45 protein-coding genes, 1 tRNA gene and 2 pseudogenes (1 of these 48 cut by a window edge) are annotated in these 57671 nt (G+C 72.2%); 25 read left to right on the top strand and 23 right to left on the bottom strand.

All coding sequences use genetic code 11. The features are described 5' to 3' along the window. The 10 genes and pseudogenes from ACFV46_RS21345 to lgt form a co-directional block, all read left to right on the top strand. Positions 1-1371, top strand: the 3' portion of a protein-coding gene (locus ACFV46_RS21345; protein ID WP_385499238.1) for an anthranilate synthase component I. 105 nt of this gene lie to the left of the window's left edge; only the last 1371 of its 1476 coding nucleotides appear in the window; its start codon lies off the left edge, out of view; the stop codon is at positions 1369-1371. A 70-nt stretch (positions 1372-1441) separates the two neighbouring features. Next, positions 1442-2083: a TIGR02234 family membrane protein gene (locus tag ACFV46_RS21340; protein ID WP_361930149.1), complete on the top strand. Its 642-nt coding sequence runs from the start codon at positions 1442-1444 to the stop codon at positions 2081-2083. Positions 2084-2193: 110 nt separating this feature from the next. Beyond that, positions 2194-2445 (top strand): HGxxPAAW family protein, encoded by a 252-nt coding sequence (locus ACFV46_RS21335; protein WP_361930147.1) that lies wholly within the window; start codon positions 2194-2196, stop codon positions 2443-2445. Between the two features lie 79 nt (positions 2446-2524). After that, positions 2525-2971, top strand: coding sequence for a DUF2752 domain-containing protein (locus ACFV46_RS21330; protein ID WP_361930144.1), 447 nt, complete (start codon positions 2525-2527; stop codon positions 2969-2971). Positions 2972-3106: 135 nt separating this feature from the next. Further along, positions 3107-3916: an indole-3-glycerol phosphate synthase TrpC gene (gene trpC, locus ACFV46_RS21325; protein ID WP_361930143.1), complete on the top strand. Its 810-nt coding sequence runs from the start codon at positions 3107-3109 to the stop codon at positions 3914-3916. 20 nt (positions 3917-3936) lie between these two features. Next, positions 3937-4104 carry a tryptophan biosynthesis modulator TrpM gene (gene trpM, locus ACFV46_RS21320; RefSeq protein ID WP_361930141.1) on the top strand — a complete coding sequence of 56 codons (168 nt, stop codon included), beginning with the start codon at positions 3937-3939 and terminating at the stop codon, positions 4102-4104. 135 nt (positions 4105-4239) lie between these two features. Next, positions 4240-5529 (top strand): tryptophan synthase subunit beta, encoded by a 1290-nt coding sequence (gene trpB, locus ACFV46_RS21315; RefSeq protein ID WP_376729563.1) that lies wholly within the window; start codon positions 4240-4242, stop codon positions 5527-5529. Then, a complete protein-coding gene (gene trpA / locus ACFV46_RS21310) occupies positions 5526-6344 on the top strand; it encodes a tryptophan synthase subunit alpha (protein WP_361930137.1) in 819 nt (272 codons plus the stop codon). The genes trpB and trpA overlap by 4 nt, the downstream gene beginning before the upstream one ends. 120 nt (positions 6345-6464) lie before the next feature. After that, complete coding sequence (locus ACFV46_RS21305; RefSeq protein WP_361930135.1) at positions 6465-7238, top strand: thioredoxin domain-containing protein; 774 nt, start codon at positions 6465-6467, stop codon at positions 7236-7238. A gap of 86 nt (positions 7239-7324) precedes the next feature. Then, a pseudogene (lgt, locus tag ACFV46_RS21300) lies at positions 7325-8165 on the top strand (prolipoprotein diacylglyceryl transferase); the annotation flags it as partial. A 239-nt stretch (positions 8166-8404) separates the two neighbouring features. Here the strand turns inward: lgt and ACFV46_RS21295 are convergent. The 7 genes from ACFV46_RS21295 to ACFV46_RS21265 are packed head-to-tail and all read right to left on the bottom strand — an operon-like array spanning position 8405 to position 16524. Next, entirely contained in the window at positions 8405-9256 is an 852-nt protein-coding gene (locus tag ACFV46_RS21295) for an HpcH/HpaI aldolase/citrate lyase family protein (RefSeq protein WP_376728026.1), read from the bottom strand. Continuing rightward, positions 9253-10452: a CaiB/BaiF CoA transferase family protein gene (locus tag ACFV46_RS21290; protein WP_385499233.1), complete on the bottom strand. Its 1200-nt coding sequence runs from the start codon at positions 10450-10452 to the stop codon at positions 9253-9255. Before ACFV46_RS21290 ends, ACFV46_RS21295 begins: the two co-directional genes overlap by 4 nt. Continuing rightward, positions 10449-11342 (bottom strand): ribokinase, encoded by an 894-nt coding sequence (gene rbsK, locus ACFV46_RS21285; RefSeq protein WP_385499230.1) that lies wholly within the window; start codon positions 11340-11342, stop codon positions 10449-10451. Before rbsK ends, ACFV46_RS21290 begins: the two co-directional genes overlap by 4 nt. Then, positions 11339-12745, bottom strand: coding sequence for an ADP-ribosylglycohydrolase family protein (locus ACFV46_RS21280; protein ID WP_385499228.1), 1407 nt, complete (start codon positions 12743-12745; stop codon positions 11339-11341). Before ACFV46_RS21280 ends, rbsK begins: the two co-directional genes overlap by 4 nt. Further along, positions 12733-13908: an ADP-ribosylglycohydrolase family protein gene (locus ACFV46_RS21275; RefSeq protein ID WP_376728024.1), complete on the bottom strand. Its 1176-nt coding sequence runs from the start codon at positions 13906-13908 to the stop codon at positions 12733-12735. Before ACFV46_RS21275 ends, ACFV46_RS21280 begins: the two co-directional genes overlap by 13 nt. A 7-nt stretch (positions 13909-13915) precedes the next feature. Then, positions 13916-15478, bottom strand: a complete 1563-nt coding sequence (locus ACFV46_RS21270; protein WP_385499225.1) for an ADP-ribosylglycohydrolase family protein — start codon at positions 15476-15478, stop codon at positions 13916-13918. Then, positions 15475-16524 carry an ADP-ribosylglycohydrolase family protein gene (locus ACFV46_RS21265; protein ID WP_385499224.1) on the bottom strand — a complete coding sequence of 350 codons (1050 nt, stop codon included), beginning with the start codon at positions 16522-16524 and terminating at the stop codon, positions 15475-15477. The genes ACFV46_RS21270 and ACFV46_RS21265 overlap by 4 nt, the downstream gene beginning before the upstream one ends. Before the next feature lie 275 nt (positions 16525-16799). Here ACFV46_RS21265 and ACFV46_RS21260 point away from each other — a divergent pair, with 275 nt between their 5' ends. The 3 genes from ACFV46_RS21260 to ACFV46_RS21250 all read left to right on the top strand — a co-directional run bounded on the left by ACFV46_RS21260 (position 16800) and on the right by ACFV46_RS21250 (position 23977). Next, a complete protein-coding gene (locus tag ACFV46_RS21260; RefSeq protein ID WP_361930113.1) occupies positions 16800-17531 on the top strand; it encodes a VIT1/CCC1 transporter family protein in 732 nt (243 codons plus the stop codon). Positions 17532-17928: 397 nt separating this feature from the next. Beyond that, complete coding sequence (gene gltB, locus ACFV46_RS21255; protein WP_376728031.1) at positions 17929-22521, top strand: glutamate synthase large subunit; 4593 nt, start codon at positions 17929-17931, stop codon at positions 22519-22521. Continuing rightward, a complete protein-coding gene (locus ACFV46_RS21250; RefSeq protein WP_385499221.1) occupies positions 22514-23977 on the top strand; it encodes a glutamate synthase subunit beta in 1464 nt (487 codons plus the stop codon). Before gltB ends, ACFV46_RS21250 begins: the two co-directional genes overlap by 8 nt. 163 nt (positions 23978-24140) lie before the next feature. On the opposite strand, the gene ACFV46_RS21245 is transcribed toward ACFV46_RS21250, so the two are convergent. Together ACFV46_RS21245 and ACFV46_RS21240 are read right to left on the bottom strand one after the other, a co-directional pair. Further along, a complete protein-coding gene (locus tag ACFV46_RS21245; RefSeq protein WP_376728020.1) occupies positions 24141-25046 on the bottom strand; it encodes a chitosanase in 906 nt (301 codons plus the stop codon). Then, complete coding sequence (locus ACFV46_RS21240; protein WP_361930104.1) at positions 25043-25981, bottom strand: rhomboid family intramembrane serine protease; 939 nt, start codon at positions 25979-25981, stop codon at positions 25043-25045. Before ACFV46_RS21240 ends, ACFV46_RS21245 begins: the two co-directional genes overlap by 4 nt. 170 nt (positions 25982-26151) lie before the next feature. Between ACFV46_RS21240 and ACFV46_RS21235 the strand changes: the two genes are divergently transcribed. Further along, positions 26152-26877 (top strand): vWA domain-containing protein, encoded by a 726-nt coding sequence (locus tag ACFV46_RS21235; protein ID WP_385499219.1) that lies wholly within the window; start codon positions 26152-26154, stop codon positions 26875-26877. A 165-nt stretch (positions 26878-27042) separates the two neighbouring features. Here ACFV46_RS21235 and ACFV46_RS21230 read toward each other — a convergent pair whose 3' ends face one another. Continuing rightward, positions 27043-27939: a hypothetical protein gene (locus ACFV46_RS21230; protein WP_361930099.1), complete on the bottom strand. Its 897-nt coding sequence runs from the start codon at positions 27937-27939 to the stop codon at positions 27043-27045. A 159-nt stretch (positions 27940-28098) separates the two neighbouring features. Here ACFV46_RS21230 and ACFV46_RS21225 point away from each other — a divergent pair, with 159 nt between their 5' ends. Further along, positions 28099-28902, top strand: coding sequence for a S1 family peptidase (locus tag ACFV46_RS21225; RefSeq protein WP_385499217.1), 804 nt, complete (start codon positions 28099-28101; stop codon positions 28900-28902). 9 nt (positions 28903-28911) lie between these two features. On the opposite strand, the gene ACFV46_RS21220 is transcribed toward ACFV46_RS21225, so the two are convergent. Beyond that, positions 28912-30672, bottom strand: coding sequence for a beta-galactosidase family protein (locus ACFV46_RS21220; RefSeq protein WP_385499215.1), 1761 nt, complete (start codon positions 30670-30672; stop codon positions 28912-28914). A gap of 90 nt (positions 30673-30762) precedes the next feature. Between ACFV46_RS21220 and ACFV46_RS21215 the strand changes: the two genes are divergently transcribed. From ACFV46_RS21215 to ACFV46_RS21195, 5 genes and pseudogenes are all read left to right on the top strand, one after another. Continuing rightward, a complete protein-coding gene (locus ACFV46_RS21215) occupies positions 30763-31662 on the top strand; it encodes a helix-turn-helix domain-containing protein (protein WP_376728018.1) in 900 nt (299 codons plus the stop codon). Positions 31663-31673: 11 nt separating this feature from the next. Next, entirely contained in the window at positions 31674-32039 is a 366-nt protein-coding gene (locus ACFV46_RS21210) for a chorismate mutase (RefSeq protein ID WP_361930088.1), read from the top strand. A 133-nt stretch (positions 32040-32172) separates the two neighbouring features. Next, on the top strand, positions 32173-34668 hold the full coding sequence (gene pepN, locus ACFV46_RS21205) for an aminopeptidase N (RefSeq protein WP_385499214.1): 2496 nt from the start codon (positions 32173-32175) through the stop codon (positions 34666-34668). Positions 34669-34859: 191 nt separating this feature from the next. Continuing rightward, positions 34860-36232: pseudogene (locus ACFV46_RS21200) on the top strand (pyridoxal phosphate-dependent decarboxylase family protein). After that, complete coding sequence (locus ACFV46_RS21195; RefSeq protein WP_376728015.1) at positions 36229-37668, top strand: lysine N(6)-hydroxylase/L-ornithine N(5)-oxygenase family protein; 1440 nt, start codon at positions 36229-36231, stop codon at positions 37666-37668. Before ACFV46_RS21200 ends, ACFV46_RS21195 begins: the two are co-directional and overlap by 4 nt. A gap of 11 nt (positions 37669-37679) precedes the next feature. Here ACFV46_RS21195 and ACFV46_RS21190 read toward each other — a convergent pair whose 3' ends face one another. After that, positions 37680-39488, bottom strand: coding sequence for a bifunctional metallophosphatase/5'-nucleotidase (locus ACFV46_RS21190; protein WP_385499212.1), 1809 nt, complete (start codon positions 39486-39488; stop codon positions 37680-37682). Positions 39489-39628: 140 nt separating this feature from the next. Here ACFV46_RS21190 and ACFV46_RS21185 point away from each other — a divergent pair, with 140 nt between their 5' ends. Together ACFV46_RS21185 and pyk are read left to right on the top strand one after the other, a co-directional pair. Beyond that, a complete protein-coding gene (locus ACFV46_RS21185) occupies positions 39629-40330 on the top strand; it encodes an SIMPL domain-containing protein (RefSeq protein WP_361930076.1) in 702 nt (233 codons plus the stop codon). Positions 40331-40493: 163 nt separating this feature from the next. Next, a complete protein-coding gene (pyk, locus tag ACFV46_RS21180; RefSeq protein WP_385499209.1) occupies positions 40494-41930 on the top strand; it encodes a pyruvate kinase in 1437 nt (478 codons plus the stop codon). Positions 41931-41934: 4 nt separating this feature from the next. Here the strand turns inward: pyk and ACFV46_RS21175 are convergent, their stop codons facing one another. Both ACFV46_RS21175 and ACFV46_RS21170 read right to left on the bottom strand, forming a co-directional pair. Next, the gene (locus tag ACFV46_RS21175) at positions 41935-42723 is read right to left on the bottom strand and encodes a helix-turn-helix domain-containing protein (RefSeq protein WP_385499208.1); all 789 of its coding nucleotides are present in this window, start codon (positions 42721-42723) and stop codon (positions 41935-41937) included. Positions 42724-42810: 87 nt separating this feature from the next. Next, positions 42811-42893, bottom strand: a tRNA-Leu gene (locus ACFV46_RS21170). A gap of 100 nt (positions 42894-42993) precedes the next feature. On the opposite strand from ACFV46_RS21170, the gene ACFV46_RS21165 reads away from it, so the two are divergent. Then, positions 42994-43650, top strand: coding sequence for an ANTAR domain-containing response regulator (locus tag ACFV46_RS21165; RefSeq protein ID WP_055621537.1), 657 nt, complete (start codon positions 42994-42996; stop codon positions 43648-43650). A 74-nt stretch (positions 43651-43724) separates the two neighbouring features. On the opposite strand, the gene ACFV46_RS21160 is transcribed toward ACFV46_RS21165, so the two are convergent. From ACFV46_RS21160 to ACFV46_RS21125, 8 genes are all read right to left on the bottom strand, one after another. Next, entirely contained in the window at positions 43725-44441 is a 717-nt protein-coding gene (locus ACFV46_RS21160; RefSeq protein WP_151783523.1) for an ABC transporter ATP-binding protein, read from the bottom strand. Beyond that, a complete protein-coding gene (locus tag ACFV46_RS21155; protein WP_361930067.1) occupies positions 44438-45325 on the bottom strand; it encodes an ABC transporter ATP-binding protein in 888 nt (295 codons plus the stop codon). The genes ACFV46_RS21160 and ACFV46_RS21155 overlap by 4 nt, the downstream gene beginning before the upstream one ends. Positions 45326-45330: 5 nt before the next feature. Beyond that, positions 45331-47145, bottom strand: coding sequence for a branched-chain amino acid ABC transporter permease (locus ACFV46_RS21150; RefSeq protein WP_385499273.1), 1815 nt, complete (start codon positions 47143-47145; stop codon positions 45331-45333). Positions 47146-47168: 23 nt separating this feature from the next. Beyond that, entirely contained in the window at positions 47169-48098 is a 930-nt protein-coding gene (locus ACFV46_RS21145) for a branched-chain amino acid ABC transporter permease (RefSeq protein WP_385499205.1), read from the bottom strand. 116 nt (positions 48099-48214) lie between these two features. Continuing rightward, the gene (locus ACFV46_RS21140) at positions 48215-49444 is read right to left on the bottom strand and encodes a branched-chain amino acid ABC transporter substrate-binding protein (RefSeq protein WP_385499203.1); all 1230 of its coding nucleotides are present in this window, start codon (positions 49442-49444) and stop codon (positions 48215-48217) included. A 481-nt stretch (positions 49445-49925) separates the two neighbouring features. Then, positions 49926-50321, bottom strand: a complete 396-nt coding sequence (locus ACFV46_RS21135) for a hypothetical protein (protein ID WP_361930065.1) — start codon at positions 50319-50321, stop codon at positions 49926-49928. Between the two features lie 67 nt (positions 50322-50388). Beyond that, entirely contained in the window at positions 50389-50877 is a 489-nt protein-coding gene (locus ACFV46_RS21130) for a hotdog fold thioesterase (RefSeq protein WP_385499201.1), read from the bottom strand. A gap of 59 nt (positions 50878-50936) precedes the next feature. After that, positions 50937-53216: an FdhF/YdeP family oxidoreductase gene (locus tag ACFV46_RS21125; protein ID WP_385499199.1), complete on the bottom strand. Its 2280-nt coding sequence runs from the start codon at positions 53214-53216 to the stop codon at positions 50937-50939. 163 nt (positions 53217-53379) lie between these two features. Between ACFV46_RS21125 and polA the strand changes: the two genes are divergently transcribed. Beyond that, positions 53380-56106, top strand: coding sequence for a DNA polymerase I (polA, locus tag ACFV46_RS21120; protein ID WP_385499197.1), 2727 nt, complete (start codon positions 53380-53382; stop codon positions 56104-56106). Positions 56107-56460: 354 nt separating this feature from the next. Further along, positions 56461-56817 carry a hypothetical protein gene (locus ACFV46_RS21115; RefSeq protein ID WP_361930055.1) on the top strand — a complete coding sequence of 119 codons (357 nt, stop codon included), beginning with the start codon at positions 56461-56463 and terminating at the stop codon, positions 56815-56817. On the opposite strand, the gene ACFV46_RS21110 is transcribed toward ACFV46_RS21115, so the two are convergent. Then, positions 56732-57607: a DUF4184 family protein gene (locus tag ACFV46_RS21110; RefSeq protein ID WP_385499195.1), complete on the bottom strand. Its 876-nt coding sequence runs from the start codon at positions 57605-57607 to the stop codon at positions 56732-56734. The genes ACFV46_RS21115 and ACFV46_RS21110 overlap by 86 nt on opposite strands. Positions 57608-57671: the final 64 nt, after the last annotated feature.

Here is a 57671-nt window from a genome sequence, read left to right as displayed (position 1 = left end):
CTGGCCGCCGAACGGCCCGGCACCTTCCTGCTGGAGTCCGCGGAGAACGGCCGCTCCTGGTCCCGGTACTCCTTCGTCGGCGTGCGCTCCGCCGCCACGCTCACCGAGCGCGACGGCTCGACCCACTGGCTGGGCACCCCGCCGGTCGGCGTCCCCGTGGACGGCGACCCGCTCGCCGCGCTGCGCGCCACCGTCGAGGCCCTGCACACCCCGCACCAGGAGGGCCTGCCGCCCTTCACCGGCGGCATGGTCGGCTACCTCGGCTACGACATCGTCCGCCGCCTGGAGAAGATCGGCCCCGGTGAACGCGACGACCTGAAGCTGCCCGAGCTGACCATGCTCCTCACCAGCGACCTCGCCGTCATGGACCACTGGGAGGGCTCGGTCCTGCTGATCGCCAACGCGATCAACCACAACGACCTCGACACCGGCGTCGACGAGGCGTACGCCGACGCCGTAGCCCGGCTGGACGCCATGCAGGCCGACCTCGTCCGCCCGGTCGCCCAGCCGCCCGCCGTCCTGCCGCCCTCGGAGCTGCCCGAGTACAGCGCGCTGTGGGGCGGCGAGGACTTCCAGGCCGCCGTCGAGGACATCAAGGAGCGCATCCGGGCCGGCGAGGCGTTCCAGGTGGTCCCCTCCCAGCGCTTCGAGACACCGTGCGCGGCGAGCGCCCTGGACGTCTACCGGGTGCTTCGGGCGACCAACCCGTCGCCGTACATGTACCTGTTCCGCTTCGACGGGTTCGACGTCGTCGGCTCCTCGCCGGAAGCCCTCGTGAAGGTCGAGGACGGCCGGGCCATGGTCCACCCGATCGCCGGGACCCGGTGGCGCGGGGCGACCCCGCAGGAGGACCAGGCCCTCGCCGACGAGCTGCTCGCCGACCCCAAGGAGCGCGCCGAGCACCTCATGCTGGTCGACCTGGGACGCAACGACCTCGGACGGGTCTGCGAGCCCGGTTCCGTCGAGGTCGTCGACTTCATGTCCGTCGAGCGCTACTCCCACGTCATGCACATCGTCTCCACGGTCACCGGCCGGGTCGCCGAGGGCCGTACCGCCTTCGACGTGCTGACGGCCTGCTTCCCGGCCGGCACCCTCTCCGGCGCGCCCAAGCCCCGCGCGATGCAGATCATCGACGAACTCGAACCGTCCCGGCGCGGCCTGTACGGCGGCTGCGTCGGCTACCTCGACTTCGCCGGCGACTCCGACACCGCCATCGCCATCCGTACGGCCCTGCTGCGCGACGGCACCGCCTACGTCCAGGCCGGGGCGGGCATCGTCGCCGACTCCGACCCGGTCGCCGAGGACACCGAGTGCCGCAACAAGGCGGCCGCCGTCCTGCGCGCCGTCCACACCGCGAACCGGCTGGCCTAGGGCCTCCGGCGGCCACGTGGCGTCAGTCACCCGAACCCCGGGTCACCGTTCGGGCGGGGTTCGGGTGATAGTGGAGTACGTGACTGCTGTTCCTCATCCCCGTTCCGAAGCCCCGGGCCCCGCCCGCGCGGGCCGTCTGAGTCTGGCCCTCGCCCTGCTGAGCGGGGCGCTCGGCGCGGCCGTGGCCCTGCTCGCCACCCGGCAGCGCTGGTCGGAGGGCACCGCCGCGGTGGCCGGCGGCTCCTTCCCCCTCACCGCCAAGGGCAGCGACGTCACCGGGGTCCCCGCGGCCCTGGCGATAGTCGGGCTCGCCGCGCTCGTCGCCGTCTTCGCCGTGCGCCGCGCCGGCCGCGTCCTGGTCGCAGCCCTGCTCGCGCTCTCCGGCGCCGGCACGGTCGCCGCCGCCCTGCTGGGCGCCTCCGACAGCTCCGCCCTCGACGAGCAGGCCGCGCGGGCCTCCGGCGACACCGCCGCCACCGTCGCGTCGCTCACCCACACCGCCTGGCCGTACGCCGCCGCGGCCGGCGGTGCCCTGATCCTGCTCGCCGGGCTCCTGGCCCTGCGCTACGGCCGGATCTGGCCCGGCATGTCCGGCCGCTACGAACGCAACGGCGCCCCGCGCCCGCGCCGCGCGGCCCGCCCCGCCGACCCCGACCGTCCCGAGGAGATCTGGAAGGCGCTCGACCGGGGCGAGGACCCCACGGGAGCCTGACGTCCGCGGCCGCGACCCCCGATGACCGCACGCGCGCGCGTGCGGGACAATGACCGGGAGCGACCGGCTCACCCCACGTACGACACGTACACGGCAACGAGGAGCAAGCAATGGCGGGCAGCAGCCACGGTCACACTTTGGCCGCCTGGACCGGTGTCACGATCGCCTTCATCGGGTTCTGCGTGGCGGGCGCCTTCATGGTGATGGCCCAGCCCGCGGGCTTCTGGGCCGGTATGGGCGTCGTGATCCTCGGCGGCATCGTCGGCTGGATCATGAGCGCCATGGGATTCGGGCAGCCCAAGGACGCCCACGAGCCGCACCTCACCACCGAGGAGCGCCAGGCGGCCGGCGCCAAGGGCTGACCACCGCGTGACGCACCGAGGGGCGACCCGGCACCGATGGAGTGCCCGGGGGCGCCCCTCACGCCGTGTCCGGGGCACAATGCTCGACGTGGACACCGACAGCCGCAGGACGCCGGCGACCGGCGCGGCCGCCCTCGCCCGCCGCGTGGCCGTCCCGGCGGGCGTGCTCGCGGCCGTCGCCGGGGCCTTCGCCTACGTCGGCGCGGTCGACCCGAACGAACCGGGCCACTACCCCGCCTGCCCCCTCCTGGAGTACACCGGGATCTTCTGCCCGGGCTGCGGCGGGCTGCGCGGCGCGCACGCCGTCGTGCACGGCGACCTCGCGGCGGCACTCCAGGACAACGCGCTCGCGGTGGCCGGTTACGCGCTCTTCGCCGTGCTGTGGACCGTCTGGGTGATCCGGTCCGTACGGGGCCGTCCGCTGCGGATCGATCTCGCGCCGGCGCACCTGTGGGCGGTGGGCGCCCTGACCCTGGTCTTCACCGTTGTCCGGAACTCGCCGTTCGGTGGCCGGCTGCACCCTTGATCAACCGATGGAGGTCCAGGTACTGGGACCGGCGTCAACCGGATGCGAGGGCTCGGCCCACCTCCGGATACCATCGCAGTGACCATCGGTTTTGAACCGCTTTCTCAGCCAACCGTCTGGAAGGGGGCCGCTCGCGTGAGTGTGCTCGACGAGATCATCGACGGAGTCCGTGCCGACCTCGCGGAGCGGCAGGCGCGCGTCAGCCTCGACGAGCTCAAGGAGCGCGCGGCGAAGGCCCCCGCGGCGAAGGACGGTGTCGCGGCGCTCCGCGGCGACGGCGTCAAGGTCATCTGCGAGGTCAAGCGCTCCAGCCCGTCCAAGGGCGCGCTGGCCGCGATCGCCGACCCGGCCGGGCTCGCCGCCGACTACGAGGCGGGCGGCGCGGCCGTCATCTCCGTCCTCACCGAGCAGCGCCGCTTCGGTGGCTCGCTGGCCGACCTGGAGGCCGTCCGCGCCCGCGTGGACATCCCGGTGCTGCGCAAGGACTTCATCGTCACGTCGTACCAGCTGTGGGAGGCCCGCGCGTACGGCGCCGACCTCGCGCTGCTGATCGTCGCGGCCCTCGAGCAGTCCGCCCTGGAGTCCCTGATCGAGCGCGCCGAGTCCATCGGGCTCACCCCGCTCGTCGAGGTCCACGACGAGGACGAGGTCGACCGCGCGGTCGACGCCGGTGCCAGGATCATCGGTGTCAACGCCCGCAACCTGAAGACCCTGGAGGTCGACCGGGGCACCTTCGAGCGCGTCGCGCCCGAGATCCCGGACAGCCTCGTGAAGGTCGCCGAGTCCGGCGTCCGCGGCCCGCACGACCTCATCGCGTACGCCAACTCCGGCGCCGACGCCGTCCTGGTCGGCGAGTCCCTCGTCACCGGCAAGGACCCGAAGACGGCGGTCTCCGACCTGGTGGCGGCCGGCGAGCACCCGGCACTGCGGCACGGCCGCGGCTGAGCACCGATAGAATCGCCCCGATGACGCCCACGACCACCACCACGGACCGGTACGCCCGCCTCGCGCGCGGCTGCCGCCCCCGTGGCTGCCGCGCGCCCGCCCGCCGGGTGCACGGCCGTCGCGTGCGCTACGTCATCGGAGACGAGCCCGGGCAGGTCAACGGACGGCGATGGCAGCGCCCCTTCTAGGGGCGCGGGGCTCTTGTCGACGTGCGGCTGCCGCCGCGCGGCGCGACCGGCCGAACACGGCCTGAGGCCGACCACCAGGCTCCGCCCCCACGGCGAATCGTGTTTTTCCATCAACACTCACCGTGAGGTACACGCATGCCCAGCGACTTCTTCATCCCCGACCCCGAGGGCCTCGTGCCCGACGTGCAGGGCTACTTCGGCGCGTTCGGCGGCAAGTTCATCCCGGAGGCCCTCGTCGCCGCCGTGGACGAGGTGGCCGTCGAGTACGACAAGGCCAAGCACGACCCCGAGTTCGCCCGTGAGCTCGACGACCTGCTGGTGAACTACACCGGCCGGCCCAGCGCGCTCACCGAGGTCCCGCGGTTCGCCGCGGAGGCGGGCGGCGCCCGTGTCTTCCTCAAGCGCGAGGACCTCAACCACACCGGCTCGCACAAGATCAACAACGTGCTCGGCCAGGCCCTGCTCACCAAGCGGATGGGCAAGACCCGGGTCATCGCCGAGACCGGCGCGGGCCAGCACGGCGTCGCGACCGCCACGGCCTGCGCCCTGTTCGGCCTCGACTGCACCATCTACATGGGCGAGATCGACACCCGGCGGCAGGCCCTCAACGTGGCCCGGATGCGCATGCTCGGCGCCGAGGTCATCGCCGTGAAGTCCGGCAGCCGCACGCTGAAGGACGCCATCAACGAGGCGTTCCGCGACTGGGTCGCCAACGTCGACCGCACCCACTACCTGTTCGGCACGGTCGCCGGACCGCACCCCTTCCCCGCCATGGTCCGCGACTTCCACCGGGTCATCGGCGTCGAGGCCCGCCGCCAGATCCTGGAGCGCGCCGGACGCCTGCCCGACGCGGCCATCGCCTGCGTCGGCGGCGGCTCCAACGCCATCGGCCTCTTCCACGCCTTCATCCCGGACGCCTCCGTCCGCCTGATCGGCTGCGAGCCGGCCGGGCACGGCGTGGAGACCGGCGAGCACGCGGCCACCCTCACCGCCGGCGAGCCCGGCATCCTGCACGGCTCCCGCTCCTACGTCCTCCAGGACGACGAGGGCCAGATCACCGAGCCGTACTCCATCTCGGCCGGACTGGACTACCCGGGCATCGGCCCCGAGCACTCCTACCTCAAGGACAGCGGACGCGGCGAGTACCGCGCGGTCACCGACGACGCCGCCATGCAGGCCCTGCGCCTGCTGTCGCGCACCGAGGGCATCATCCCGGCCATCGAGAGCGCCCACGCGCTCGCCGGAGCCCTGGAGGTCGGCAGGGAACTCGGCAAGGACGGGCTGATCGTCGTCAACCTGTCCGGCCGGGGCGACAAGGACATGGACACCGCCGCCCGCTACTTCGGGCTGTACGAGGAGGGCGCCGACGCCGAGGTCCCGGCCGACGCCGCCGACACCGCCGAGATCGAGGAGGACGCCCGATGAGCGGGAACATCCAGCTGCTGTCGGACACCCTCGCGGCCGCGAAGGCGGAAGGCCGGTCCGCGCTGATCGCCTATCTGCCGGCCGGCTTCCCCACCGTGGACGGCGGCATCGCGGCGGTCAAGGCGGCCCTCGAGGGCGGCGCCGACGTCGTCGAGGTCGGCCTGCCGCACAGTGACCCCGTGCTCGACGGCCCGGTCATCCAGACCGCCGACGACATCGCCCTGCGCGGCGGCGTGAGGATCGCCGACGTGATGCGCACGGTCCGCGAGGCCCACGCGGCCACCGGGAAGCCGATCCTCGTCATGACGTACTGGAACCCCATCGACCGCTACGGCGTCGAGCGGTTCACCGCCGAGCTGGCCGAGGCGGGCGGCGCCGGCTGCATCCTGCCCGACCTGCCCGTCCAGGAGTCGGGGCTGTGGAGGGAGCACGCCGACAAGCACGGTCTGGCGACCGTGTTCGTCGTCGCGCCGAGCAGCAGGGACGAGCGGCTCGCCGAGATCACCGCGGCCGGCAGCGGCTTCGTGTACGCCGCCTCCCTGATGGGGGTCACCGGCACCCGCGCGTCCGTCGGCGCGCAGGCGCACGAGCTGGTCGGCCGCACCCGGGCCACCGGCACCGACCTGCCCGTCTGCGTCGGCCTGGGCGTCTCCGACGCCGAGCAGGCCGCCGAGGTCGCCGGGTTCGCGGACGGTGTGATCGTCGGCTCGGCCTTCGTCAAGCGGATGCTGGACGCGCCGGACGACGCGGCCGGTGTCGAGGCCGTCCGCGCCCTCGCCGGCGAGCTGGCGGAGGGCGTGCGCCGGAAGGCGTAGCCGGTCACCGCGCCGGGCGCGGGACATCGTCGGAAGAAGGGCCTTCCGTACGAGTCCCTCGAACGGGTGGACCTGGGACCGGGGAGGCGCGATGCGCCTCCCCGGTTCGTTTCTGCGGTTGTGAGCGAAAAGAATCGTGACGCGAAGCGGACCGCCCGGGAGCGGCTGGCGGTCGAGCGGGAGAAGCAGAAGGCGGCGGACCGGCGGCGCCGCACGCTGATCGTGGGCGCGAGCGTCGTCTGCGTACTGGGCCTCGCCGCCGTGATCGGGGTCGTCGCGGCCAACGCCGGCAAGGACAGCGGCAGCGACGCCGGGCCGGTCGTCGGCCCCTCCGGCGCCCAGGGCAAGGACGGGCTCGCCATCCCGGTCGGCAAGGCGAGCGCCCCCTCGACGCTCACGGTCTGGGAGGACTTCCGCTGCCCGGCCTGCAAGTCCTTCGAGGACGCCTACCGCTCGACGATCCACGGGCTGACCGACTCCGGCAAGCTCAAGGTGGAGTACCACCTGGCGACGATCATCGACGGCAACATGGGCGGCACCGGCTCCCGCAACGCGGCGAACGCCGCTGCCTGCGCCCAGGACGCCGGAAAGTTCGTCGAGTACCACGACGTGCTGTACCGCAACCAGCCGCCGGAGGCCGACGACGCCTTCGGGAAGAACAGCAAGCTGCTGGAGCTCGCCGCCAAGGTGGACGGCCTGGACACACCCGCCTTCCGCACCTGCGTCGAGGACGGCACGCACAACAGCTGGGTGGACAAGTCCAACGACGCCTTCAAGGCGGGCGGCTTCAGCGGCACACCCACGGTCCTGCTGAACGGCAAGAACATCTACCAGGACCAGACGATGACGCCGGCCAAGCTCAAGCAGATGGTGGAGGCGAACGCCAAGGGCTGAGCGCCCGTACGGGCACGGCCTGTTATGGACCCGTAGCCGGGCAGCCCGACATCGGTGCGGCCCGGCAGGGTAGCGTCGACCTTGCCATGGAACTTGCCTACATTCCCAGCCCGTCGCGCGGGGTGATCCACCTCGGTCCCATTCCGCTGCGCGGCTACGCCTTCTGCATCATCCTCGGTGTCTTCGTAGCCGTCTGGCTCGGCAACAAGCGCTGGATCGCCCGGGGCGGGCGCGCCGGCACGGTCGCGGACATCGCGGTCTGGGCCGTCCCGTTCGGCCTGGTCGGCGGCCGCCTCTACCACGTGATCACGGACTACGAGCTGTACTTCAGCGAGGGCCGTGACTGGGTGGACGCCTTCAAGATCTGGGAGGGCGGTCTCGGCATCTGGGGCGCGATCGCGCTCGGCGCGCTCGGCGCGTGGATCGGCTGCCGCCGCCGTGGCATCCCGCTCCCCGCGTACGCCGACGCCGTCGCCCCCGGCATCGCCCTCGCGCAGGCCCTGGGCCGCTGGGGCAACTGGTTCAACCAGGAGCTGTACGGCCGCCGCACCGACGTCCCGTGGGCGCTGGAGATCACCTCCTCCACGGACGGGCGGGTGCCGGGCACCTACCACCCGACGTTCCTGTACGAGTCGCTGTGGTGCATCGGCGTCGCCCTGCTGGTGATCTGGGCCGACCGCCGCTTCAAGATGGGGCACGGCCGGGCGTTCGCCCTGTATGTCGCCGCGTACTGCGTCGGCCGGTTCTGGGTCGAGTACATGCGGGTCGACGACGCCCACCACATCCTCGGCCTGCGGCTGAACAACTGGACCGCGCTGCTGGTCTTCCTGCTCGCCGTGCTCTACATCGTGGTCTCGGCGAAGAAGCGGCCCGGGCGTGAGGCCGTCGTCGAGCCCGGTGCGGCCGACGGCGACTCGGGCGGCGCGTCCGAGGAGAAGAAGGCGGAGACCGAGGACGGGAAGACGTCCGAGGCCGAGTCCAAGACCGAGGCCGAGTCCAAGACCGAGGCAGGGTCCAAGACCGAGGCAGGGTCCAAGACCGAGTATGAGGACGCGGTCGAGGACACGAAGGAGTCGCGCGACGAGGCGGAGTCGGCCCGCAAGGGCTGACCCCCGAACCGTCACAGCGTGCAGGGCGCCCGGTCGACCGGGCGCCCTGCACGTGTCTCAGGCGCGGCGGGCCAGGGACAGCGTCCGCCGCGCGGCCGCCACCACCGCCGCGTCCACGAACCGCCCGTCCGGCAGGGCCAGGGCCCCCTGGTCGGTCGCCGCCGCCTTCACGATCGTCTCCGCCTGCTCCAGCTCCCGCTCCGTGGGCAGATAGGCCCGTTCGATCACGGGCAGCTGCCGGGGGTGGATGGCCGCGCGGCCCAGGAAGCCGAGCGCGCGGCCGTGCGCGCAGGTCGCCGCCAGTCCCTCCAGATCGCGGATGTCCGGGTGGATGGACTGGGTGGGCGGGGGCAGCCCTGCCGCCCGCGCGGCGACGACGACGCGGGAACGGCACCAGTCGAGCCCGGCGTCGCCCCGTACGCCCAGGTCGGCCCGGAGATCCGCCTCGCCGAGCGAGATACCGCGCAGGGCCGGATGCGCGGACGCGATCGCGTGCGCCCGCTCGATGCCGAGGGCCGACTCCAGCAGCGCGTGCAGCCGGGTCGTGCCGGGCGCCGCGGCCGGGGTGGTCTCGGCGAGGTGGATGATCTGGTCGGCCGACGTCACCTTCGGCAGCCGCAGGGCGGCCAGACCGGGCAGGGCGGCCAGCGCCGCGAGGTCCCGCGCCCCCGCCGGGGTGTCCAGGGCGTTCACCCGGACGTGGACCGGCACCGGGTGCTCCGGCGCGGAGAGCAGTTCGGCCGTGGCCGCCCGGGCGTGGTCCTTGCGGTCCGGGGCCACCGCGTCCTCCAGGTCGACGATGACGACGTCGGCGCCGGACGCGAGCGCCCCGGCCACCACCCGCGGTCGGTCCCCGGGGGCGTACAGCCAGGTCAGCGGGTACGGGGTGGTCTCCGCCGGGCCGGTCACAGGGCGCCCTCCTCCCGCAGGGCCGCGAGGTCGGCGGGGGACAGGCCGAGGCCGGTGAGCACCTCGTCGGTGTCCGCGCCGTGCGGGCGGCCCGCCCAGCGGATCGCGCCGGGCGTGGCGGAGAGCCGGAAGAGGACGTTCTGCATGCGCAGCGCGCCGAGTTCGGGATCGTCGACGGTGGTCACGGTGTCGAGCGCGGCGTACTGCGGGTCCGTCATCACGTCCCGGACGTCCTGGACCGGGGCGACCGCCGCCTCCGCCTTCTCGAAGGCGGCCAGCACGTCGGCGCGGGTGTGCCGGGCGATCCAGTCGCCGACCGCCCGGTCCAGCACGTCGGCGTGCCGGGCCCGGTCCGCGCCCGTGGCGAACCACGGCTCGTCGATCAGGTCGGGGCGCCCCACGAGCCGCATCACCCGCTCGGCGATCGACTGGGCCGACGTGGAGACGGCGACCCAGGTGCCGTCGGCCGTGCGGTAGGTGTTGCGCGGGGCGTTGTTGGCGGAGCGGTTGCCGGTGCGTTCCTGGACGTAGCCGAGCTGGTCGTACCAGGTCGGCTGGGGTCCGAGGGCCAGCAGCATGGGCTCGATGAGGGCCATGTCCACGACCTGGCCCTCGCCGGTGCGCTCGCGGGCCGCGAGGGCCGTCATCACGGCGTACGCGGTGGCGAGGCCGGCGATCGAGTCGGCCAGGCCGAACGGCGGGAGCGTCGGGGGCGCGTCGGGCTCCCCGGTGAGCGCGGCGAAACCGCTCATCGCCTCGGCCAGGGTGCCGAAGCCGGGGCGGTGCGAGTACGGGCCGAACTGCCCGAAGCCGGTGACCCGGGTCAGCACCAGACGGGGGTTGGCGGCCGAGAGCTCCGGCCAGCCGAGGTCCCACTTCTCCAGGGTGCCCGGGCGGAAGTTCTCGATGACGACGTCCGCGGTGGCGGCGAGCCGCAGCAGGGTGGCGCGGCCGCCGGGCCGGGACAGGTTCAGGGTGATCGTGCGCTTGTTGCGGCCGAGGACCTTCCACCACAGTCCCACCCCGTCCTTGGCGGGGCCGTGGCCGCGCGAGGGGTCGGGCTTCTCCGGGTGCTCGACCTTGATCACCTCCGCGCCGAAGTCGCCGAGCATGGTGGCGGCGAGCGGGCCGGCGAAGAGGGTGGCCAGGTCGAGCACGCGCAGGCCGGCCAGGGGCGCCGGGGCCACCGCGGTCATGACGCGTACCGTTCGTCGATCTCGGGGCGGTACGGCATCGACACCGTGGCGCCCTCCCGCTGCACGGACAGGGCGGCCGCGCAGGACGCCCAGGTCAGCGCGTCGGGCATCAACCGTCCCTCGCCGAGCGCCACCGCGAGCGCGCCGACGAAGGTGTCGCCGGCGCCGGTGGAGTCCACGGCGGTGACCTTCGGGGCCGGGACGGTCAGCGGCTCGGCGCCCCGGGCGGCGTACAGGCTGCCGGACGCGCCCAGGGTGACGACCACCTCGGGGACCAGGCCGAGCAGGACGCCGGCCGCCTCGCGGGGGTCGGTGCGGCCGGTGAGGGCGGCGGCCTCGTGCTGGTTGGGGACGATCAGGTCGATCGCGCCGAGGAGTTCGTCCGGGAGCGGCTGCGCGGGGGACGGGGTGAGGATCGTGCGGACGCCGTGGCGGCGGGCGGCGCGGGCGCCCGCGAGCACGGCGGCCAGCGGGATCTCCAGTTGGAGCAGCAGGGTGTCGGCGTCGGCGATGACGCCCTCGTCGCCGGGGCTCAGATGGTCGAGGGTGCCGTTGGCGCCGGGGATGACGACGATCGCGTTGCCGCCCTCGTCGTCGACGACGATGTGCGCGGTGCCCGAGGGGCCCTCGACCGTGCGCAGGTCGTCGGTGTCGACGCCGGACTGTTCGAGGGCGGAGCGCAGCCGGGTGCCGTACGTGTCGTTGCCGACGGCGCCGATCATCAGCACGTCGCCGCCCGCGCGGGCCGCGGCGGTCGCCTGGTTGGCGCCCTTGCCGCCGGGGATCGTGCGGAACTCCCGGCCGGTGACGGTCTCGCCGCGCTGCGGGGCCTTCTCTACGTAGGTGACGAGGTCCATGTTCGTGCTGCCGAGCACGACGATGTCGGTCATGGGCGGGTGGCCTCCAAGGGGCTGAGGTCCGGGGCGGGGTCGTGGGCGAGGTCGTGCGTGAGCCGGGCGAGGGTGTCGAAGCCGATGCCGTCGAGGCCGCCGACGGAGGTGGCGAGACGGTTCTTCAGCGGGGCGGTCCAGTGGTCGGGCAGGGCGGCGGGGGAGCCGGCGAGGAGACCGGCGACGCTGCCCGCCGTCGCCCCGTTGGAGTCGGTGTCCCAGCCGCCGGACACGGCACGGCAGACGGAGCCGGTGAAATCGCCGTCCGCGTGGGTGAGGGCGGCGGCGATCAGGGCCGTGTTGGGGACGGCGTGGACCCAGTGGTGGTCCGGCCCGTACCGGGCGTGGAGCAGGTCGACGACCGTGTCGAAGTCCTCGTGGGTCCGGGCCAGCGCCGTCGCGTGCCCGACGGCCCGGGCCAGCCGGGACTCCGGCGGGATCACGGCGAGCCCGGCGCGCAGACAGGTGTGGACGTCCCCGGGCCCGGACGCGCCGGCCGCGCGGGCGATGACCGCCGCCGCGAACATCGCCGCGTGGACGCCGGTGGCGGTGTGCGTGAGGGTGGCGTCCCGGTGGGCCTGTTCGGCCGCGGCGCCCGGGTCGCCGGGGTGGGTCCAGCCGTGGACGTCGGCCCGGATGAGGGCGCCGATCCACTCGCGGAACGGGTTGCGGTGGCGGGCCGTGTGCGGCGGCTCGACACCGAGGAGGAGGTTGCGCAGCGCGACGCGCTCGGCTGTGAACGTACGGCCCGCGGGCAGCTCGTCCAGCCAGAGCCGGGCCACGTCCGCGGTGGTGAAGGCCCGGCCGTACCGCTGGAGCAGGAGGAGGTTCAGCAGCGGGTAGTTCAGGTCGTCGTCCTCCGGCATGCCGTCGATGTTCTCGGCGAGCGAGGTCGTGGCGGAGCGGCGGTTCCAGGGGTGGGCGGCGAGCAGGTCGGCCGGGACGCCCTTGGCCGTGAAGTAGCCGCGCAGGGGCCAGTTGCCGGTGGGCCGGGCGAGCGCCCGGATGGCGTCGAGGGGGAGCTTCTCGACCGGCTTGCCCAGCAGACAGCCGGCGGCCCGGCCCAGCCAGGCGGCCTCCAGCCGGGCCGGCGTGGTCCGGACGGGGGCGGCGGGCGGCGCCGGCCAGTGGGGGCAGAGCGCCTTGATGGCGGCGAGGCCGGTGGGCTCCCGGTCGGCGGTCCGGCTGGGCAGGTCCGCCAGTTCGTCCAGCAGGTCCTCGGCCAGCGTCCGCAGATACCGGGACGCCGGCTCCGCCGAGGCACCCGCCCGTACCGGGGCCGTACGGCCGCCCGCCGCCTCCCAGCGGGCCGCGATCCGCGCGGGCTCCCGGCCGTCCAGGGCGGCCTGCCTCAGTTCGTGGCCGAGCAGGTCCTCGGGCTGGACCCAGGTCAGTCGGAGCACGGCCGGCCCTCCAGCACCCGGAACGCCGCCTCGTGCGCCCGGCGGCGGGCCACGTCACGAGCGTGCACCTCGCGGGCCACGTCGGTCAGGACCCGCGCCGGCTCCCACAGGTCGAGGCGGCTGGCCTCCGCGACCGTCTTCGCCCACTCGTCCGGGACGGGGGAGCCGAGGGCGCCCGTCACGGCGCCCGCCATCGTCGCGATGGAGTCGCAGTCCCGGCCGTAGTTCACCGCGCCGAGCACCGCCCGGCGGTGGTCGCCGCCGGCGACCAGCACCATGGCCAGGGCGATCGGCAGCTCCTCGATCGCGTGCAGCCGGGAGGGGCGGCGGGCGCCGAGCGAGGGCCGGCGGTAGTCGGGGCCGACGGTGTCGTAGGGGGCGACCGCCTCGCGCAGCGGGACAAGCGCCGACTCGAAGTCGCTGTGGGCCGCGGCGGTCTCGCAGCACTTCTCGATGGCCTCGCGGGTGCCGTCCCGGGCGAGCGACAGGCAGGCGGCGACGACCGAGTCCGGGGTCGCGCCGGGTGCGCAGGCCGCGGCCACCGCCGCCGCGAACACGCCTGCGGCCTCCCTCCCGTACGACGACTGGTGGGCGCCCGCGACGTCCAGCGCCTCGGCGTACGCGGCCCGGGGGTCGGCCGCGTTGACCAGGCCGACCGGGGCCATGTACATCGCGGCGCCGCAGTTCACGATGTTGCCGACGCCGGCCTCGCGGGGGTCCACATGCCCGTAGTGCAGGCGGGCGACCAGCCACTTCTCCGCGAGGAAGACGCGCTGCAGGGGGAGTGCCTCGGCCTCCAGCTCCGGGATCCAGCGGGGGGTGGTCATCAGGTCCGGGACCAGGTGGTCGGCGATCGCGTACGCGTCGAGGTGGTCGCGGACGGCCGCGTAGACACGGACCAGCGCGTGCGTCATCAAGGTGTCGTCGGTGACGTGCCCGTCGCCCTTGTGGTACGGCGCGATGGGGCGTGCCGTACGCCATGCGTCGCCGTTCCAGGGGCCGACGACACCGTGCACGCGGCCGCCGTGGCGCTCCAGGATCTGGTCGGGGGAGTAGCCCTCCACCGGGCCGCCGAGGGCGTCGCCGACCGCCGCGCCCACCAGGGCGCCGGTGATCCGTTCGTCGAGACGCGGACCACTGCTTTCATCTGCTTTGGGCGTCATGCCGGAATCATCCTCCTGGTCGGTCCGGTTGTGCGGCTTCCAGGAGGTCGGCGAGTTCCACCAGGTCGGTGCCGGTGAGCCGGGGGAGAGCACAGCCGGACAGCGTGCGGCAGGTGGCGCGCCAGGCCGCCGGGACACAGGCGTCACCGCCCAGGGCGCCGGTCAGCGCGCCGGCCAGGGCCGGGGCCGAGTCCGCCACCCGGGACAGACAGGCGGCGGCCGGAACCGCCTCGGCGATACGGCCGCCCGACGCGACGGCGAGCGCGAGGGCGACCGGTACGGTCTCGGCGGCGGCGACGCCGTAGCTGTAGACGTGGTCGACGATCTGGTGCTCCAGGAGGGGGACCAGGGCGAAGGCGCCGTCGGCGGTGTGGGCGAGGTCCACGGCGTGCCGGGCGTTGCGGCCGATCTCCGTCGCGGCGGGCAGCTCGGTGAGCGCCGCCGCCACGCAGGTGCCGGTGGCCGCGCCGGTGAGGGCAAGGGACACGGCCGCCGCCATCGCCCTCGCGCCGAGGACGCCGTCTCCGTCCTGGGTGTACCGGGCGTCGAACTCGGCGAGGTCGGCGGCGCGGCGGGGGTCGCCGGGGTGGGCGACGGCCAGGACGCAGGCCCGGACGCAGGCCGCGTCGTCGAAGAAGTGCGGGTTGTCGTGGCCGGTGGCGGGCGGGCGCAGGCCGGTGGCGAGGTTGCCGAGGCCGGCGCGGACGGAGATGCGGGCGCGCAGTGGGAGGACCGCCGACTCGACCTCCGGGGCGCGGTCGGCGGCGGCGGCGACCTCGCCGGCGACGGCGTTCCAGGTGAGGTCGATCGCGGCGCGGACGCGGCGGTCGCGGCTGAGGTCGCCGAGGGCGGTGTCGTCGCCGGCCCGCAGCAGGGCCTCGGCGGTGAAGGCCGCCCATTCCGCGTCGTCGGAGGGGCCGAGGCGGAGGGGTTCGGGGGGCTGGTTGAGGGCGATCGGCACGGGGAGGGTGGTGGTGGCGTTCTGCTCGGCGAACGTCTCCAGTTCGCGGGTCAGACGGCGGGTCCAGTCCGGCATCCTGGCGGCGCGGTGCCGGGCGGCGGGCCATCCGGCGGCGTCGCCTGCGGCCAGGCCCAGGAGGAGGCCCCGGACGCGGTGCGCCGGCCGGGGGACGGCCTCGGCTTCGCCTTCGGCCGGGAGTCTCCCACCCGCACCACCCGTGCGGCTTTCCTTGTCGAGTGCGGGTGGCCCCGTCGGGGCGGATTCGCCGACGGCGGCTTCCGGTTCGGGGGGTGGAGGGAGGAGGGCGGGGCCGGCCGTGCGGATCTCGTCCGAGGGCTCGGGGTCCGGCTCGGGGGGTAGGAGGAGGTGGATGGAGTGGTGGCCCGAGCAGGTGGCGATGGCGGGGGTGGGTGGCTCCGTTGCGGCGGACTCGCCGTCGGCGGTCTCCGGCTCGAGGGGCGGGGCGAGCGGCGCGGGGTCCGTCGTGCCGCTCTCGTCCGAGGGCTCGGGGTCCGGCTCGGGGGGTGCGGGCAGGAGTGCCGCCGGTGCGGTGGCCGGGGAGGGTGAGTCTGGGTCCTGGAGGTCGGACCACGGGGTCGGGGGAGTCATCCGAGGGGCTCCTTGGTGGGGGTGAGGGCTCCGGTGATCCATTTGCGGTCGTCCCCTGGGAGCAGGAGTTCCGCCACGTCCAGCACGTGGTGGCCGGCCATCGACGGCAGGCAGCTGCCGCGGGCCGGGGCGATCGCCGCCGCCCAGTCCGGGGGGATCGCCCCCTCGCCCCGCGTGGCTCCGGCCAGCGCCCCCGCGACCGCGGCCGTCGTGTCCGCGTCGCGGCCCATGTTCACCGCGGTCAGGACCGCCTGGACGAAGTCGCCGTCGGCCGCCGCGTACGCCCCGAAGGCCAGGGCGACCGCCTCGGGGGCGAGGTCGGTCCAGGGGTAGCCGCCGATCACCACCGCGGAGCGCACCGCGCGCTCGCCCTCGTGGGCGACCGCGGCGGCCCGGCGCAGGGAACGGGCCGTCCAGGAGTCGTCCGGGACCACGGCCAGCGCCGAGGCCACCACCACCGGGGTCGGCGCTCCCGCCATCGCCGCGGCCACTCCGGCCGCCACGGCCTGGCCGCCGTAGATGCCCTCGCCGTCGTGGCTGACCGAGCCGTCGATCGCGACCAGCCGGGCCGCCTCCGCCGGGCGGCCCGCGGCGAACACCCCGAAGGGCGCCGCCCGCATGGCCAGCCCGTCGCTCCAGGCGTGCCGGTGCTGTGCGGAGATGGGGGCGGCGAGGCCGCGGCGCAGGTTCTCCAGCGTGCCCCGCTCGCTGAACCCGGCGCCCCGGAACGGCCCTTCGGCCCGGTCGGCGATCCACTCGTGCCAGGCAGCCTCGACATGGGCCGGGGTGAGGGCCGAGCCATGGCGGGCGAGCAGCAGCCCGGAGAAGATCGCGTACTCGGTGTCGTCGGTGCCGCAGGGGCTCTCGGCCACGAAGCCGGTGATCCGGCCCCACCGGGCACGGATCTCCGAGGGCTTCATGTTCTCGGCGGGAGCGCCCAGCGCGTCGCCCACCGCCAGGCCCAGCAGGGCGCCGCGGGCCCGCTCGCGGAGTTCTCCGGCGTCGCCGGGCGCCGGAACCGAGGGGATGCGGGCGATCGATGCCATACGCGGCCTCTCCTCCGGGGGTTCCGCCAGGGCGCGGAGCCCTTTGCGGATGTGTCCCACCGTCGGCGGTTGACCTGAGCCTCACCGGGGCCACTGTCACCCGGTCGATCTGTCCTCCGAGGCCCCGGCCGCACGGCGGCTTTTCGGGGAAAACCGCAGGTTAGCCCAGCCTTTCCTTGCTGGCGGGAGGGAATGGGGAGGCGTAGATTTGGTGTTGTCGAAGAGTAGAACGCGTCTAAAGAGAGCCTTACCTGACTTCCTCCGGGGGGAAACTGATGTCGATCATCGAGACCGAGGCCGCGCTGCACGAGGCGCACCGCGACAACCACACCCACCGCGATGTGAACGGCGGCTGGCTGCGCCCCGCGGTCTTCGGCGCGATGGACGGCCTGGTCTCGAACCTCGCCCTCATGACCGGTGTCGCCGGTGGCGCCGTCAGCCATCAGACCATCGTGCTCAGCGGCCTCGCGGGCCTCGCGGCCGGCGCCTTCTCCATGGCGGCCGGCGAGTACACCTCGGTCGCCTCGCAGCGCGAGCTCGTCGAGGCCGAACTGGCCGTCGAGCGGCGCGAGCTGACCAAGCACCCCAAGGACGAGGAGGCCGAGCTGGCGGCCCTCTACGAGGCCCGGGGTGTGGACGCGGACCTCGCGCGCGCCGTCGCCGAGCAGCTCTCCCGCGACCCCGAGGTGGCCCTGGAGATACACGCCCGCGAGGAACTCGGCATCGACCCCGGCGACCTGCCCTCGCCGCTGGTCGCGGCCGTGTCGTCGTTCGGGTCCTTCGCCCTCGGCGCCCTGCTGCCGGTCCTGCCGTACCTGCTCGGCGCCGCCACGCTCTGGCCGGCGGTGCTGCTCGCGCTCTTCGGGCTCTTCCTGTGCGGGGCGATCGTCGCCAAGGTCACGGCGCGCAGCTGGTGGTACAGCGGTCTGCGGCAGCTCGCCCTGGGTGGCGCGGCGGCCGGTGTGACGTACGCCCTGGGCAGTTTCTTCGGAACGGCCGTAGGATAGCGCGGCTGGAACATATGCGAGGGGCCGCATAAGTTTCCGTTACTCGTGGGTTTCGGAGGCATGACCACCGGGCATGAGCCGTAAGCATTGTGGGCAATGACGCCTGCGGTGCACGCGCGGGGTGGGCGACGACGCCCCTTCCGCCTCCCTGTGGACCGTCGGGCATGGACCTGCCCCACCCGGTCCCCCACATACTTCGAGCCACGTGCGCAAGACCCCCGCCGCAGGCCGTGGTGTCCGCATGGTGGAACGGAGTATCCCGGTTCCCGAGAGTCGTTCCATCATGTAACCTGCACGAAATTTTGCGATCACGCAGAGGGCCAACGTCGTCCCTTGCACCTGCTCCCCGGCCTTTTCCCGGGGAACCCCCAGCCAAATGACGACGACGGGAGAGCCGATGCGTACGCCGCGCCAGCCGTCCCAGCACTCCGCGAATGGCCAGAACTGGTCCTTCATGGATGCTCGCCCTGCTGCGCAGGGTATGTACGACCCCCGCGACGAGCACGACGCCTGCGGCGTCGGCTTCGTGGCCACCCTCACCGGAGAGGCGAGCCACACGCTGGTCGAGCAGGCGCTGACCGTTCTGCGCAATCTCGAGCACCGCGGCGCCACCGGCTCCGAGCCCGACTCGGGTGACGGCGCCGGCATCCTCTCCCAGGTGCCGGACGCCTTCCTGCGCGAGGTCGCCGGGTTCGAGCTCCCCGAGGCCGGCGCCTACGCCGTCGGCATCGCCTTCCTGCCGGAGGACGGGACCGAGGACGCCGTCGCGCGCATCGAGACGATCGCCGCCGAGGAGGGCCTCGACGTCCTCGGCTGGCGCGAGGTCCCGGTCGCCCCCGAGCTGCTCGGCGCCACCGCCCGCTCGACGATGCCGGCCTTCCGCCAGATCTTCGTCGCGGACGGCACCTCCACGGACATCGCCCTCGACCGCAAGGCGTTCGTCCTGCGCAAGCGCGCCGAGCGCGAGGCCGGGGTCTACTTCCCCTCGCTGTCGGCCCGCACCATCGTCTACAAGGGCATGCTGACCACCGGCCAGCTCGAGCCCTTCTTCCCGGACCTGTCCGACCGCCGCTTCGCCTCCGCGATCGCGCTCGTCCACTCGCGCTTCTCCACGAACACCTTCCCGTCGTGGCCGCTCGCGCACCCCTACCGCTTCGTCGCCCACAACGGTGAGATCAACACCGTCAAGGGCAACCGCAACTGGATGCGGGCCCGCGAGTCGCAGCTGGTCTCCGACCTGTTCGGCGACAAGGGCCTGGAGCGCGTCTTCCCGGTGTGCACCCCGGACGCCTCCGACTCCGCCTCCTTCGACGAGGTCCTGGAGCTGCTGCACCTCGGCGGCCGCTCCCTGCCGCACTCGGTGCTGATGATGATCCCGGAGGCGTGGGAGAACCACGACTCCATGGACCCGGCCCGCCGCGCCTTCTACCAGTTCCACTCCACGATGATGGAGCCCTGGGACGGCCCGGCCTGCGTCACCTTCACCGACGGCACCCAGGTCGGCGCGGTCCTCGACCGCAACGGCCTGCGCCCCGGCCGCTACTGGGTCACCGACGACGGCCTCGTCGTCCTCGGCTCCGAGGTCGGCGTCCTCGACATCGACCCCGCCAAGGTCGTCCGCAAGGGCCGCCTCCAGCCGGGCCGGATGTTCCTCGTCGACACCGCCGAGCACCGCATCATCGAGGACGACGAGATCAAGGCGTCCCTCGCCGGCGAGCAGCCGTACGCGGAGTGGCTGGAGGCCGGCGAGATCGAGCTGTCGGACCTGCCCGAGCGTGAGCACATCGTGCACACCCACGCCTCGGTCACCCGCCGCCAGCAGACCTTCGGCTACACCGAGGAAGAGCTGCGCATCATCCTCGCGCCGATGGCGAAGGCCGGCGCGGAGCCGATCGGCTCGATGGGCACCGACTCGCCGATCGCCGCGCTGAGCGACCGCCCCCGGCTGCTCTTCGACTACTTCACCCAGCTGTTCGCGCAGGTCACCAACCCGCCGCTGGACGCCATCCGCGAGGAGCTCGTCACCTCGCTGCGCTCCTCGCTGGGCCCGCAGGGCAACCTGCTGGAGCCGACCGCCGCCTCCTGTCGCTCGGTCACCCTGCCCTTCCCGGTGATCGACAACGACGAGCTGGCCAAGCTCATCCACATCAACGCCGACGGCGACATGCCCGGCTTCAAGGCCGCGACCCTCTCCGGCCTGTACCGGGTCTCCGGCGGCGGCGACGCCCTCGCCGCGCGCATCGAGGAGATCTGCACCGAGGCCGACGCCGCCATCGAGAACGGCGCCCGGCTGATCGTCCTGTCGGACCGCCACTCCGACGCCGAGCACGCGCCGATCCCGTCGCTGCTGCTCACCGCGGCCGTCCACCACCACCTCATCCGCACCAAGCAGCGCACCCACGTGGGCCTGCTGGTCGAGGCCGGCGACGTCCGCGAGGTCCACCACGTCGCCCTGCTCATCGGCTACGGCGCCGCCGCGGTCAACCCGTACCTGGCCATGGAGTCCGTCGAGGACCTGGTCCGCGCCGGCACCTTCCTGCCCGGCATCGAGGCCGAGCAGGCCATCCGGAACCTGATCTACGCCCTCGGCAAGGGCGTGCTGAAGGTCATGTCCAAGATGGGCATCTCCACCGTCGCCTCCTACCGCGGCGCCCAGGTCTTCGAGGCCGTCGGTCTCGAGGAGGCGTTCGTCGAGAAGTACTTCAACGGCACCACCAGCAAGATCGGCGGCGTCGGCATCGACGTCGTCGCCAAGGAGGTCGCCGCCCGGCACGCCAAGGCCTACCCGGCCTCCGGCATCGCCCCGGCGCACCGCGCCCTGGAGATCGGCGGCGAGTACCAGTGGCGCCGCGAGGGCGAGCCGCACCTGTTCGACCCGGAGACCGTCTTCCGCCTCCAGCACTCCACGCGCACCGGCCGCTACGACATCTTCAAGAAGTACACGGCCCGTGTGAACGAGCAGTCCGAGCGCCTGATGACGCTGCGCGGCCTGTTCGGCTTCAAGTCCGACCGCCCCTCGATCCCCGTCGAGGAGGTCGAGCCGGTCAGCGAGATCGTCAAGCGCTTCTCCACCGGCGCCATGTCGTACGGCTCCATCTCCAAGGAGGCGCACGAGACCCTCGCCATCGCCATGAACCAGCTGGGCGGCAAGTCCAACACCGGTGAGGGCGGCGAGGACCCGGACCGTCTGTACGACCCGGCGCGCCGGTCGTCCATCAAGCAGGTCGCCTCCGGCCGCTTCGGTGTGACGAGCGAGTACCTGGTCAACGCCGACGACATCCAGATCAAGATGGCCCAGGGCGCCAAGCCCGGCGAGGGCGGCCAGCTGCCCGGCCACAAGGTCTACCCGTGGGTCGCGAAGACGCGTCACTCGACGCCGGGCGTGGGCCTCATCTCCCCGCCGCCGCACCACGACATCTACTCCATCGAGGATCTCGCCCAGCTGATCCACGACCTGAAGAACGCCAACCCGAAGGCCCGCATCCACGTCAAGCTGGTCTCCGAGGTCGGCGTCGGCACGGTCGCGGCCGGTGTGTCCAAGGCGCACGCGGACGTCGTCCTCATCTCCGGCCACGACGGCGGCACCGGTGCCTCCCCGCTGACCTCGCTGAAGCACGCGGGCGGCCCCTGGGAGCTCGGCCTCGCCGAGACCCAGCAGACCCTGCTGCTCAACGGCCTGCGCGACCGGATCGTCGTCCAGACGGACGGCCAGCTGAAGACCGGCCGTGACGTCGTCATCGCCGCGCTGCTCGGCGCCGAGGAGTTCGGTTTCGCGACCGCGCCGCTCGTCGTCTCCGGCTGCGTCATGATGCGCGTCTGCCACCTGGACACCTGCCCGGTCGGCATCGCCACCCAGAACCCGGTGCTGCGCGACCGCTTCTCCGGCAAGGCCGAGTACATCGTCAACTTCTTCCGGTACATCGCCGAAGAGGTCCGCGAGCTCCTCGCCGAGCTGGGCTTCCGCTCCATCGAGGAGGCCGTCGGCCACGCCGAGGCGCTCGACGTGACCCGCGCGGTCGACCACTGGAAGGCGCAGGGCCTCGACCTGGAGCCGCTGTTCCACGTGCCCGACCTGCCGGCCGGCGCGGTGCGCCACCAGCTGGTCGAGCAGGACCACGGCCTGGAGAAGGCGCTCGACAACGAGCTCATCAAGCTCGCCGCCGACGCCCTCGCCGCCGAGTCCGCGAACGACGCCCAGCCCGTGCGCGCCCAGGTCAAGGTCCGCAACATCAACCGCACGGTCGGCACCATGCTCGGCCACGAGGTGACGAAGAAGTTCGGTGGCGCGGGCCTGCCCGACGACACCATCGACATCACCTTCACCGGTTCCGCGGGCCAGTCCTTCGGCGCCTTCCTCCCGCGCGGTGTCACGCTGCGCCTGGAGGGCGACGCCAACGACTACGTCGGCAAGGGCCTGTCCGGCGGGCGCATCGTGGTCCGGCCCGACCGGGCCGCCGACCACCTCGCCGAGTACTCGACGATCGCGGGCAACACGATCGCGTACGGCGCGACCGGCGGCGAGCTGTTCCTGCGCGGCCGGACCGGCGAGCGGTTCTGCGTCCGCAACTCCGGCGCGCTGGTCGTCTCCGAGGGCGTGGGCGACCACGGCTGCGAGTACATGACCGGCGGTCACGCGGTGGTCCTCGGCGAGACGGGCCGCAACTTCGCGGCCGGCATGTCCGGTGGCGTGGCCTACGTGATCGACCTCGACCGGGACAACGTCAACGTCGGCAACGTGGGCGCCGTCGAGGCGCTCGACGAGGCCGACAAGCAGTGGCTGCACGACGTCGTGCGCCGCCACCAGGAGGAGACCGGGTCCACGGTCGCCGAGAAGCTCCTCGCCGAGTGGGACACCGCGGTGGACCGCTTCAGCAAGATCATCCCCAGCACGTACAAGGCAGTGCTCGCCGCCAAGGACGCCGCCGAGCGAGCCGGTCTCACCGAGACCGAGATCACCGAGAAGATGATGGAGGCGGCGACCAATGGCTGATCCCAAGGGCTTTCTCAACCACGGGCGCGAGGTCGCCAAGTCCCGCCCCGTCGACGTGCGGCTGAAGGACTGGAACGAGGTCTACGTCCCCGGCTCCCTGCTGCCGATCATCAGCAAGCAGGCCAGCCGGTGCATGGACTGCGGCATCCCGTTCTGCCACAACGGCTGTCCGCTCGGGAACCTCATCCCGGAGTGGAACGACTACGCCTACCGCGAGGACTGGGCGGCCGCCCAGGAGCGGCTGCACGCGACCAACAACTTCCCGGAGTTCACCGGTCGCCTCTGCCCCGCGCCCTGCGAGTCGGCGTGCGTGCTCGGCATCAACCAGCCGCCGGTCACCATCAAGAACGTCGAGGTCTCGATCATCGACAAGGCGTGGGAGACTGGGGACGTCGTCCCGCAGATCCCGGAGCGCCTGTCCGGCAAGACCGTCGCCGTCATCGGCTCGGGCCCGGCGGGTCTTGCCGCCGCCCAGCAGCTGACCCGGGCCGGCCACACCGTGGCCGTGTACGAGCGCGCCGACCGCATCGGCGGCCTGCTGCGCTACGGCATCCCCGAGTTCAAGATGGAGAAGCGGCACATCAACCGCCGTATCGAGCAGATGCGCGCGGAGGGCACCCGCTTCCGCACCGGCGTCGAGATCGGCCGTGACCTCAAGGCGACCGACCTGAAGAAGCGGTACGACGCCGTCGTCATCGCCGCCGGCGCCACCACCGCCCGTGACCTGCCCGTCCCCGGCCGCGAGCTGAAGGGCGTCCACCAGGCGATGGAGTACCTGCCGCTGGCGAACAAGGTCCAGGAGGGCGACTACGTCACCTCCCCGATCTCCGCCGAGGGCAAGCACGTCGTCGTCATCGGCGGCGGCGACACCGGCGCCGACTGCGTGGGCACCGCCCACCGCCAGGGCGCGGCCTCGGTGACGCAGCTGGAGATCATGCCCCGCCCGAACGACGAGCGGAACAACGTCACCCAGCCGTGGCCGACGTTCCCGATGCTGTACAAGGTGACGTCCGCGCACGAGGAGGGCGGCGAGCGGGTCTACGCCGTCTCCACCACCCACTTCGAGGGCGACGAGGACGGCAACGTCCAGTGGCTGCACCTCACCGAGGTCGAGTTCGTCGACGGCAAGCTGACCCAGAAGCCGGGCACGGAGCGCAAGATCCCCGCCCAGCTGGTCACCCTCGCGATGGGCTTCACCGGCACCGACCGGGAGAACGGCCTGGTCGAGCAGTTCGGCCTGGAGCTCGACGAGCGCGGCAACATCGCCCGCGACGCCGACTTCCAGACCAACGTGCCCGGTGTGTTCGTCGCCGGTGACGCGGGCCGCGGTCAGTCGCTCATCGTGTGGGCGATCGCCGAGGGCCGCTCGGCCGCCCGCGGCTGCGACCGCTTCCTGACCGGCGCCAGCGAGCTGCCGGCCCCGATCCGCCCGACGGACCGCGCCCTGGCGGTCTGATCCCGCGGATCATCCGAGAACGTCCCGTACAACGGCGTACGGGCGGGAAATCCGGGGGCTTCCCCCGGACCCCCCGAGACGGCGTCTGCCTCGTCCCCGACCGGACGAACGGGCAGGCGCCGTCGGCATGCCCGGGGCCGTTCGGACAGCCCGGGACGCCCGTCTACGGCAGGTGGTACGTCTCCCCGTACACCTTCCACCTCAGCGGCGGCTTCAGCTCGAGGTTGCCGTCGTAGAGGAACTGCCGCTGGGCGGTGTCGATGCGGCTGGTGTCGATGCCGGGGCGCTTGTCCTTCATGGCCTCGCGGCGGATGTCCAGGAAGATGTCCAGGTACTCCTTCTCGGAGCCGCCCTGGGCGGGGGTGTCCGCCTCGCGCTGGGCGCGTTCGCGCAGCACGTAGAAGCCGTCGTCGTCGATGCCGGGGCCGTGGAAGACCATCGCGTCGTAGTAGATGAACTGGCCGAGGGTCCCCAGCCCGTCGAGCTTGGCGAGGCGCACCGCGGGCTCGAAGTAGGAGCGGTCGCGTTCGTCGAGCTGCGCCTGCTGGAACGCGGGCTTGCGGGCCTCCGCCTTCCACGCCTCGGTGAAGCCGGGGTCCAGGCCCTCGTGCGAGTCGGTGCCGTCGACGGCGCGCAGCGCGGGCAGGTACTTCGCGAGCCCGTTGTCCGGGTGGTCGGCGGTGTAGCGCTCGACCAGGATCCGCAGGTCGTTCGTGCCGGTGCAGAAGCCGATGATGCCCGCCGTGTAGCCCTGGCCGTCGCCGATGTCCTCGATGTAGCCGAAGGTGTCACGCCAGTTCAGGGTGGAGTTCTCGGCGCTGGACACCAGTTGCTGGGCCAGCGTCTTCGTGGCCGGGGCGGCGAGGCCGGGCGGCTGGTCCGCGATCAGCTCGTCGTCCGCCGACCGCTCCTTCTCCGCGCGGGACTTGGCGTCCTGCCGGGCCGCCTCCTGGGCGCTGACGGTCGGGGAGGCCGGGCTGTCGGCGGAGTCGGTGGGCATGAGGAAGTACGCCGCCGCGGTGAGCGCCAGCGGCGCCGCCGCGAAGATCAGGATGCCGGAACGCTTCACTGGGGTATTCCTCCACCGGTCAGCTCGGAGACCTTGGCGAAGGCGGCCACGGCCAGCAGGACGAGGACGCCCGCGCACGCGGCCGCCTGGATCAGGGTCTGGCGCGGTCCGCGCGGGGCGTAGGCGAGGGCGGCGGTCACCGCCGCGCCGGTCAGCAGTCCGCCGAGGTGCCCCTGCCAGGAGGTCAGACCCGCGGACAGCAGCATCCACAGCAGCAGGAACACCATGAACCGGTTGACGGAGCGCATGTCCGCGCCGATCCGGCGGGCCAGCACGTAGTAGGCGGCGCCCAGTCCGAAGATCGCGCCGGACGCGCCCAGCGACTCCGTGTTCACGTCGGTCAGCAGCAGCTCGAAGACCGAGCCGCCGAGCGTCGCCAGCAGGTACAGCGCGACGAACCGCAGCCGCCCCAGCATGGGCTCCACGACCCGGCCGAGCTGCCACAGCGCGAGCATGTTCAGCACGATGTGCAGCAGCCCGAAGGTGCCCTCCGTCGGCGGCAGGTGGAGGAAGCCGCTGGTGAGCAACCGCTCCCACTCCCCGGCGACCAGGCCGGACGGCTCGAAGCCGGGCGGGTGCCCGGGCTGGTAGACGTAGAAGGCGCCGTCCGGCCCGGTCAGGCGGGCGGACACCATCGCGAACCGGTCGACCAGCTCCGGGCGGGCCAGCTCGGCCAGGTAGGCGACCAGGTTCAGGCCGATCAGGACCGAGGTCACCAGCGGCGTGCTCGTGATCCGTCCGCCGACGAGCGTACGGGCCTGCCGGACCGAGCGCGCCCCCTCCTTCACGCACTCCACGCACTGGTGCCCGACGGCCGCCTCCCGCATACAGGACGGGCAGATGTAGCGCTCGCAGCGCGTGCAGCGCACATGGGACTCCACCTTGGGGTGGCGGTAGCACGTCGTGACGGCTGCGTCGGTGGACTCGGGCTCCACTGCCGGCTCCCTGGAGGATTCGAATGAACGGTGAGCCGATGGGGACGGCGGCGAACAAAATATCGAACCCCGGTGCCGAAATCGAATGCCGGTGCAGAACGGACGGGGGGAGCGGGACGGGTGTGGCGTAGGGTCGGGCCGCCGGGGCGCCGTACGAGGGGGCAGGGGACATGGCCGCGATCAGTCTGAGCAAGGTGGAGGAGACCGCGCCCGCGCTGGTGGGCCCGTACCGCAGCGCCGGGGTGTCGCTCCGCAAGCACGGACTGGACGGGACGCGGGCCGCCGTCTACCTGGTGGTGGACTACTCCGGGTCGATGAAGCCGTTCTACAAGGACGGCAGTGTGCAGGCCCTGGCCGACCGGGTGCTTGGGCTCTCGGCCCACCTGGACGACGACGGCAGGGTCCCGGTCGTCTTCTTCTCCACGGACGTCGACGCCGTCACCGAGATCGCGCTGGAGACCCACCGGGGCCGGATCGAGCGGATCGTGTCCGGGCTCGGGCACATGGGCAGGACCAGCTACCACCTGGCCATGGACGCCGTCATCGACCACTATCTGGACAGCGGGTCGAGGGAGCCGGCCCTGGTCGTCTTCCAGACCGACGGCGGGCCCATCAACCGGCTCGCCGCCGAGCGCTACCTGTGCAAGGCGGCGCGGCTCCCGCTGTTCTGGCAGTTCGTCGGGTTCGGCGACCGGGGGAGCAAGCAGTTCGACTTCCTGCGCCGGCTCGACGACCTCCCGGTGCCGGACCAGCGGATCGTCGACAACGCCGGCTTCTTCCACGCCGGCCCGGACCCGTCGGCGATGCCGGACGACGAGCTGTACGACCGTCTCGTCGGGGAGTTCCCAAGGTGGCTGGGGGCGGCGCGGGCGCGGGGCATCGTGCCCTCCGCCTGACGCCGTCCGGAGCTCACCGCAGGCGCGCGCCCCGCAGCACCGGCCCGCACCCGGATGACCGAGGACGTCTTCGCCGAGGCCAAGGCGGGGGAGACGGCACGGAGACTGCTCCGGGAGGCGACACCGCCGCGCCGCGTGTACGGGACCCGACCGCGCACGTCCCCGTCAGGTGTCGCACTCCAGCACCGTCCGGCACAGCCCGCACCGGGCGCGGATCCGACCCCGCACCGGCACCCGGATCCGCTGCCGGCACGTCGGGCACGGGAACGACACCCTGAGCGGCTCCCCGCCCTCCGGGGTGAACGCGTACGGCACCCCCGGCCGCTCCCCGCCCTCCCCGTGCTCCCGCGCGCGGCGCCGGTCATGGGCGTAGCGCCTGCGGCCCGCCCAGCCCGCGGCCGTCAGCGGAGGCTGCCGCGCGTCCTCACGCGCCCGCTCCATGCCCTTGCCGTACGCCGTGTACGCCTGCGGGCTGGTGAACCACACCGACGGGTCCTCACCGAACAGCAGCGACCGCTTGGCGAGGACGTACCCGAACTCCTCCGGCGTCAGATAGCCCAGCTTCTGCGAGGAGACGGCGTCCTCCCGGTAGGCGTCCAGCAGCAGCCAGCCCGCGCCCAGGTACGTGCTCACCGTGTCCGTCAGGATCTCGTTGTCCCGGGTGCCGGGGAACGACAGGTCCAGCCGGTGCAGATACACATGGGTCACCTCGTGCGCCAGCGCCGCCCCGATGTCCCGCCGATGCGTACGGAAGCGGTCGTTCAGCTCGACGAAGTACTCGGGGCCCGCCGTCAGTTCGACGTTCGCCGCGTGCCCCATCTCCCGGAACCCCACGACCAGGCGCGCGTCCGGCAACCGGAAGTGCCGCACCAGCTCGCGCGCCACCCGCTGCGCCCCCAGATGCAGATCGTCGACGTCGCCGAACGCCACGTCCGCGGGCGCCACGCTGGCCCCGAAGGTCCGCACGGTGTCGTACGACAGACGCCGGTACAGCGCGGTGATCGACGCCCGCACCGTCTCCAGATGCGGAAAGCCGTGCTCGACCGGTCCGCCGTTCGCCACGCCGCACCCCCAGGACGTCTCGAACCCGATTCCACTCTACGGGGAGGTGAGGGGGATTTCCCCGCCGCGGTTCCACCGCCCCGGCGTGAGATCCGTCCTTGCCACACCACCTGGCCGATCTTCATACTGCGGGCCGCTCAACACGCCATGAAAGGACGTATGTTGACCCAGAGCCCGCCGAGAAGAACCGGCATATCCCTGGCCACCCGAGCCGCGGCGGTGGGCGCCGTCGCGCTCGCGGTCGCCTCGCTGCAGCCCCTCACCGCGCACGCCGACACCCCGTCCACCCGCGTCGTCGGTGGGACGACCGCCGCGCAGAACGAGTTCCCGTTCATGGTCCACCTCTCCATGGGCTGCGGCGGGGCGCTCTACAAGAAGGACGTCGTCCTCACCGCCGCCCACTGCATGGACCGCTCCGGCCCGAACACCGGCATCACCGTCACCGCCGGCGTCAACGACCTGACCTCCTCCTCCGCGATCAAGGTCAAGTCGACCAAGGTCAAGGTGGCCACCGGCTACGACGGCACCGGCAAGGACTGGGCGCTGATCAAGCTGGCCCGGCCGATCGACAGGCCGACGCTGAAGATCGCCACCACGGACCGCTACAACCGCGGCATGTTCACGATCGCCGGATGGGGTGACATGAAGGAGGGGGCCAACACGGGCACGACCAAGCTCCGCAAGGCCACCGTCCCCTTCGTCGCGGACCGCACCTGCAAGCGCCACTACGGCAACCGGCTGGTGTCGAAGGAGGAACTGTGCGCCGGCTGGCAGTCCGGCGGCATCGACACCTGCCAGGGCGACTCCGGCGGCCCCATGTTCCGCAAGGACGACGCCGGCAAGTGGATCCAGGTCGGCATCGTCAGCTGGGGCGACGGCTGCGCCCGCACGGGTGTGCCCGGCGTCTACACGGAGGTCAGCCACTTCGCCAAGGACATCGCCCGCGCGGCGGACGCCCTCTAGGCGGGCCCCTCACACGGGGCGCAGGAGCGGACCGGGAGCGGCGGGGTCCGCGCCCTCCAGCTCCAGCAGCCACACGTCGTTGACGCCCTCCCGCAGGACCGGCCCGGGTACGTACAGCGCGCTCTGGGGGCCCGCCGACCAGTAGCGGCCCAGGCAGAAGCCGTCGACCCACACGAACCCGCGGGTCCACCCGGGCAGTTCCAGCCGGGCGTCACCGGCGCCCCGCACCACGACGGTGCCCCGGTACAGCCCCGGGGCACCGTCCCCGGGCACACCGCCCGACGCCACCTCCCGCACCGCCCCGACGGCGTCCAGCGCCTCCAGCCGCAGCCCCCGCGCGCGGACGCCGTGCAGATACTGCCGTTCGTGCAGGACGCCCCCGGTGATCCCCTTGGCCTCGCCCAGCCGCGGCCCGTAGTTCACCCGCCCCAGCGACTCCACCCACAGCTCCACGCGGGCGTGCCCCGCGACGGGCTCCTCCAGGACCGCCTCCTCCTCGGTCAGCACCCCGGCCCGCACCCCGTCGACGTACACCACGGCCAGGTCCCGCAGCCCGCGCACCGACAGCGGATACGGCCGCCTGGGCCCCGGCACGTCCAGCGCGTACCGCACCAGGCCCCGCTCGACGCCCAGGTCCTCGAACGACGGCGGCACCGGCGCCCGCACCTCCGGACCGCCCAGCGCCTCCATGACGTCCGTCAGGGACGCCCAGCCCACCCACTCCGTCCCAGCCGTGGTACCCAACGCCGGGGGCCGGGGCGGCAGTTCGGGCGGCGGGCCGTCCGCGTACCCGGCGAGGACCTCACGGAACGCCCAGAACTTCGGCGTCGGCCGGCCCTGTTCGTCCACGGGCGCGTCGTAGTCGTACGACGTCACGTCCGGCTCCAGCGGGCCGTCGTGCAGCGCGCCACCCCGATTGGCGCCCGCCCAGCCGGCGAAACTCGTGCCGCCGTGCGCCATGTACAGGTTCACCGACGCCCCGCACTCCAGGATCTCCCGCAGCACCGCCGCCGCCTCCCCGGGCTCCCGCACGGTGTGCCGGCCGCCCCAGTGGTCGAACCAGCCGCACCAGAACTCCATGCACATCAGCGGGCCGTCCGGCCGGTACCGGCGCAGCGCCTCGAACGCCTCCCGCGCGTGGGAGCCGAAGTTCACGGTGGCGAGCACCCCGGGCAGGGTGCCACCGGACAGCATGTGGTCCTCCGGGCCGTCGGAAGTGAACAGCGGCACCGTCACCCCCACGTCCCGCAACACGCGGGCCAGTCGCCGCAGATACCCCGCGTCCGAGCCGTAACTGCCGTACTCGTTCTCCACCTGCACCATCAGCACGGGGCCGCCCCGGTCGATCTGCCGGGGCATGATCTCCTGCGCCAGCCGCCCGAACCAGTCCGCCACCCGCCGCAGATACCGCCCGTCACCCGTACGCGCGCGTGCCCCCGCCTCGGCCGTCAGCCACGACGGCAGCCCGCCGTTCTCCCACTCGGCGCAGATGTACGGCCCCGGCCGCACGATGGCCCACAGCCCCGCCTCCCGCGCCGCGTCCAGGAACCGTCCGAGCGCCGCCACGTCCCGGAAGCGGCCCGGCTCCGGCTCGTGCCGGTTCCACGGCACGTACGTCTCCACGCAGTTCAGCCCCATCGCCCGGAGCATCGCCAGCCGGTGCCCCCAGTGCCCCTCGTGCACCCGGAAGTAGTGCAGCGCGCCCGACAGCAGCCGCAGCGGCCGCCCGTCCAGCAGAAAGCAGTCGTCCCCGACCCGGAAGTCGCTCATGCCGCCACCCTCACCCCTGGCGGTCACCCGGGTCCATGGACAAAGATCGGCACCGCTTGGACCCACGCACGGGAAAGGGGGCGGACACCCGTGTACCGCACCTGGATGCGGTTCTTCACCCCCGGCCCCGCCCACCACCGGCTCGGCCTGGTCTGCCTCGGCGTCGGCCTCCAGCACGGCCGGCTGCCCACCGTCGGCCCCCGCACCCTCGGCCACCACACCGCCGTCGTCATCAGCGCCGGCGGCGGCTGGTACGCCACCCCCGACGGCCGCCGCACCCCCGTCACCGCGCCCGCCCTGCTGTGGCTCACCCCCGGCGTGCCCCACCACTACGCCCCCGACCCCGGCACCGGCTGGGACGAGGGCTTCGTCGACTTCACCGGGCCCGCCACCGCCGCCTACACCGAACTCGGCCACATCGAACCCGGCCACCCCGTCGTCCCCCTCGCCGACGCCTCGGGACCCCGCGCCGTCATCGCGCGCATGGCCCGCGCCGCCCGCCGCGACAACCCCCTCCTGGAGGTCGAGACCGGTGCCGCCGTCCACGAACTCCTCGTCGCCCTGCGCCGCGCCCGCGCCGACCTCGCCCCCGACGGCGACCCCGTCCTCGACGCCCTCGCCCGTGACGCCTGCCTGCCGCTGACCGTCGCCGGCCACGCGGCCCGGCACGGCATGACCCCGGCCGAACTGCGCACCGCCGTCCGGCGCGGCGCCGGATGCGGCCCCAAGGACTACCTGCTCGGCATCCGCCTCGGCCGCGCCAAGGAACTCCTCGCCGGCACCGACCTGCCCGTCGCCGCCGTCGCCCGCCGCGTCGGCTACGACGACCCCGCCTACTTCTCCCGCCTCTTCACCCGCCGCGTCGGCACACCCCCGGTCCGCTTCCGCGCCCAGCAGGGCCGCGCCGTCCCCGGCGGCTGGAGCGACCGGGTCCCCGACCCCGCCGATCCGCCCGGGATCGGGCCGACGGACGACCCGCCCGCCCCGTAGGCTGGGCGCCCATGACCAGCAACACGTCACCCGGTGCCGTGGACCCCGCCGTCCGCGAGGAACTCGCCCGGCTGCGCGACAGCATCGACAACATCGACGCGGCCGTCGTCCACATGCTCGCCGAGCGCTTCAAGTGCACCCAGCAGGTCGGCCACCTCAAGGCCCGGCACCAGCTGCCGCCCGCCGACCCGGACCGCGAGGCCCGCCAGATCGCCCGGCTGCGCACCCTCGCCGAGAACGCCAAACTAGACCCCGCGTTCGCCGAGAAATTCCTGAACTTCATCATCGCCGAGGTCATCCGGCACCACGAACGCATCGCCGACGACAAGAGCAACGGCGCCGCACCCGCCACGAACGCGTCCCGCCCGGGGGAGTGACCGAGGGGTGGCGCCCCCCGATCCGGGACCGGCGCCGCCCCCTCAGCCCCACACCCTCCCCGGTGAACCGGACATCACGCCCTTACCGGGCCTCCTCTGTGCCTGACCGGCGGCATCAGGCAGCATGTCGTTCATGTCCGTACTGACGCGCGACGAAGCGCAGACCCGTGCCCAGCTCCTCGACGTCCACCGCTACGAGATCGCACTCGATCTGACCACCGGGGACGACACCTTCGACTCGCACACCGTCATCGCGTTCACCGCGCGCGCCGACGCGGACACCTTCGTCGAGCTCAAGCCGGCCCAGCTGACCTCCGCCACCCTCGACGGCAGCCCCCTCGACCCCGAGACCCTGGACGGCAACCGCCTCCCCCTGAAGGGCCTCACCGCGGGCGAACACGAACTGCGCGTCGACGCCGCCATGCGCTACTCCCGCACCGGCGAGGGCATGCACCGCTTCACCGACCCCAGCGACGGCGAGACCTACGTCTACACCCAGCTGTTCCTCGACGACGTCCAGCGCGTCTTCGCCGCCTTCGACCAGCCCGACCTCAAGGCCGTCTTCGACCTGACCGTCACCGCCCCCGACGGCTGGACCGTCCTCGCCAACGGCGTCACCGAACACCTCGGCGACGGCCGCTGGCGCGCCGCCACCACCCCGCTGATCTCCACCTACCTCGTCGCCGTCGCCGCCGGCCCCTGGCACTCCGCGCGCACCGAGCACCGCGGCCTGCCCTTCGGCATCCACTGCCGCCGCTCCCTCGCCCCCTACCTCGACGCCGACACCGAGGAACTCTTCGAGATCACCCGGCAGTGCTTCGACCGCTTCCACGAGAAGTTCGAGGAGCCCTACCCCTTCGACTCCTACGACCAGGCGTTCGTCCCCGAGTTCAACGCCGGCGCCATGGAGAACCCCGGCCTCGTCACCTTCCGCGACGAGTTCGTCTACCGCTCCGCCGTCACCGACACCGAACGCCAGACCCGCGCCATGGTCATCGCCCACGAGATGGCCCACATGTGGTTCGGCGACCTCGTCACCCTGCGCTGGTGGGACGACATCTGGCTCAACGAGTCCTTCGCCGAGTACATGGGCTACCAGATCTGCTCCGAGGCCACCCGCTTCACCGACACCTGGACCGACTTCGGCGTCGCCCGCAAGTCCTGGGGCTACGACGCCGACCAGCGGCCCACCACCCACCCCGTCGCCCCGGAGAACGTCGACGACACCGCCTCCGCCCTGCTCAACTTCGACGGCATCTCCTACGCCAAGGGCGCCTCCGCGCTCCGCCAGCTCGTCGCCTGGCTCGGCGAGAAGGACTTCCTCGCCGGCATCAACACCCACTTCGCCCGCCACAAGTTCGCCAACGCCGCCCTCGCCGACTTCATCGACTCCCTCGCCTCCGCCACCGAACGCGACGTCCACGCCTGGGCCGACGCCTGGCTGCGCACCACCGGCGTCGACACCCTCACCCCCACCGTCGCCCCCGGCGACAACGGCACCTGCGCCCTCACCGTCGACCGCACCGGCAGCCGCCCCCACCGCGTCGCCGTCGGCCTCTACGACCAGGACCTCGGCGCCGACGAAGGCCGGCTCACCCTGCGTGAACGCCTCGACCTCGACATCCCGCAGAGCGCCCCGCTGCCCGTCGGCAAACGCCCCGCACTGCTGCTCCTCAACGACGGCGACCTCACCTACGCCAAGGTCCGCTTCGACCCCGCGTCCTTCGACACCGTCCGCACGAGCCTCTCCGGACTGCCCGACCCGCTCACCCGCGCCGTCGTCTGGAACGCCCTGCGCGACGCCGTCCGCGACGGCGAACTCGCCCCCCTCGCCTACCTCGAGGCCGCCCGCACCCACCTCCCGCACGAACACGACCTCGCCGTCGTCCAGGGCGTCCTCGCCTTCGCCGGCCCCCACATCGCCGACCGCCACCTCACCCCCGCGCAGCGGCCCGCCGGACTGGCCCTGCTCGCCGACCTGTGCCGCGACCTCATCCGCCGCACCGAGGACGGCGACAACCCCGGCCTGCGCCTGATCGCCGTACGGCACTTCATCGACGTCGCCGCCCACCCCGACACCATCGCCGCCTGGCTCGCCGACGGCACCGTCCCCGGCGGACCCGAACTCGACCCCGACCTGCGCTGGCGCGTCCTCGCCCGGCTCGCCGTCCTCGGCGCCGTCGACGAGGACGCCATCGCCGCCGAACTCGACCGCGACCCCAGCGCCACCGGCCAGGAGGGCGCCGCACGCTGCCGGGCCGCCCTGCCCGGCGAGGAGTCCAAGGCCCGCGCCTGGGACGCCATGTTCGGCTCCGACGACCTGTCCAACTACCTGTTCACCGCCACCGCCCAGGGCTTCTGGCAGCCCGAACAGGCCGAGCTGGTACGGCCGTACGTGGCCCGGTACTTCCAGGACGCGCCCGCCGTCGCGGCCCGCCGCGGCCCCGCCATCGCCGACGCCGCCGGCCGCCACGCCTTCCCCGCGCACGCCGTCGACCCCGAGACCCTGCGCCTCGGCGAGACCTGCCTGACGGACGCCGACCCCGCCCCGGCCCTGCGCCGCCGGCTCGCCGACCACCTCGACGACCTCGCCCGCGCCCTGCGCGTCCGCGAAGGACAGGACGACTAGGACGCGACGAGACAGGGCGCCGGTTCCGCCGGCGCCCCCTACTCCGCCGTACGGGCGACACCCCGTACGACACGCGCTCGACGAACGTAAATACCCCCTTTCGGGTTCCGGTCAGGGGGCTTTCCGGGTGCCGTCGCGCCACCGGGTCCAAGCTGGAGGTCCTTCTCGTCCAGCGCGCCCGGGAGGACACGATGAACACGCCCTCACCGCTCGCCTCAGGCCCCGAAGGCCCCGACGCCCTGCGGCCGCTGCTCGACACCGTGCTCACCGCGCTCGACACCGGCACCCGCGCCCGCGGCGGCCCCCTGCCCTCCGGCGGCCCCCGGGCCGTCACCGCCCGCGTCCGGGCCGCCCTCCCCGACGTCCTGCCCGAGCGCGGCGACCCCGACGCCCTCCGGCACCTCGTGCACACCCTCGCCGAAGGCTCCGCCGACCCCGCCGACCCGCTGTGCGCCGCCCACCTGCACTGCCCGCCCCTCGCCGTGGCCGTCGCCGCCGACCTCGCCGCGAGCGCCCTCAACCCCTCCCTGGACTCCTGGGACCAGGCCCCCGCCGCCTCCGCCCTCGAAGACCTCGTCACCCGCGCCCTCGCCGGACAGATCCACCCCGCGCCCGCCACCCCCGACGCCCTCGTGACCACCGGCGGCACCGAGTCCAACCAGCTCGCCGTCCTCCTCGCCCGCGAGACCCAGGGCACCGGCGTCCGCCTCCTGCACGGCGCCAACGCCCACCACTCCCTGCCCCGCGCCGCCTGGCTGCTCGGACTCCCCGAACCCGTCACCGTCCCCGCCCCCGCCGGCGTCCTCGACCCCGCCGCCCTCGACGAAGCCCTCAGCCAGCTCCCCGGCCCCCACCTCGTCGCCGCCACCGCCGGCACCACCGACGCCGGACTGATCGACCCGCTCCCCGAGATCGCCGCCCGGTGCGCCGCCCACGGCGCCCGCCTCCACATCGACGCCGCCTACGGCGCAGGCCTGCTGTTCAGCGACCGCCACCGCCACCGGCTCACCGGCCTCGACGCCGCCCACACCGTCACCCTCGACCTGCACAAACTCGGCTGGCAACCCGTCGCCGCCGGACTCCTCACCGCCCGCGACCCCGGCGACCTCGCCGCACTGCACCACCGCGCCGACTACCTCAACGCCGACGACGACACCGACGCCGGCCTGCCCGATCTGCTCGGCCGCTCCCTGCGCACCAGCCGCCGGCCCGACGTCCTCAAGATCGCCGCCACCCTCGCCACCCTCGGCCGCGACGGACTCGGCCGCCTCGTCGACCAGGTCTGCGACCGCGCCGCCGACCTCGCCGACCTCGTCGCCCACCACCCCGGCTTCGACCTCTACGACCGGCCCACCATCAGCACGGTCCTGTTCCGGCCCGCGCACGCACGGACACCGCCGTCGCCGCCGTACGCCGCCGCCTGATCACCGACGGCCGGGCCGTCCTCGGCCGCGCCCACGCCGACGGGCGCCTGTGGCTCAAAGCCACCCTGCTCAACCCGCGGGCCCGCCCCGACGACCTGGCCGCCCTCCTGAAACTGGTGGAAGGAAACACCCCCGAATGACCCCGCAGTCCCCGCCCCGGCGCCCCGCCCCCGACGCCCCCCGCGACCTCGTCGGCATCGGCATCGGCCCCTTCAACCTCTCCCTCGCCGCCCTCGCCCACCCCCTCGCCGAAGTCGACGCCGTCTTCTACGAACAGCGCCCCGCCTTCTCCTGGCACCCCGGACTCCTCCTCGACGGCGCCCGCATCCAGGTCCCCTTCCTCGCCGACCTCGTCACCCTCGTCGACCCCGCCAGCCCCTGGTCGTTCCTCAACCACCTGCGCACCCGCGACCGGCTCTTCCCCTTCTACTTCGCCGAGCGCTTCCACATCCAGCGCGCCGAGTACGACGCCTACTGCCGCTGGGTCAGCGAGAACCTCCCCGGACTGCACTTCGGCCACCACGTCGACGCCGTCCGCTTCAACCCCGAACGCGGCGTCTTCGAGGTCGACCACATCCGCCGCGACCCCGACGACGGCACCGAGGAACTCGGCCGCACCTACGCCCGCAACATCGTCGTCGGCATCGGCACCGAACCCGACGTCCCCGACACGCTCAGACCCCTCGTCGACGCCCCCGGCGTCCCCGTCGTCCACGCCGCCGACTACCTCACCCACCGCGACACCCTGCTCGCCGCCGACCACATCACCGTCGTCGGCTCCGGACAGTCCGGCGCCGAGATCTTCCTCGACCTGCTCCGCCGGCGCCCCGCCGGACGCGAACGGCTCCACTGGCTCGGCCGCACCGAGTCCTTCGCCCCCATGGAGTACTCCAAGCTCGGCCTGGAGCACTTCACCCCCGACTACACCCGCTACTTCCAAAGCCTCGCCGAACCCGTCCGCGACCGGCTCGTCGCCTCCCAGTGGCAGCTCCACAAGGGCATCGACGCCGACACCCTCGCCGCCATCCACGACGAGCTCTACCGCCGCACCCTCGACGGCGGCTGGCCCGACACCGTCCTCACCCCTGGCGTCGCCGTCCGCACCGCCGGACGCCTCGCCACCACCAAGATCGAACTCCATCTGGAGCACCCCGACCAGAACGCCCGCACCCGCCTCACCACCGACGCCGTCGTCCTCGCCACCGGCTACCGCGAACGCCCCCTGAGCCGCCTCCTCGCCGGCCTCGACCCCTACCTGCGCCGCGACAGCCGGGAACGCCCCCGCGTCGACGACACCTACCGCCTCGTCATGGACCCGTCCGTCACCGGCTCCGGCTGCCACGTCTACGTGCAGAACGCCGAACGCCACACCCACGGCGTCGGCACCCCCGACCTCGGACTCGCCGCCTGGCGCAGCGCCACCATCCTCAACGCCGTCACCGGCAAGGAGACCTACCCGCTGCCCGGCCGGACCGCCTTCACCACCTTCGGCCTGGAAAAGGGAGAGCCCCGGATCCCGCGAGCGCGGCGCCCTGAGGCACTCACACCGCTCACCGACGGGATCCGGGGCTCCTGACGAGCCTCTCGTCAGAACACCGGAGTGCCCTCACGGGTCAGCTTCCAGTCCACCGACGCGAAGTCCTTCGGGTCCAGCACACCCTTCGCGGTCACCCACTCCGCGATCCGGGTCCGGATCTCCGTCGACTCCGACCACAGCTCCTGGGCCGACGCCACATGCGGGAACGCCCCGCCACCGTTGGCCCGGTAGTTGTTCACCGCGAACACGAACTTCTGCGCGTCGTCCAGCGGCGCACCCTGGTACGCCAGGTTCTTGATCCGCTTCCCGGCCGGCTGCGCGATGTCGATGTCGTACGACAGCCCCGACACGTAGTCGTAGTTGTAGTCCGGCCGGTTGTTCGCGTTCGTCAGCTTCTCCACGTCCACCGGCGCACCCGGCGCCGTCTGCACGAAGTACTCCGCCGAGAACTCCAGGTACGCCCGCACCTGCGCGCCCGTCATCAGCTTCGCGACCAGCGTGTTGTCGTACACGTACAGGCTCGACAGATCCCGGATCGTCACCTCGCCGGCCGGGATCTCCGACGTCCGCGAGAACGGCGACGCCTGCGAGATCACCGGCAGCGCGGCGTACTCCGTACCCGCCAGCGCCGCCCTCACCACGTCCTCCTGGACCTTGGTGATCAGATCGATGATCGGGGCGTCCTTGTACCGGGCGTCCACCGTCGTCAGCGTCTGCGTCGCCGAACCCACGACCTGGTTGACGTACTCCACGACCAGATCGTGGTCGTCCTTCAGCAGCCGCGTGATCCGCGGGTCGTCCGGAACCGTCTTCGAGTCCCGCAGCGACGCCTTCACCGACTCGACCGTCCAGCAGCCCCGCTCGAAGACCAGCTCGAAGTCGAACACCGACAGCCGCTGCGCGAAACACAGCGGCTCCGACAGCACGACCGTCCGGCCCGTCCTCTCGTTCGTGACCCGCAGCTCCGCGATCTCCGTGTGCGCGTGCCCGACCAGGATCGCGTCGATCCCCGGAACCTGCTGCGCCACCAGCGCCGCCGAGTTCTCCACATACGGCAGCTGATCACCGTACGACGACGTGCCCGACGCACCCGAGTGCGCCGACACCACGACCACGTCCGCGCCCATCGACCGCAGCTTCGGCACCCACTTCGCGGCCTGCTCCTCCAGACCCGGGAACACCAGCCTTCCCTCGACGTACGCCTTGTCCCAGATCGCGATGCCCGGGTTCGTCAGCCCCAGCACCGCCACCTTCACCGGCGGCGCGCCCGGCACATGGAACTTCTTGATGAAGTACGGCGGGAAAGCCGGCTTCAGCGTCTTCGCGTCCAGCGCGTTCGCACCCAGCAGCGGGAAGTCGCACTGCGACTCGAACTTGCGCAGCGTCTCGATGCCGTAGTTGAACTCGTGGTTGCCGAGGGCCACCGCGTCGTACCCGATCGCGTTCATCGCCGCCGCCATCGGATGGACCGGGCCGCCCTTCGCGGTGATCGGATCGACCTTCGCGTAGTAGTACGTCAGCGGGGTGCCCTGGATCGTGTCCCCCGCGTCGATGAGGAGCGTGTTGCCGCGCCCCTTCTCCTTGCGGACCTGGTTCACCAGCGTCGAGACCCGCGACAGGCCCTTCGCGTTGCCCGCCGTGTCGGAGTACTCCGCGTCCTTGAAGTAGTCCCAGTTGAAGACATTGCCGTGCAGGTCCGTCGTGCCCATCACGGTCAGCGCGTACCGCTTCTTCCTCGGCCCCTTCGCCTGCGCGGGCTGCGCGGCCTGGGCCGCCGGAGCGCCCACCGCGCCGGCCACCGCCACTCCCGCTCCGGTCACGGCCGACTTCTTCAGGAACTTCCGGCGGTCCAACGGCATGAGTGCATCTCCCGAGGGGAAAGGGCCAACAACGCGCGTAGATTCTGACCTGGACACGGCAGCCGGCAACAGCCCCCACAGGTTTCGAATTGATGACCCGCCGGGGCCGTAACCGAGCAAGCGATGACAGAGTGGGACGTATGGCCACGCCTTCAGAGGACCCCCACCCCACCGCCCCCCACGGAACCCCCCACGCACCGCTCCTCGCCGTCCGCGGCGAGGCCCACCTCGACGTCGACCCCGAGATCGCCCGCATCGGCGTCACCGTCACCTCCCGCGGCAAGGACCGCCGCACCACCCTCGACGACCTCACCCGGCGCAACGCCGCCGCCCTCGACCTCCTCAAGAGCTACGGCGACGCCGTCGAACACCTCGAGACCGGCGCCCTCTCCCTCAGCCCCGAACTGAAGGACAAGGGCCGCGGCGAACGCGTCCACGCCTACCACGGCAGCGCCCACCTCACCGCCGACCTCACCGACTTCACCGCCCTCGGCGAACTCACCACCCGGCTCGCCGACTTGGACCTCACCCGCGTCGACGGCCCCTGGTGGGCCCTGCGCCCCGACTCGCCCGCCCACCGGCAGGCCCGGCAGCAGGCCGTCCACGAGGCCGTCCGACGCGCCCGCGAATACGCCGAAGCCCTCGGAGCCGGCCTCGCCGCCCTCCTCGAACTCGCCGACACCGGCGACGCCACCCCCGCACCGCCCCGCGCCGGCCGCACCCGCTCCCTCGCCTACGCAGCCACCGAGGACGCGCCCGCCCCGCTCGACCTCGAACCCCAGCGCCAGCACGTCGTCGCCCGCGTCGACGCCCGCTTCACCATGACCCCGCCCCGGCTGTGAAACCTCGTGGAATCACCGGATCCCCCGATGGGGTGCCCCGGAATTGCTCATCGGAGCACCCCGCCGCACAATTCAACTCTTGTCAATAACCCTTCATACAAGGGTCGTTGGGTCGTCACACGCGGCCAATTCTCTACCCGCCGGTAAGTCATAGAGTCGAAACATGCGCCGAGCCAAGATCGTCTGCACCCTGGGCCCCGCCACCGACACCTACGACCGCATAAAGGAACTGGTCGAGGCCGGAATGGACATCGCCCGGTTCAACCTCAGCCACGGCACCCACGCCGAGCACGAGGAGCGCTACCAGCAGGTCCGCAAGGCGTCCGACGAGACCGGGCACAGCGTCGGCCTCCTCGCCGACCTTCAAGGCCCGAAGATCCGGCTCGGCCGCTTCACCGAAGGCCCCGTACTCCTCGAACGCGGCGACACCTTCACCCTCACCGTCGACCCCGACGCCGAAGGCGACCGCCACCAGTGCTCCACCACCTACACCGGCCTCGCCGCCGACGTCACCCCCGGCGAACGCATCCTCGTCGACGACGGCAAGGTCTGCCTCCAGGTCACCGACGTCGACGGCCCCCGCGTCCGCACCACCGTCGTCGAAGGCGGCATCGTCTCCGACCACAAGGGCCTCAACCTCCCCGGCGTCGCCGTCTCCGTCCCCGCCCTCTCCGACAAGGACGAGGACGACCTCCGCTGGGCCCTGCGCACCGGCTTCGACGTCATCGCCCTGTCCTTCGTCCGCTCCGGCCGCGACATCGACGACGTCCACCGCATCATGGACGAGGAGGGCCGCCGCCTCCCCGTCATCGCCAAGATCGAGAAACCCCAGGCCGTCGACGCCCTCGACGACATCGTCGCCGCCTTCGACGGCCTCATGGTCGCCCGCGGCGACCTCGGCGTGGAGATGCCGCTCGAACAGGTGCCGATCGTCCAGAAACGCGCGATCAAACTCGCCCGGCGCAACGCCAAGCCCGTCATCGTCGCCACCCAGATGCTCGACTCCATGATCGACCACTCCCGCCCCACCCGCGCCGAGGCGTCCGACGTGGCCAACGCCGTCATCGACGGCACCGACGCCGTCATGCTCTCCGGCGAGACCAGCGTCGGCAAACACCCCGTCGAGACCGTCCGCACCATGGCGAGGATCGTCGAAGCCGCCGAGGAGGACCTCCTCGCCCAGGGGCTGCCCCCACTGACCGAACGCAACAAACCCCGCACCCAGGGCGGCGCCGTCGCCCGCGCGGCCGCCGAGATCGGCGACTTCCTCGGCGCCCGCTTCCTCGTCGCCTTCACCCAGTCCGGCGACACCGCCCGCCGCCTCTCCCGCTACCGCTCCCCGATCCCCCTGCTCGCCTTCACCCCCGAACCGGCCACCCGGTCGCAGCTCAACCTGACGTGGGGCGTGGAGACGTTCCTCGGGCCGCACGCGGACTCCACGGACGCGATGGTCGACCAGGTGGACGAACTGCTGCTGCAGTACGGCCGCTGCAAGAAGGGCGACACGGTGGTCATCACCGCAGGCTCGCCGCCCGGGGTGTCGGGCGCGACCAACCTGGTCCGCGTCCACCACATCGGCGAGGACGACACCCCGCACTGACGGGTCAGTACTTGGGGCCTACGTGGGCGTCCATGAGGGCTACGGATGCCTTTCGGGCGATGGAGACGATGAACGGGTCGCTGCCGCGGGCGAGCGTGGTCCACCGCACGCCGAGCTTGTCGAGCGTGTCGGTGAAGAGCCTGCGGATGTCGTCCGACTTGTTGGCCAGGAGATAGCGCGGATACTCGTACCGCTTGCGCTCACCGGCGACCAGCCGGGTGGTCCAGTTGGTGATGCGGCAGCCGTCGGAGTGGATCAGCCCGCGGACGAACTCCCAGGGGTGATCGTCGACGATGTCCTGTTGCCACGGATCGAGGGCGATCGCCCGCTCGTGCTTGCGGCCCGGGCCGTGCTGCGGGAACAGGCACGGGAGGTGCTTCGAGTACACCTTCACGTTCCGGGCGCCCGTCTTGCGGACCCGGCAGACGGCGTTGTCGGGGAACACGGCACGCATGGCCCTCTCGCAGTCGTCCATCAGGCCCGGCCAGGACTCGGCGCAGGTGATCATGAGGTTCGGGACGCGATGCGCGGAGTAGTGGCTGATGTGCCCGTCGCCGAGGTAGAGACCGAGCAGGTACCCGTAGGCTGGCCGATCGAGATGCCGGCCGTCGCACCGGGGGCACTTCGGATCGTGCCGGCCGGGACACTCACCGCGTTGCGCGCGGTCGAGGTGCTTCCAGTAGCCGATCGTGCCGTTCGGCACATTGAGCCTGCGCGCCACTTCGGCGTTCGTTGCGCCGCCACGCAGCAGTGCGAGCGCCACGTCCCGAACATCAGTACCGTATTTGTCCATGTGGCTACTCTGAGTGAGTGAAACTCGCGACGGGCAGCAAAAAGCGGATGTTCACGAGAACGTGGACATCCGCTCTTGGATCACAGGTGCCGGGTGCGGGACTCGAACCCGCAAGCCCTCTCGGGCAGATGTGTTTGAGACATCCGTGTATGCCATTCCACCAACCCGGCTGGACTGGCCCCGGAAAGCATACCGGGTCACCGCGCTTCCCCGCCTCTAGGTAGGCTGCTTAAGCAGCAGCACCTGCCCGGCCCGCAACAAGGAGCCCCCGTGACCGCCCCCGAGTCGCCCCAGCCCGTGGACGCGCCCGACGACGACAAGTCGCACGTGCCTCCGCTGACGACCCGTGTCGTCATCGCCGAGGACGAGGCCCTGATCCGGCTCGACCTCAAAGAGATGCTCGAGGAGGAGGGGTACACCGTCGTCGGTGAGGCCGGTGACGGTGAGCAGGCCGTCGAGCTGGCGCGCGAGCACCGCCCCGACCTCGTCATCCTCGACGTGAAGATGCCGAAGCTCGACGGCATCTCGGCGGCCGAGAAGATCGCCGAGGAGAGCATCGCCCCGGTGCTGATGCTGACGGCGTTCTCGCAGCGCGACCTCGTGGAGCGCGCCCGCGACGCCGGCGCCATGGCGTATCTGGTGAAGCCGTTCAGCAAGAGCGACGTCGTCCCGGCGATCGAGATGGCCGTCTCGCGGTTCACGGAGCTGAAGGAGCTGGAGAAGGAGGTCGCGGACCTCAGCCAGCGTCTGGAGACCCGCAAGCTGGTGGACCGGGCGAAGTCCGTTCTGCAGACGCAGTACGGGCTGACCGAGCCGGCCGCGTTCCGCTGGATCCAGAAGACGTCGATGGACCGCCGGATGTCGATGCAGCAGGTCGCCGAGGCCGTGATCCAGGACGCCGAGGAGAAGAAGGCCGCCAAGGGCTGACCCGCCCCCTGAGCGCATGACTGAGGCCCGTGCCCCTGACCGGGGGGCACGGGCCTCAGCTGGTGAAGAGGGCGTCAGTCCTCGCCGAGGTACGCCTTGCGCACCGACTCGTCGTGCAGGAGGTCCTGCCCGGAGCCGGAGAGGACGATCTTGCCGACCTCCATGACGTGACCGTGGTCGGCCAGGGAGAGCGCGGCCTGGGCGTTCTGCTCGATGAGCAGGATGGTGGTGCCCGACGCCTTGAGCTCCTGGATGGTCGCCATGATCTTCTGCATCATGATCGGCGAGAGGCCCATGCTGGGCTCGTCGAGCATGAGCAGCTTCGGCCGGGACATCAGCGCCCGCCCCATGGCGAGCATCTGCTGCTCGCCGCCGGAGAGGGTGCCGGCGGCCTGCTTGCGGCGTTCCCCGAGGATGGGGAAGAGGTCGTAGGCGCGCTGGATGTCCTTCTCGATGCCGTCCTTGTCGTTGCGGAGGAAGGCGCCGAGGCGGAGGTTGTCCTCGATCGTCATGCGGGGGAAGATGTGCCGCCCCTCGGGGGAGTGGGCGAGTCCCAGCGAGACGACCTTGTGGGCGGGGATCTTCTTCAGCGACTTGCCGTCGAACTTGATGTCGCCGGACAGGGGCTGGAGGAGGCCCGAGAGGGTGCGCAGGGTGGTGGTCTTCCCGGCGCCGTTGGTGCCGATGAGGGTGACGACCTCGCCCGCTTCGACTTTGAACGAGATGCCCTTGACGGCCTCGATCTTGCCGTAGGCGACTCTGAGGTCTTCGACCTCGAGCAGTGCGGTCACTTGTCGTCCCCTTCCGTGGTGCTGTGCGCGTCGCCCTCCGCGGTCCCGGCCTCGGCGGCTTCGACCTCGGCGGCTTCGGCGGCACCGGGCGCGCCCTCGAAGGGCTCGCCGAGGTAGGCGGCGATGACGCGTTCGTCGGCCTGGACGACCTCGGCGGGGCCCTCGACGATCTTCTCGCCCTGGACGAGCACGGCGACCCGGTCGCAGAGGTTCATGATGAACCGGATGTCGTGCTCGATGACGAGGACGGCGATGCCCTGGTCCCGGATGGCGAAGATGAGGTCTTCGGCCGCGCGGGTCTCCTGGGGGTTCATGCCGGCGGTGGGTTCGTCGAGGAGGAGCAGGCCGGGTTCGCTCGCGAGGGCCCGGGCGATCTCCAGCTTGCGCTGTTCGCCGTAGGGCAGGTTGCGGGCGAGGTGGTCGGCCTTGGCGGCGAGGCCGGTGAACTCGAGGAGTTCCATGGCCCGTTCGCGGGATGCCTCTTCGGCCTTCCTGAAGCCGGGCAGGCGCAGCAGCGCGGACCAGAGGCCTTCCTTGGTGCGGGTGTGCCGGCCGACGAGGACGTTTTCCAGGACGGTCATGTTGGCGAAGAGCCGGATGTTCTGGAAGGTCCGGGCGATGCCGGCCTGGGTGACCAGGTGCGGCTTGGGCGGCAGGACGGTGCCTTTGTAGGCGACCTTGCCCTCGGTGGGGACGTAGAGGCCGGTGAGGCAGTTGAAGAAGGTCGTCTTGCCGGCGCCGTTGGGGCCGATGAGGCCGACGATCTCGCCGGTGTTGACGGTGAGGTCGACGCCGCGGACGGCGGTGAGGCCGCCGAAGCGCATGGTGACGCCGCTGGCGTCGAGCACCGTCGTGGTGGTGGGTGCGGTCGTGGTGGTGGTCATGGCGGTCACGCCCCTGCCTTGGCGACGCCGGTCGCGCCTTCGGGCAATGGCTTGTCCTCCGGTACGTCGAGCTGTCCGGTCTCGTGGAATTCGAGCTGCTTCCTGCGGTCGGCGACCAGGCCCTCGGGGCGGAAGCGCATCAGGAGCATCAGGGCGATACCGAAGAGCAGCAGCTGGTACTCGGCCATGAACTGGAGCTTGGCCGGGATCAGGTAGAGCAGTGCCGCGCCGATCAGGGGTCCGCTGATGGTGCCCATGCCGCCGAGGATGACGGCGGCGAGCAGGAAGGCCGAGTTGGGCGGCACCGGGCCGGCGAACTGGTACTGCTCGGGGGTGACGCTGTAGGACACGTGGGCCTGGACGGTGCCGGCGAGGCCGGCGAGGCAGGCGCCGAGCGCGAAGGCGAGGAGTTTCAGGCGGAAGCCGTTGATGCCCATGGCGGTGGCGGCGGTCTCGTCCTCGCGGATGGCGACCCAGGCGCGGCCGATGCGGGATTCCGCGGAGCGGCGGAAGACCATCACGACGATGATCGTGAAGACCAGCATCAGCAGGTAGTAGTTGGCGGAGCGGGTGAGCTCGTGGCCGAGGACGTCGTGCGGGACTCCGAGGTTGAAGCCGAGGATCTCCAGGTCGGGGATCTGCGGGATGCCGTTGGAGCCGTTGGTGACGTCCGGTCCGCTGTTGCCGTTCAGGTTGTTCATGGTGATGCGGAAGATCTCACCGAAGCCGAGCGTGACGATGGCGAGGTAGTCGCCGCGCAGGCGCAGGGTCGGTGCGCCGATGACGACGCCGAAGATCAGCGAGGCGACGGCGCCGGTGAGGACGGCGGCCCAGAACGGGAAGGTGACGCCGATGGTGGAGGAGGGGGAGCCGGACACCAGGGCGGCGGCGTAGGCGCCGACGCCGAGGAAGGCGACGTAGCCGAGGTCGAGGAGGCCGGCGAGGCCGACGACGACGTTGAGGCCCAGGGCGACCGTGGCGAAGATGAGGATGTTCGCGCCGATGAGGGCGAACTGGTCGTTGGTCTGGGTGAAGGGGAAGCAGATCGCCGCCGCGAAGGCCGCTCCGAGGGTGACGTTGCGGTGCTTGGCGGTGAGTGCGGAGAGCCGCTTCAGCAGTCCGGCGCGGGTGACGGCGGTGAAGCCGAAGGCCGCGATGATGAGGAAGCCGATGAACAGTTCGCTGTACTCGGTGCTGATGCCGTACGCGAAGACGTACAGGCCGACGCCGAAGCCGGCGGCGATGATCAGGATCTCGAGCCAGGAGGGGAGGTCCTTGGCGCGTCCGGGCTCGGGGGCGGTGAGGGCGTGGCGGACGCGGCCCCACAGGTGGGGGTCGGGGTCGCCGGCGTCGTAGGGCTGGTCGACGGGGAGGCCGAGGGCGCCGACGACGGCGACGAGGGCGCCGATGCCGGAGACCCAGGCGCCGGGTTCCAGGTTGACGAGGCCGCCGAGTTCCTGCGCGATGGCGCCCATGGCGTAGCCGGTGACGCCGAGTACGCCGAGGGCGGCGAGCAGGACGGGGCTGTTCTTGCCGCCGGGGGTGAGCCAGCCCAGTCCGCGGATGCCGTAGCCGGCGAGCGCGAACAGGAGGGTCAGTACGGAGCCGACGAGGGTGAGGACCTGGAGGCCGCCGGGGTAGCCGGTGACGGTCAGGTTGCCCGGGAACTCGTCGGTCCAGGTCCAGGCGAGGAAGGTGCCGATGAGGGCGAGGGCGGAGCCGGCGACCGTGAGTCCGCGGGCCGCGGCGTGCGGCAGCGGGATGATCGGGGTGGCTTCGGGGGTGGACACCTTGGTGGTGGTGTCGGTGGTCTTGTCCATGGGGATGTCGGTGGTCATGGGTATCACGCCCGATCCGCGACGCGTTCGCCGAGCAGGCCCTGTGGCCTGAACAGCAGGACGAGGATGAGGAGGCTGAACGCCCACACGTCCTTCCAGGCGCCGCCGCCGAAGAGGTCCATGCCGGGGATCTCGCCGATGTAGCCGGTGGCGAGGGATTCGGCGACGCCGAGGACGAGGCCGCCGAGCATGGCGCCGTAGATGTTGCCGATGCCGCCGAGGACGGCTGCGGTGAAGGCCTTGAGGCCCATCAGGAAGCCCATGCGGAAGCCGACCTGGCCGTTCTTGAGGCCGTAGGCGACGGCCGCGACGGCGGCGAACGCGGCACCGATGGCGAAGGCCATGACGATGATGCGGTCGGTGTTGATGCCCATGAGCTTGGCGGTGTCGGGGTCCTGGGCGGTGGCCTGCATGCCGCGGCCGGAGCGCGTCTTGTTGACGAACAGGCCGAGGGCGACCATGCAGAGCGGGGCGGCTATGAGGACGAAGATGTCGCCGCGCTGGATGTTGGCGCCGAGGATCTCGACGGGGTCGCCCTGGAAGCGGGGGAAGGGGACGTCCTTCTTGGCGTCGGGGAACCACTTCCATACGGCCTGCTGGAGGACGATGGACAGGCCGATCGCGGTGATGAGGGGCGCCAGGCGGGGTGCGGTGCGCAGGGGACGGTAGGCGAACCGTTCCGCCGCGGTGCCGACGGCGACCGAGACGAGGACACCGCCGATGATCATGAGGGGGATCGCCGCCCCGAGGCCGAAGCCGTCGGGGAGGACCATCCAGACGGTGAGGGCCCCGAAGCCCCCGACCATGAAGATCTCGCCGTGGGCGAAGTTGATGAGCTGGACGATGCCGTAGACCATCGTGTAGCCGATCGCGATGAGTCCGTACATCGCGCCGAGGATGAGTCCATTGGCCAGCTGTTGCGGCAGTTCGTGCACCGCAGGGCCTCCGTGGAGTGGTTCGGATATGGCGCCGCGCGGGGAGCGCTGGTGGGCGCTTCCCGCGCGGCCTGGATCAATGTGCGAGGTGGATGGGTTCTCTGACTCGTCCTTCGTCAGCCGAGCTTGGGCTCGCCGCTGAACTCGGGCGCCCAGGCGTTGTCCTTGATCTTGTAGGCGGTCATGGTGTGGTTCGTGGTGTCACCGAACTCGTCGAACGAGATGGTGCCGGTGACGCCGTCGAACTTGACCTTGGACATTCCGTCCAGGACCGCCTTGCGGCCGTCGGACGGGACCTTGCCGTCGTTGCCCTCGACCGCCAGCTTGACGGCCTCGATGATGGCCCAGGTGGCGTCGTAGGTCAGGCCGCCGTAGGCCTCGTAGTCGTCCTCGTAGCCCGCGGCCTTGTAGTCCGCGATGAAGGTCTTGGCGGAGGGGAGCTGCTCGACGGGCCGGCCGACGGAGGTCGCGAGGTCGCCTTCGGCCTTCTTGTTCAGCTTCGGGAACTCGCCGGAGTAGATGCCGTCGCCGCCCATGAGCGGGATCTTCTGGCCGCTGTCCTTGAGCTGCTGGCTCAGCGGGCCGGCGGCCGGGTACTCGCCGCCGTAGTACAGGGCCTGGGCGCCGGTCTTCTTGATCTTGGCGACGACGGCGTTGAAGTCACGGTCGTCGGGGTTGATGTGGTCCGTGCCCACGATCTTGCCGCCGAACTTGGTGAAGTTCGCCTTGAAGGACGCGGCGAGGCCGGCGCCGTAGGTCTTCTGGTCGTCGATCAGGTAGACCTTGTTGAGCTTCGCCTTGTTGTACAGGTAGTCCGCGGCGAAGGCGCCCTGGATCTCGTCCGTGGTGGCGGTGCGGAAGAAGGTCTTGAACTGGCGGACCGAGTCGCCGGTCTTCCAGCCGTCGCCCTGGGTCAGCTCGGTGCCGGTGTTGGCCGGGGAGACCTGGGTGAGGCCGGCGTCGTTGAGCGGCTTCTGCATCTGCTGGGAGACGCTGGAGTTCAGCGGCCCGACGACGCCGAGGACGTCCTTGTTGCTGATGAACTTCTGGGCGTTCTGCTGGCCGACGGACGGCTGAGCCTGGTCGTCCAGGGCCTCGATCTTGAACTCGACGCCCTTGACGAACTCCTTCTTGTTGGCCGTCTTGGCGGCCAGGTCCGCGGAGTTCTTCATGCCGAGGCCGAGCGCGGAGAGGTCGCCGGACAGCGGGGCGTCGAGGCCGATCACAACTGTGGTCTTGTCGCCGTTGCTGCTGCCGCCGTCGTCGTCACGCGACCCACATGCCGTGAGTGTCAGCGATCCCGCCGCGAGCGCGGCGGTAATGGCGATGATCGAACGTTGACGCACGAATCAGGTCCTTTCCCTGGCACGGCGGTTCCCCATGGAACGCGCCGAGTCGAGCGCTGGGGACGAAGTGACTTCGAATCCGATGGCTCGGTGACTGGCCGTGACTCTAAGCGCGGGTGGGGAACATGGAGGAGGCTCTGACCAAGGCTGTGACGCTCTTGTTATGACACGCGGTATCCCTGAGCGGTACTGCGTGGGGGGAAGAGCGGATTTCCGGCCGATTCGCCCTGTCCACATAGTGAGAACCCGCAGCGTTCGCGCGTAGCTTCTTCATTAGTGTTCACGGGTTTTGGTGATGACCGCATTCGTTGTCAACGGCTCCGCGGGGCCTCGTGGGGACCCCTGGCAAAGTGCCGGGCGGCGGGAGAGGGGGCGCCGTTTATTGCAGCCGTATTACGCAGAGTTACCCGGGTGAAAGATGTCCGGCACGCCTCCCGTATTCGTGTAGGGGGCATGAAAGTGGAATTGCTGATTTCGGTCCTCAGCCCCATGGGCCTCCGGTGGGTCCGCCGTTTCGGTACCGCTTCTCGCAGGCCGTGCGCGCACGGCGGTCGATGAGCCGGCCGGCCGCCGCGTCACCGGCGCGTGCGCGCTCGGCGCGGGCCGCGTCGACCACCGTGCGGAGGATCTCGTACTGCCCGTCGGACAGCCCCATCGACTGGTAGTCCCCGTAGGTGTCGCCGGTCAGCGCCCGGCGCGACCAGTACCCGATGACCCGCGTGCACAGCTCGGCCGGTGAAGTCGCCCTGGGGGAGGGGGAGTCGCCGCCCGCCGGGGAGGGCTCCGCGCCCGGGCCCCCGCAGCCGCCCGCCGAGCAGGCGGCCAGCAGGGCCAGTCCGAGCGCGGCCCCCCTGCGGCACACCCCTGCCTTGGTCATGCCCCGACCGTATGCCGCCGCACGGCCGGGATCAACGGCGGGGCAACAAGGGAGAGTTGACCGACCGTCACTCCGCCGGGCGGACCCGCTCCGCGTCGCCGGGGTTCACGTCCCGCAGCATGCAGGTCAGCCGCGCGGTGCACACCCGCCGCCTCTGCTCGTCGCTGATCACGATCTCGTACGTCGCCGTCGAGCGGCCCCGGTGCAGCGGCGTGGCGACACCGGTCACCAGGCCGGAGCGGGCGCCCCGGTGGTGGGTGCAGTTGAGGTCCACACCCACCGCGATCTTGGAGGTGCCGCCGTGCAGCATGGACCCCACCGAGCCGAGCGTCTCGGCGAGCACCGCGGACGCGCCGCCGTGCAGCAGCCCGTACGGCTGGGTGTTCCCCTCCACCGGCATCGTCCCGACGACCCGCTCGGCGGACGCCTCCACGATCTGGACGCCCATGCGGGTGCCGAGGTGCCCGGCCGAGAACAGGGCCTGAAGATCGACGCCGAGCGCGGCGTACTCGTCGATGACCTCCTGCGGGAACTTCACGTGCTGCTGCTCGCCCATGGGCCCGGCTCCGTCCGTCGTGATCACTCGGTGGCGTGGCGACACCGCTGAGCAAACGCTCAGTCGGTCGCCGATTGTTCCAGACGCACGATCACAGACTTGCTGGCCGGGGTGTTGCTGGTGTCGGCGGTCGCGTCCAGCGGCACCAGCACGTTGGTCTCCGGGTAGTAGGCCGCCGCGCAGCCCCGCGCCGTCGGGTACGCCACCACCCGGAAACCGGGCGCCCGCCGCTCGACGCCGTCCTTCCACTCCCCGACCAGATCCACGTACGCGCCGTCGGCCACCCCGAGGCGCCGGGCGTCCTCCGGGTGGACCAGCACCACCCGGCGGCCGTTGCGGATGCCCCGGTAGCGGTCGTCCAGGCCGTAGATCGTGGTGTTGTACTGGTCGTGCGAGCGCAGCGTCTGCAGCAGCAGCCGCCCCTCGGGGACCTCCGGGTACTCCACCGGCGCCGCCGTGAAGTTGGCCTTGCCGGTCGCCGTCGGGAAGCGGCGCTCGTCGCGCGGGGCGTGCGGCAGCGTGAAGCCGCCGGGACGCGCCACGCGCGCGTTGAAGTCCTCGAAGCCGGGCACGACCCGCGCGATACGGTCCCGGATCGTCGCGTAGTCCTTCTCGAACTCCTCCCAGGGCGTCCGGCTCCTCTCGCCCAGCACCCGGCGGGCCAGCCGGCACACGATCGCCGGCTCCGACAGCAGATGCGCACTCGCCGGCTCCAGCCGCCCCCGGGAGGCGTGCACCATGCCCATGGAGTCCTCGACGGTGACGAACTGCTCGCCGCCGCCCTGGAGATCGCGCTCGGTACGGCCCAGCGTCGGCAGGATCAGCGCCCGCGCGCCCGTCACCGCGTGACTGCGGTTCAGCTTCGTCGACACGTGCACGGTCAGCCGGGCCCGCCGCACGGCCGCCTCGGTGACGGCCGTGTCCGGGGTGGCCGCCACGAAGTTGCCGCCCATCGCGAAGAACACCTTCGCCTCGCCGTCGCGCAGCGCCCGGATGGCCCGGACGACGTCCAGGCCGTGCTCACGCGGCGGCGCGAACCCGAACTCCCGCTCCAGGGCGTCCAGGAAGGCCGGCGCGGGCCGCTCGAAGATGCCCATCGTGCGGTCGCCCTGCACGTTGGAGTGACCGCGCACCGGGCACACGCCCGAGCCGGGGCGGCCGATGTCGCCGCGCAGCAGGAGGAAGTTGACGATCTCCCGGATCGTCGGCACCGAGTGCTTGTGCTGGGTCAGGCCCATCGCCCAGCACACCACCGTGCGCCGCGACGCGAGCACCATCTCCAGCGCCTTGTCGACGTCCTCGCGCGCGAGGCCCGTCGCCGCCAGCGTCTCGTCCCAGCCCGCGGCGCGGGCGGCCTCGGCGAACTCCTCGAAGCCGTGCGTGTGGTCGCGGACGAAGTCCTCGTCGACGGCGCCCTCGGTCTCCAGGATCAGCTTGTTCAGCAGCCGGAACAGCGCCTGGTCGCCGCCGATGCGGATCTGCAGGAACAGGTCGGTCAGCGCGGCGCCCTTGATCATGCCCTGCGGGGTCTGCGGGTTCTTGAACCGCTCCAGACCCGCCTCGGGCAGCGGGTTGACGGTGATGATCCGCGCGCCGTTCGCCTTGGCCTTCTCCAGGGCGGAGAGCATCCGCGGATGGTTCGTGCCGGGGTTCTGCCCGGCGACGATGATCAGCTCGGCCTGGTACAGGTCCTCCAGCAGGACGCTGCCCTTGCCGACGCCGATCGTCTCCGACAGCGCCGACCCGGACGACTCGTGGCACATGTTCGAGCAGTCCGGCAGGTTGTTCGTGCCGAGCTCGCGGGCGAAGAGCTGGTAGAGGAAGGCCGCCTCGTTGCTGGTGCGGCCCGACGTGTAGAAGACGGCCTCGTCGGGCGAGCCGAGGGCGGCGATCTCCTCGGCGACGATGTCGAAGGCCCGCTCCCAGGTCACCGGCTCGTAGTGGGTGCCGCCCTCCGGCAGGTACATGGGGTGCGTGAGCCGCCCCTGCTGCCCGAGCCAGTAGCCGCTGCGCGTCGCCAGGTCGGCCACCGGGTGCGCGGCGAAGAACTCCGGGGTGACCCGGCGCAGCGTGGCCTCCTCGGCGACCGCCTTCGCGCCGCTCTCACAGAACTCCGCCGTGTGCCGGTGCTCCGGCTCGGGCCAGGCGCACCCCGGGCAGTCGAAGCCGTCCTTCTGGTTGACCCGCAGCAGGGTCAGCGCGGTGCGCTTGATCCCCATCTGCCGCTGCGCGACCCGCAGGGTGTGGCCGATGGCGGGCAGGCCCGCCGCCGCGTGCTGGGGCTCGGCGACCTCGGGCGCGTCCTGGACCGGATCACCCGTGGGCGGCTTGCTGGCCATCGCGCACTCTCCTTCGTGTACACGTGTGAGCTACGTCTCCGATCCTCGCACGCGGAACCGGCCCTGCGGGGAGCGGGTGTTCGGGCCCCGCACGGCACCCGGAGCGCCCGGGCGGCACCCCGGCGGGGCCCGGCTGTCAGTGGGGCGTGGCAGGATCGGGGGCGTGGCAGAGACAGCATCGAAGCAGACCGACAGCACCCCCGGCGGCGGCCGGCCCCGCCTGATGCTCATGGACGGGCACTCGCTGGCCTACCGGGCCTTCTTCGCGCTGCCCGCGGAGAACTTCACGACGGCGACGGGCCAGCCGACGAACGCGATCTACGGCTTCGCGTCGATGCTGGCCAACACGCTGCGTGACGAGGCGCCCACCCACTTCGCCGTGGCGTTCGACGTCTCCCGCAAGACATGGCGGTCCCAGGAGTTCACGGAGTACAAGGCGAACCGCTCCAAGACCCCGGACGAGTTCAAGGGCCAGGTCGAGCTGATCGGCGAGCTGCTGGACGCGATGCATGTGTCCCGGTTCGCCGTGGAGGGCTTCGAGGCCGACGACGTGATCGCCACGCTCGCCACGCAGGCCGAGGCCGCCGGTTTCGAGGTGCTGATCGTCACCGGCGACCGTGACTCGTTCCAGCTGGTCAGCGAGCACACCACCGTGCTGTACCCGACCAAGGGCGTCTCCGAGCTGACCCGGTTCACCCCGGAGAAGGTCGTCGAGAAGTACGGCCTGACCCCCGCCCAGTACCCGGACTTCGCGGCCCTGCGCGGCGACCCGTCGGACAACCTGCCGGGCATCCCCGGCGTCGGCGAGAAGACCGCCGCGAAGTGGATCAACCAGTTCGGGTCCTTCGCGGAGCTGGTCGAGCGCGTCGAGGAGGTCAAGGGCAAGGCCGGGCAGAACCTCCGCGACCACCTGGAGGCCGTCAAGCTCAACCGCCGCCTCACCGAGCTGGAGCGGCAGGTCGAGCTGCCCAAGGCCGTCGCCGACCTCGCGCGCGAGCCGTACGACCGCAAGGCCGTCGCGATGATCCTCGACACCCTCGAGATCCGGAACCCGTCGCTGCGCGAGCGGCTCTTCGGCGTCGACCCGGGCGCCGAGGAGGCCGAGACCACCCCGATCTCCACCGAGGGCGTCGCCCTGGACGGCACCGTCCTCGGCACCGGCGAGCTGGCTCCCTGGCTGGCGGAGCATGCCGGCGGGGCGCTCGGCGTGGCCACCGTCGACACCTGGGCCCTCGGCACCGGCTCGGTCGCCGAGGTCGCGCTGGCCGCCGACAGCGGCGCGGCCGCCTGGTTCGACCCCTCCCAGCTGGACGAGGCCGACGAGCGGGCGTTCGCCGGCTGGCTCGCGGACGCCGAGCGGCCCAAGGTCTTCCACAACGCCAAGGGCGCCATGCGCGTCTTCGCCGAGCACGGCTGGAGCATCGAGGGCGTCCGCATGGACACCGCGCTCGCCGCCTACCTGGTCAAGCCGGGCCGCCGCTCCTTCGACCTGGACGCGCTGTCCCTGGAATACCTGCACCGCGAGCTGGCACCCGCCGCCACGGCCGACGGCCAGCTGGCCTTCGGGGCCGACGAGGGCGCCGAGGCCGAGGCGCTCATGATCCAGGCCCGGACCGTCCTCGACCTGGGGGAGGCCTTCGAGGGCCGGCTCCAGGAGGTCGGCGCCGCCGAGCTGCTGCGCGACATGGAGCTGCCGACGTCCGCCCTGCTCGCCCGCATGGAGCGGCACGGCATCGCGGCGGACCGGGCGCACCTGGAGGCCATGGAGCAGATGTTCGCGGGCGCCGTGCAGCAGGCCGTGAAGGAGGCGCACGCGGCGGCCGGACACGAGTTCAACCTGGGCTCGCCCAAGCAGCTCCAGGAGGTCCTCTTCGGTGAGCTGGCGCTGCCCAGGACCAAGAAGACCAAGACCGGCTACACCACCGACGCCGACGCCCTGGCCTGGCTCGCCGCCCAGACGGACAACGAACTGCCGGTGATCATGCTCCGCCACCGTGAGCAGGCGAAGCTGCGGGTCACGGTCGAGGGCCTGATCAAGACGATCGCCACGGACGGCCGGATCCACACGACGTTCAACCAGACCGTCGCCGCCACCGGCCGCCTCTCCTCCACGGACCCCAACCTGCAGAACATCCCGGTCCGCACCGACGAGGGCCGCGCGATCCGCCGGGGCTTCGTCGTCGGCGAGGGCTTCGAGTCCCTGATGACCGCGGACTACAGCCAGATCGAGCTGCGTGTGATGGCCCACCTGTCCGAGGACGAGGGCCTGATCGAGGCGTTCACCTCGGGCGAGGACCTGCACACCACGGCCGCCTCCCAGGTCTTCGCGGTGGAGCCGTCCGCCGTGGACGCGGAGATGCGCCGCAAGATCAAGGCGATGTCGTACGGCCTCGCGTACGGGCTGTCGGCCTTCGGCCTCTCCCAGCAGCTGAACATCGAGGCGGCCGAGGCGCGCACCCTGATGGACGCGTACTTCGAGCGGTTCGGCGGCGTCCGCGACTATCTGCGCCGCGCGGTCGACGAGGCGCGGGCCACCGGGTACACGGCGACCCTCTTCGGCCGTCGCCGCTATCTGCCCGACCTCAACAGCGACAACCGCCAGCGCCGCGAGGCGGCCGAGCGCATGGCGCTGAACGCGCCCATCCAGGGCACGGCGGCCGATATCGTCAAGATCGCCATGCTCAACGTGGACCGGGCCCTGCGCGAGTCCGGCCTCGCCTCGCGCATGCTCCTCCAGGTCCACGACGAAATCGTCCTGGAGATCGCCCCGGGCGAGCGCGAGACGGCGGAGGAACTGGTCCGCCGCGAAATGTCGAACGCGGTCCACCTCAGGGTTCCCCTGGGCGTCTCGGTCGGCGCCGGCCCCGACTGGGAATCAGCGGCCCACTAGCCACCACGGACGATCGCCGGGCCGGAGACCCCCCGGCCCGGCGCCGTGCCGAAGGCACACCTTCAGGGGCGCGGGGAACTGCGCGAGCACCCCCCACGGCCCGCACACAACACACCGCCCGGGACCACCCCCTCAGGGGCGCGGGGAACTGCGCGAGCACCCCCCACGGCCCGCACACAACACACCGCCCCGGACCACCCCTCAGGGGCGCGGGGAACTGCGCGACCAGCCCCCACCCACCCGCACCCGCGAAAACACACCGCCCCCGGCACACGCACAGGCGCCCCGGACAAGGTCACCCACGTGGCCCCCGCCAGAACGCCCCCGGCATCCCCAGCCCGTAAGGATGCCGACATGGGTATACACACGCTCAACCGCCGGACGGCACCCGGCGCCGCGGCCCCCACCGACTGGCCCCTGCCCCCCACACCCCCGCAGGGCCGGGCCCTCGCCCCCACCGCCAGCACCGCCCGCATCCCCACCGAACTCGCCGGCACGGTGCGCCGCACCCTGACGGCCGTCCGCCGCCGTCTGACCCGACGGCTCCGCGACTGGGCCGAACTCGCCCGCTCCTACTGGGCGCTTGCGCTGACCCTGATCCCGTCGGCCTCCGGCAAGGGCACCGTCACCGCACCCCCGGCCGGCTCGGTTCCCGCTCGGCACCACCCGTCCCCGTACTGCCAGGGACCGGGACCGGACGCCACAGCCTGACGGCGGCGCCGTACAGGAGCAGCCCCACGGCGAGCCCGGCGCCCGCGCCGAAGCACAGCGTCGGGATCAGTTCCCAGTACTTCGCGGTGGCCCCCCAGTACTCCCACCACCGCGACGCCCGCTGGAACGCCGCCACGGCCGCGCACCCGCCGACGACCACGAACGCCCCCCACCGGTCCCGCACGGACAGCACCGGCACCCCGCGCACCGGACCCCCGGCCGGCCCGGCCACCCGCGCGCGCCGCAGCGCCACCGTCACGAACACCGCGATGACGACGGCCGCGACCGCCGACCCCCCGTACTGCAGGTACCAGTACAGCGGCGACCCCGCGACCTCGTCACCGAGCACCGGGAACACCCGCATCCCCCACCGGTCGGGATGCGTGAACGCGTCCCACACCACATGGGTGAGTCCGCCGAGGACGGCGGAGACGTACCAGCGCGCCGCGAGCCCCGGCGTCACCCGCGCGCGGGGCGCCCCGCACCGCAGCAGGACGGCCGGCCGCGCCTGGAGCCGGGCCGGCAGCAGCGCCACCAGCGGCTCGCGCAGCAGCAGCCACAGCCCCACCAGTGCCCAGGCGATGACGACGTCGACGGTGAGCACGCCCGGCACGGAGTGCGTGACGTCCCCGAACTCCATGGCCCCGGACAGGACACTCGCCGCGTAGTAGGTCATGTCGGGAGCGAACGAGCCGGCCACCAGGACCGCCGGCACGAATCCGGCCCGGCCGGTCCCGTCGGTGCGCAGGGCGGGCAGGACGGCGGCCGCGTGGCTGAGCGTGAACGGCAACAGGGCTCCTCGGATGCGGTCTTGACGGGACCGGTCCGGCCCCCCTCGTCGGCGGAGCCAGTAT

Origin of the sequence: Streptomyces sp. NPDC059852 (assembly GCF_042731455.1) — a bacterium.
In the GTDB taxonomy this organism is placed as follows: domain Bacteria; phylum Actinomycetota; class Actinomycetes; order Streptomycetales; family Streptomycetaceae; genus Streptomyces.
The sequence above is the reverse complement of the archived record's forward strand: the minus strand, read 5'-3'. Positions and strand labels throughout refer to the sequence as shown.

Excerpts from the sequence above, each read along its gene's own strand:
- ACFV46_RS21335 (WP_361930147.1), top strand. The coding sequence starts at position 2,194 with ATGGCGGGCAGCAGCCACGGTCACACTTTGGCCGCCTGGACCGGTGTC.
- ACFV46_RS21330 (WP_361930144.1), top strand. The coding sequence starts at position 2,525 with ATGCTCGACGTGGACACCGACAGCCGCAGGACGCCGGCGACCGGCGCG.
- trpM (WP_361930141.1), top strand. The coding sequence starts at position 3,937 with ATGACGCCCACGACCACCACCACGGACCGGTACGCCCGCCTCGCGCGC.
- trpB (WP_376729563.1), top strand. The coding sequence starts at position 4,240 with ATGCCCAGCGACTTCTTCATCCCCGACCCCGAGGGCCTCGTGCCCGAC.
- trpA (WP_361930137.1), top strand. The coding sequence starts at position 5,526 with ATGAGCGGGAACATCCAGCTGCTGTCGGACACCCTCGCGGCCGCGAAG.
- ACFV46_RS21290 (WP_385499233.1), bottom strand. The coding sequence starts at position 10,452 with ATGACCGCGGTGGCCCCGGCGCCCCTGGCCGGCCTGCGCGTGCTCGAC.
- rbsK (WP_385499230.1), bottom strand. The coding sequence starts at position 11,342 with ATGACCGACATCGTCGTGCTCGGCAGCACGAACATGGACCTCGTCACC.
- ACFV46_RS21275 (WP_376728024.1), bottom strand. The coding sequence starts at position 13,908 with ATGACGCCCAAAGCAGATGAAAGCAGTGGTCCGCGTCTCGACGAACGG.
- ACFV46_RS21270 (WP_385499225.1), bottom strand. The coding sequence starts at position 15,478 with ATGACTCCCCCGACCCCGTGGTCCGACCTCCAGGACCCAGACTCACCC.
- ACFV46_RS21265 (WP_385499224.1), bottom strand. The coding sequence starts at position 16,524 with ATGGCATCGATCGCCCGCATCCCCTCGGTTCCGGCGCCCGGCGACGCC.
- ACFV46_RS21260 (WP_361930113.1), top strand. The coding sequence starts at position 16,800 with ATGTCGATCATCGAGACCGAGGCCGCGCTGCACGAGGCGCACCGCGAC.
- gltB (WP_376728031.1), top strand. The coding sequence starts at position 17,929 with ATGCGTACGCCGCGCCAGCCGTCCCAGCACTCCGCGAATGGCCAGAAC.
- ACFV46_RS21250 (WP_385499221.1), top strand. The coding sequence starts at position 22,514 with ATGGCTGATCCCAAGGGCTTTCTCAACCACGGGCGCGAGGTCGCCAAG.
- ACFV46_RS21235 (WP_385499219.1), top strand. The coding sequence starts at position 26,152 with ATGGCCGCGATCAGTCTGAGCAAGGTGGAGGAGACCGCGCCCGCGCTG.
- ACFV46_RS21225 (WP_385499217.1), top strand. The coding sequence starts at position 28,099 with ATGTTGACCCAGAGCCCGCCGAGAAGAACCGGCATATCCCTGGCCACC.
- ACFV46_RS21220 (WP_385499215.1), bottom strand. The coding sequence starts at position 30,672 with ATGAGCGACTTCCGGGTCGGGGACGACTGCTTTCTGCTGGACGGGCGG.
- ACFV46_RS21210 (WP_361930088.1), top strand. The coding sequence starts at position 31,674 with ATGACCAGCAACACGTCACCCGGTGCCGTGGACCCCGCCGTCCGCGAG.
- pepN (WP_385499214.1), top strand. The coding sequence starts at position 32,173 with ATGTCCGTACTGACGCGCGACGAAGCGCAGACCCGTGCCCAGCTCCTC.
- ACFV46_RS21195 (WP_376728015.1), top strand. The coding sequence starts at position 36,229 with ATGACCCCGCAGTCCCCGCCCCGGCGCCCCGCCCCCGACGCCCCCCGC.
- ACFV46_RS21190 (WP_385499212.1), bottom strand. The coding sequence starts at position 39,488 with ATGCCGTTGGACCGCCGGAAGTTCCTGAAGAAGTCGGCCGTGACCGGA.
- ACFV46_RS21185 (WP_361930076.1), top strand. The coding sequence starts at position 39,629 with ATGGCCACGCCTTCAGAGGACCCCCACCCCACCGCCCCCCACGGAACC.
- pyk (WP_385499209.1), top strand. The coding sequence starts at position 40,494 with ATGCGCCGAGCCAAGATCGTCTGCACCCTGGGCCCCGCCACCGACACC.
- ACFV46_RS21175 (WP_385499208.1), bottom strand. The coding sequence starts at position 42,723 with ATGGACAAATACGGTACTGATGTTCGGGACGTGGCGCTCGCACTGCTG.
- ACFV46_RS21155 (WP_361930067.1), bottom strand. The coding sequence starts at position 45,325 with ATGACCACCACCACGACCGCACCCACCACCACGACGGTGCTCGACGCC.
- ACFV46_RS21150 (WP_385499273.1), bottom strand. The coding sequence starts at position 47,145 with ATGGACAAGACCACCGACACCACCACCAAGGTGTCCACCCCCGAAGCC.
- ACFV46_RS21135 (WP_361930065.1), bottom strand. The coding sequence starts at position 50,321 with ATGACCAAGGCAGGGGTGTGCCGCAGGGGGGCCGCGCTCGGACTGGCC.
- ACFV46_RS21130 (WP_385499201.1), bottom strand. The coding sequence starts at position 50,877 with ATGGGCGAGCAGCAGCACGTGAAGTTCCCGCAGGAGGTCATCGACGAG.
- ACFV46_RS21125 (WP_385499199.1), bottom strand. The coding sequence starts at position 53,216 with ATGGCCAGCAAGCCGCCCACGGGTGATCCGGTCCAGGACGCGCCCGAG.
- ACFV46_RS21115 (WP_361930055.1), top strand. The coding sequence starts at position 56,461 with ATGGGTATACACACGCTCAACCGCCGGACGGCACCCGGCGCCGCGGCC.